Here is a 57,170-nt window from a genome sequence, read left to right as displayed (position 1 = left end):
GAGTTTGTTTTTTCGCAATAAATTGATAGCCATAACTGACTCCTGTGCCAGCTTCAATGGTTTTAACTTGTGTTACCCGTGCTTTAATTTGCATCGCGGGTTTTAAAGTAACAGCCGATTCTAAATGGGGAGCCGGATAAAGACCATAAAGACTTAATCCAATGCGTACCATATCATAATGTAAATTAGCATCTGCTAAGGTCGCGGCGGAATTAGCAATATGTAATACCGGAAATTTCAAATGAGTATCAGATTGCCAATGGTCTCGAATTTCATTAACAACATTTTCAAAACGATAATGTTGTTGTCGCATTATGGTTGGGTCAGGGCTATCTGCTGTGGCAAAATGGGAATAAATTCCGGCTAATTCTAAATTCGGTAATCGTTGGACTAATTGAAAAAATTCTAACCCTTGTTGCCAAGGAGTTCCTAACCGCGACATTCCCGTATCAATCTTAATTTGAACCCCTAAAGATTGATTTAATGAACTCAAGGTTTCTGAGAATAATAAAGCCTGTTGGGGGGTGCATAATGTGGGTTGTAGTTGCCAATGGGCGATGGCCTGTACTTCTCCAGCAGTATGTATCGCCCCCAACACTAAAATCGGTTTCTTAATTCCGGCTTCTCGTAATTCTATCCCCTCTGGAAGGGTCGCCACGGCTAACCATTCCGCGCCTGCCTGACAAACCGTTTTCGCCACTGAAACTGCCCCATGTCCATAGGCATCCGCTTTCACAACGGCCATTAAATGGGTTTGGGGAGATAATAACCGTTTAATTTGGCGAACATTTTCCCCCAGTGCCTCTAAATCTACTTCAACCCACGCCCGTTGACGAATTCCAACCTCTATCTCGGAATTGTGCAACGATGAATCGAGGGATTGATTCGTTGTGTTTGCAATCGAAATCGATTTTCCGCTCACCATATTTTAATTCACTCCTCAACCCAGAATTAGAATTGACAATTCCTAATCAATAGAATTGTCCTATCAGTTATTTACAGCTTTCTACTCTATTGTCAACCTTCCGCAATCTGTTGTTATAGCAGGGAACAGGCAACCGGGAATAGGGAACAGCAAGAAAAAGACAGATACAAGTCTAGGTTTGAACATCAATCTTGCTCATTCACCGGGCTGGAGACTTCTCAGTCATCAAACAAGTAACAGTTTATGAATTGACTTCGCCGTATTTTGCCGTTTAACCCCTGAAGACGTTAAGCTGTGTTAATATCGGTCAAATCTTATTGCAGAATCCAGACAATGGGTAATGTGTTAGTTTTGAATGCCTCCTATGAGCCACTCAATATCACGACTTGGCGACGGGCGGTTATTTTGTTGCTCAAAGAAAAAGCCGAACAGGTTGAGCATAATGGAAAATTTATTTTTCCCGATTTTCCATTTCCAACCGTGATCAGACTTCGCCATTATGTTCGGGTTCCTTATAAAGATATTCCACTAACCCGAAGAAATATATTGCACCGGGATAGTCATTCCTGTCAATACTGTGGATATACCGGAGATGATTTAACCCTAGATCATGTGATTCCGCGTTCTCGTGGTGGAGGAGATTCTTGGGAAAATCTGGTGTCTGCTTGTGTTCAGTGTAATGTCAGGAAGGGCAGTCGCACACCAAAAGAGGCTGGGATGACCTTGCGGATACCCCCGCGAAAACCCTACAGCAGCCTTTATTTTGAAGTGACGAAGCACGTCAAAAGTGGCATGAACAAAGAGTGGCAAAAATATATAATTGGTCTTTAAGCCCCTGTCTATATCAAGTACAGGGGTTTTTTGTTAGTCGGGTTGCGGGTGTTGCTTGGTTCTTGATTTTTTAAGAATTACGAATTAAGAATTAAGAATTAAAAATTGTAATTCGTAATTTGTAATTTGTAATTCGTAATTAAATGTTCATTCTCAATTGAAAAAAATTTTATGACGGATTTATATTTAATTCGGCACGGAATTGCAGCAGAACACGGAACCTATCAAAATGATGACGAACGCCCATTAACCCAAGAAGGCGATCGCAAAACTCGAAAAGTTGCCAGTCGCCTTAAAGAGTTAGAATTAGAATTTGATATAATCTTGACCAGTCCTCTGATTCGCGCTCGCCAAACCGCAGAAATTCTCAAAGCCACAGGATTATCACAGCAGTTAGAAGAATGTGCTGCTTTAGCTCCCGGTGGTAATCTTCACGATTGGGTAAGTTGGTACAACAATTGGAAAACAACATCCGCTAAGGCATTCGCTTTAGTCGGACATCAACCGGATTTAGGTCATTGGGCAGAATTATTGCTCTGGGGGAATTTTCAAGAATCCTTAATAGTCAAAAAAGCAGGAGTCATCGGGATTACACTCCCCTCAACAGGTTCTCCCATCGGTCAGAGTCAACTTTTCTGGCTGACTTCCCCTAAATTTTTGCTGAGTTAAGCCGTTCACCCCTTCTCCAAAGCCACTAGAAAGTTAATAAAATCCTGTCAAAACGAGAACACTATCAAGCACTCTGATAATGTACCTTGAGAAAGATCCACATACATACATAAACTTTTATGACTGCTGTTAGTGAATTCAAACCTGGTCTTGAAGGCGTTCCAGCCACCTTATCCAGCATTAGCTACGTTGATGGACAAAAAGGCATTCTGGAGTACCGAGGAATTAGTATTCAACAACTGGCGAACTATAGTACCTTTCTGGAAACATCTTATTTGTTGATTTGGGGAAAACTTCCCACTAAAGACGAATTAACTGAGTTTGAGCATGAAATTCGCTATCATCGACGGATTAAATATCGGATTCGGGACATGATGAAATGTTTCCCGGAAACGGGTCATCCTATGGATGCCTTACAAACCTCAGCCGCGGCGTTAGGATTATTCTATTCTCGTCGGGCTTTGGATAATCCTCAATATATTCGAGAAGCGGTGGTGCGGTTACTTGCAAAAATTCCCACGATGGTGGCTGCATTTCAATTAATGCGGAAAGGAAATGATCCGGTACAACCCCGTGATGATTTGGATTATTCCGCTAATTTTCTCTATATGTTGAGTGAACGGGAACCTGATCCCTTAGCAGCATGGGTTTTTGATGTGTGTCTGACTCTTCATGCAGAACATACCATTAACGCTTCTACCTTTTCCGCCATGGTGACCGCTTCTACGTTAACCGATCCCTATGCGGTGATTGCTTCAGCCGTTGGTACTTTGGCAGGGCCATTACATGGAGGGGCCAATGAAGAGGTTTTAGTGATGTTAGAAGAAATTGGTGCTGTAGAAAATGTCGCTCCCTATATAGACAGTCTGATTGCTCAAAAATCTAAGATTATGGGATTCGGACATCGGGTTTATAAAGTTAAAGACCCCCGCGCTACGATTTTACAACAACTAGCCGAAAAACTGTTTGAGAAGTTCGGTCATGACCAATATTATGAAATTGCGCTGGAACTAGAACGAGTCGTTGCTGATCGTTTAGGCGGAAAAGGAATTTATCCTAACGTTGATTTCTATTCGGGTCTGGTTTATCGCAAGTTAGGCATTCCGGCCGATTTATTCACCCCAATTTTTGCGATCGCTCGTGTTTCGGGTTGGTTAGCCCACTGGAAAGAACAACTCACCAAAAACCGCATCTTCCGCCCCACTCAAATTTATACGGGTTCTCACAATGAAACCTACGTTCCTATCGATGAACGTAACTGTGCCATTAACCTAGAAGAATCAATGTTGTAACAGTTGACGGTTGACGGCTTTGCACTGAGCTTGGTCGAAGTGTTGACAACTCGCCGTTAACCGCAAACTTTCGTTTTTTTAATTTCACCCATCAGTAAGTTTCGAGAGTCAGCGCAAGTTTTGAGGACGGTCAAACGCTATACTAATTTACGGTAAAGTCTTAAAAAATCTTTACGAGAATGTGGGCTTTGTGAAGTCGTAGAGACAGCCTAGGGCAAGTCTCGCCTCAACCCAGAGCGGTTTAAAGTCACTGAACTTTGTCTCTAACTGTTGCTATCGCAACAAAATTTAGGGAATTCAAAGTTAAAACTTCATCTAAGCTGGGGGATCAACAAAGTCTTCAAAACAGGACGGACAATCTCCTATTTTCACTTAATGGAATTTTGCCGTTTTTAAATTAATCAAGCATCCATTGTTGCGTATCACAGATTCCATGAACCCAGGAATTGACTTACAAGAAAGTTTTGTAGAAGCCCTAATAGGTCTGGGCTTACCGTCAGAGATTGCTAAATTGTTTTGGCTTCCTCTGCCGATGGGACTAATGCTTGTAGCTGCAACCGTTGGTGTTTTAGCAACGGTCTGGTTAGAACGGAAAATTTCTGCCGCAGCCCAACAACGCATTGGCCCGGAATATATAGGCCCGATGGGAACCTTAGCCCCTTTAGCAGATGGCTTGAAATTGCTCTTTAAAGAAGATACGGTTCCGACAAATTCTGACCCTTGGTTATTTACCTTGGGGCCGATTATTGTAGCAATTCCCGTGTTTTTGTCCTATTTAATTGTCCCTTTTGGACAAAACATGGTGATTACAGATTTAGGAACTGCTATTTTTCTGTGGATTGCCCTTTCGAGTATTCAACCCATTGGGTTGTTAATGTCGGGTTATGCCTCCAATAATAAATACTCTTTATTAGGAGGGTTACGAGCCGCAGCCCAATCCATTAGTTATGAAATTCCTCTGGCTTTAGCAGTTCTGGCTGTGGTGATGATGTCCAATAGTATGAGTACCCTGGATATCGTCAATCAACAGTCGGGCTATGGAATTTTAGGTTGGAATATTTGGCGTCAACCCGTTGGATTCTTGATCTTCTGGATTGCAGCTTTAGCTGAATGTGAGCGTTTACCTTTCGATTTACCTGAAGCTGAAGAAGAACTGGTGGCGGGTTACCAGACTGAATATTCAGGGATGAAGTTTGCTCTGTATTATTTAGCCTCATACATCAATTTGGTACTCTCATCCCTGATGGTGGCGGTTTTATACCTGGGGGGTTGGGATTTTCCGATTCCAGTGGATTGGGTGGCTCATACGTTAGGGTTGAGTGAAACCACACCCTGGTTACAAGTGATATTGGCGATGCTGGGCATCACCATGACGGTTTTAAAAGCTTATCTTTTGGTCTTTACGGCAATTTTACTGCGCTGGACAGTGCCTCGCGTTCGGATTGACCAACTGTTAAATCTAGGCTGGAAATTCTTATTACCGGTTGGTTTAGTCAATTTGCTGTTAACCGCAGCCCTGAAATTGGCGTTCCCCGTTGCTTTTGGTGGATAAAGCCATTGATCTCCATAAACCACGATTACTTGCCTTCATCTGTTCGAGGAAGACATCATGCTGAAGTTTCTTAACCAAGTCACTGAGTACGCCAAAGAAACCTTTCAAGCTGCCAAATATATTGGTCAGGGGCTTTCTGTTACATTTGATCATATGCGTCGTCGTCCGATTACGGTTCAGTACCCCTACGAAAAATTAATTCCTTCTGAACGGTTTCGGGGACGGATTCACTTTGAATTTGACAAATGTATTGCTTGCGAAGTTTGTGTTCGTGTCTGTCCGATCAATTTACCTGTGGTGGATTGGAACTATAACAAGGAAAGCAAGAAAAAGCAGCTTAAACACTACAGTATTGATTTTGGCGTCTGTATTTTCTGTGGGAACTGTGTAGAATACTGTCCCACAAACTGCCTCTCCATGACGGAGGAGTATGAATTAGGAGTTTATGACCGTCATGAGTTGAATTATGATAGCGTCGCTTTGGGACGTTTACCTTATAAAGTCACGAATGATCCCATGGTCACGCCGTTACGCGAGTTCGCTTATTTACCGGCTGGGGAATTTGACCCCCATGATCTGCCGGAAACGGCTCGTCGTGCTGGCTTGCGTCCAGAGTCCATTATTGAACAACTGGAAAAAAAAGAATAAGGGTTGACCGTTGACGGGAAACCGTTGACGGTTAATTACTGCTGAATTGCTCTAAATACTTTAATTAAGGGATGATGAAATTGTGAATCTAGCAGAAGGGGTTCAATTTGTTGCATTTGGCTTATTAGCCGTGATGATCATTGGAACAGCTTTAGGTGTGGTACTGCTGACCAATATCGTCTATTCTGCGTTTTTATTGGGTGGTGTATTTATTAGCATTGCCGGATTATATCTTCTCCTGAATGCTGATTTTGTCGCCGCTGCACAAGTTTTAATTTATGTCGGTTCGGTGAATGTTCTCATCCTATTTGGGATTATGTTAGTCAACAAGAGGGAAACTTTTAAAGAACTTCCTCTAAGTTGGCTTCGCAAAGGCTCAACAGCCGTTGTTTGTGTGGGATTATTTGCCCTTTTAGGCGCAATGGTCTTGTCTACATCTTGGTCAATTACCCCAGTGGTTGCACCCGTTGAAAGTTCAATTGCTTTAATTGGACAACACTTTTTTACCGATTTCCTATTACCCTTTGAATTGGCTTCGGTGTTTCTGTTAATGGCGATGGTCGGAGCAATTATTCTGGCCCGTCGAGATTATATTCCTGATGTTTCATCTACCCAAAAAACTGAGACTCCGGTTTTAACTTTACAAGAACGTCCCCGTGAGTTCGTATCTATAGGAAGCGATCGCCCTCAAGATCGTTAGGGATTTTAAGGGTAAAAAGGGGGAAAGGGACTGCTATTTTTAATGTGTTCAATTCAAGTCAATAGGAGAAAATCGTAATCTTATGCAATTACAACTGGAGTATTTTTTGTTGTTAGCGGCGGCTTTATTTTGCATTGGAATTTATGGATTAATTACCAGCCGAAATGCAGTGCGAGTGTTAATGTCCATTGAAATCTTACTAAATGCAGTCAACTTGAATTTAATGGCATTTTCTAACTTTTTAGATTCTGCTAATATTAAAGGTCAAGTCTTTACTGTATTTGTGATTACTGTAGCTGCGGCTGAAGCCGCCGTCGGTTTAGCAATTGTTCTCACCATTTATCGCAACCGAGACACGGTTGATATGGAAGAATTTAATTTGTTAAAATGGTAAGTCAGTTATCAGTTATCAGTTATCAGTTATCAGTTATCAGTTATCAGTTATCAGTTATCAGTGGTTATATATACTTGGAGCCTACGGCTTCACTCGGTGCTAGATGCGTCTGTACACAAGTTAATGATTTCCCATCTCTCCTCATCCCCTCATCTCCCCGTCCCCTTGTCTCCCCGTCCCCTTGTCCCCTTGTCCTCCCTTATGGCTGAACAACCATGACTGCATAATGGTTTAAATTCAGGAGTTCGGTCACAATATTTTGGAGTTCTAAAGGCTGAAAGGATTGAATTTGTAGGGGATAAGTTACGGATAAATCAGGTTGTGCGACGGTGAAATAATATCCATATAACCCGGCTAACTGTCCTGGAGTCTCCGTTGAAAAGGCATAGTCATTACAGAGAAAACGTTGACTTCGCCTCAATTCGGTTTCAGAAATTGGCTCAATCATTAATTCATGAATTTCTTCACAAATTAAGTCTTCTACTTTCTCTAAATTTTGAGGTTCTAATAAAGCACTAATTGTAAATAAGCTAGACTCTTGTTGTAAAGAAAAATCGCTGCAAATATCATGGACAAGCTGAAGTTTCTCTCGCAGTTTTTGGACTAATCGAGAAGTTCGTCCCGATGCGATAATGGAAGAAATTAAATCTAAGCCATAAGCTTGTCTTAAATGGTCAATTCCTGGCCCTGTCCACGCTAAGGTTAATCGTGCTTCTTCAATATAAGGTAAACGCAGTTCTCGGCGACGAATTTCTTTAATTTGGGGGCGAACCACCTCATAAAGATGGGGGAAACTAGCAGGGGGGAAAAAATTATCAAAGGCTTCATGAATTAAATCCAAAGCTTGCTGCTCCTCCACACCCCCAATAATCACAACCGCCATATTTTCCGGTTGGTAACGACATCGATGGAAGCAACGCATTTCATAGGGCGAGTGTTCCATTAATTTCGCTTCTGTACCCAAAACAGAACGACTGTAGGGATGACGTTCATACACCGTTTCCATCAAGGCTTGAAAACTCAGCCAATCAGGATCATCTTGCGCTTGACGAATTTCTTCTAAAACCACATCCCGTTCTCGATTAAACTCGCTTTCGGGAATCGTTGCGTGTAGTAATAAATCCCCCAAAGCCTGCAATGTTTCCTTCAAATATTGAGCGGCAGTTGTAATATAAAAATGAGCATAATCGTGACTGGTAGCAGCATTCGCCACACCCCCACAACTTTCAATCACTTGATCGAACACACCAGGGCCAATCCACTCTGTACCCTTAAAAATCATGTGTTCTAAAAAGTGCGCCATTCCTGACCACATATCCGGCTCATAAATGGCACCAGCCCTTACCCAGACATCAACAACGACAACTGGGGTTGCCGGAATTTGCTGGTGAATAACCGTTAAACCATTATTCAGCTTAAACGTGCTGGCGGGAAACGTTGACGTTGCGAAAACTTGAGACAAATTGTTAAGTATTAAACTCCACTTAATCTAGCCTACTCTAAATTAATCAGGAGTAACCGAGAAAATCTGAGTATCTTGATACAAATTGCCGACGGAAGAACCCTTGCTTGTGACTGGCAGCAGAAAATAGAACATCGGGAGTCGCTTAACTCGGTGAACCAACAATTCAGCGTCTAGGTGTGAGGGAAAAAAATATCATCCTAGAGCAAGGCTAGGGGCTGTGTAAGCCAGGCTGCTGCTCTAGGATGATATAAGTATTAAATAGATAGCAAAATCAATGCTATGTCCGTTTTAAACGACAGTGGTTCCCGGAACGGGAATTAAAGCGTTTTGGTTAATGGCGGGACTGGGTTGGAAAGTCGCCAAACCAACGGCAACTTGGGCTGCTTGATTCGTACCTAAGATGACATTAGGAACGGCAGTGGTTAAGAACTGATCCGTTGTCCGAACAATGTAGTCCTTGGGAGTGTCAAGATTCAAGAACCCGAAGGAACCCGCCGCATCACTCACTGAACTCGGTTCACTGGAATCTAACTTGGAGTTGTTATTGAGGTCAAGATAGATTTCCGCACCGGGCAGATTGGGTTCACCCGGTTGAACAATGCCATCACCGTTAAGATCATTGAAAACAAATCCTGTGATGCTGTCCGGTAAGACGGCACTTGCTGTAGGAGCAAAAGTATAGAGGAAGTTAGCCTGAGCAGAACCTGCTGGAATCACCGGAGCATCAATTGTAGCCCCAGGCAGAGGTGAAGTTCTAACGTAGCTAGTCGTTGGGGGAACGGAAGTTACGGGGAAAGACTTGGCGACAGAAAGGGGATCGGCTAAAAGCTGGTAAGCGAGATAGGGGTTTTGAGCTAAGGTTTCGTTAGATTGCTGTCCAACATTAGTATTTAAGCCTTTGATAATGTAAGCCCCATCAGCACCACTCACCGTAGACTTTTCACCTAAGTCAAAGACGTTATTTCCATTAGAATCAATAAAGACCGTAACGCCTCGAATTCCGGGTTCTGAAGCTTCGGGGAAGCCATTACCATTCAGGTCATTAATGACTTTACCGTAAACACTATTGGGAGCAACAACACCCAGATCGGCTCTGGTGGTCGAGCCACCAAAGACATCAACCACTAACGGAGTATTGGTTGTTGATAAGAGATCACCCAGAATCGAGTTTTCTCCTGTTACCTCAGAAGCTTGAGCAATTCTCAACAAGTAGGAACCCGGGGGTAAAACATTAAAGTTATAAAACCCGGCTTCATTCGTAAAAGTGCTAGGTTCGTTGGAGTTGAGGAAACCATCGTTGTTCAGGTCAATGTAGACCGGAATATTGGGTAACGTCGCATCCGTAAAGGGATCGTATATCTGAGTATTGGCAAACCCATTGGTATTGACAATCAGGTTGCCGTTACTGTCGTAGATGTTGGAATTATAGGGAACGATATTGCCGTTATCGTCGTAGACGTAGTTGTAGAGACCGAGCAGATTGTTATCTACAAAGACAGCCCCTGCAATGTTGCCACTCAGAGACGGAACAACGGGGGTAACGGCTCCAGTATTGGCAATGTTAAATGTAGCTGTGTCTGCGGCTCCTGTTAGGGTGACAGGTTTGGCTACCGTTGTCCGTGTAAAACCTGGAGGAACGACTTGTCCAACTTGATAGCTTCCTGCCGCTAGACTGGGAAACGAATAAAAACCGTTAATGTCAGTGATCGAAACTTTTTCTAGGGACTCGGGTAAACCATTGCCATTGCTATCTAAAAAGACAGTGACATTGGGAAGTGCAATATCTCCAGCATCAAAGATGCCGTTGAAATTAATATCATTAAATGTTGTACCGTTGAGAGTGCTCACGATTTGACTCCTCCACCAAAGTGAATTGCGAAGACCGATTCCGTTTAGCTGCGGGCGTAACCCGTTGCTTACCCTTGTAACTACACCCCTTAATTTAGAATAAGCGAGTGTATCAAGTCCAAGCCGGATATGAATTCTACATTATCGTAGGCAACTATATCAGACTTCCTAGAGATCTGGCAATTTGGATCGCCGGATTGAATTGCATCTTTCAATTAAATTTAGGTTTGAGCAACACCAGCACCCCATAAGCCATCGGGGTGCTAGAAGCTCATCAATATCTAAGGGCTGGCTTTGCCCTCAATAGGCATCTTGCAATTCATGGAAATCAGGAGAGATATAATCTTTTCTTAAAGGCCAACCGACCCAATCTTCCGGCATTAAAATCCGTTTGAGATTGGGATGACCTTCGTAGACGATACCATACATATCGTAGGATTCTCGCTCCTGAAAATCGGCTGCTTTCCAGATCCAGTAGACTGAAGGGACTCTGGGATCATCCCGTGGAACGAAGACCTTGACGCAGATTTCCTGGGGTTGTTCCACATTGTCATCAATTTTAACTAAGTGATAAACGCTGACTAAGGCATCCCCAGGGCCAGCATCATAGGCGCATTGACAACGCAGACAGTTGAACCCATAGGCATACAAAGCAGTGGCTAAGGGGATCAAATAATCTCGATCCACTTTAATCATTTCCACGCCCATTGTATTCGGGCCAAGGGATTCATGCTCAAAGCCATTTTGACTGAGCCATTGAGAAACTTTTCCGGCTTCAACGAGGGGGGCTTCGGAATTAGCCACGTTTTTCCTCCTTTGTCCGTTCGGCAATTAAAGCGGGAGGAATCGGCATTCCCATAGCTTCGGTTAACTGTTTGGGGGGAACTTGACGGGACTCGGTGACTAAATATTGGCCGGTTAAAATCGGTGCAACCGGTTTCATATTATGACGACGGGTGTAATAGCGATGGGTTTGTTGAAGATTAGCCCGTTCTTGCAAGGAATCATCCGAAATTTTCTTACGCAGTTTGATCACCGCATCAATAATGGCTTCGGGACGAGGAGGACACCCCGGAATATAAACATCCACAGGAATTAATTTATCAACCCCTCGCACGGCCGTTGTGGAGTCCATGCTGAACATTCCTCCGGTAACGGTACAAGCTCCCATGGCAATCACATACTTCGGTTCTGGCATTTGTTCGTACAAACGCACCAAAATCGGAGCATATTTCATGGTGATGGTTCCGGCGGTAATCAATAAATCCGCTTGTCGAGGACTAGACCGAGGAACCAAACCAAAACGGTCAAAGTCAAACCGAGAACCAATTAAAGCGGCAAATTCAATAAAACAACAAGCTGTCCCGTACAACAGAGGCCATAAGCTAGACAGCCTTGCCCAGTTGTAAAGGTCATCCACCGTTGTCAGAATCACGTTTTCCGAGAGTTCCTGAGTGACTTGGGGACGCTCAACCGGATTGATAATTTTTTCCATTTCGGGTGAAATGCTTTGAGTCATGGTTTTATCACCTTTTATGACCATTCCAAGGCACCTTTACGCCAAGCGTAAACCAGTGCAATGACGAGAATTGCAATAAATATCAGGGCTTCAATAAAAGCCAAGAGTCCCAAATTATGAAAGGCAACGGCCCAAGGGTAGAGAAACACGGTTTCAACGTCGAAGACGACAAACACCAAGGCGAACATATAGTATCGGATGTTGAATTGAATCCATGCCCCTCCGATGGGTTCGTTCCCCGATTCGTAGGTGGTGCGACGGACACCACTCCGGCTTTTGGGTCGTAGGACTTTGGACGCGCCCAAAGCCAGGATAGGAACTAGGCTGCAAATGATTAAGAAGCCTAAAAAATATTCGTAGCCACTAAGAACAAACACAATAAATCACAGATCGCGCTAGGTTTGTAACTGATTTTTTACATTTTGACATAATCCCCCGTTAATCTTCGATCTAACCGGGAATTCTTAAATTTACAACTCTGTAAGATTTTAAAGCTTGATCGTCATTCCTCTGCCGTTAAGGGTCGTACCCATTTCACGAAAGTCCTGTTTCTGGATTTTCGGGTAGTGGGGGATACTGTTCAAATCTACGTCTGCTGTTCATACTGATGTGGGAAGGTTTGTTGTGATTTGCTCAAATTTTGTAATATTATTTAATAGTTATTCTAATAATCCTCAACTCATCCCTGTTCAAATGAGTGAACCAGCCACTGAAGTGACAGCCCTTGATCGCCATGAGTGTAAGGCTTGTGGCTATGTCTATGAGCCAACCAAAGGCAGTTCTAATGTTCTTGCGGGGACAGCGTTTACAGATTTACCGACAAAGTGGCGTTGTCCCGTCTGTGGCGCACCGAAAAGCCAGTTTATCAATATTGGCTCTGAGGAAAACCCCTCTGGGTTTCAAGAGAACTTAGGCTTTGGTTTGGGGGTAAATACCTTGACCGCCCAGCAAAAGAATCTCCTAATTTTTGGGAGCTTGGCCCTGGGATTTTTGTTCTTTATGAGCTTGTATGGCCTAAATTGAGGGATTAAAATTTCATTGAATCTAATGCACATTGTTAAATTTTTGCAAAAAATCGTTATAGTCTTGACAGTTGCATTAATTTGTGCAAGCTGTCGATACCTGCCCCAACTCAGTTACAATCCCTGGGAAGTGGTTCCCACTGAAACCCAAGCGAATTTAGCTGACATTGCCTTTACCGGAACCAACCCGAAACATGGTTGGATTGTGGGCAGTGACGCGACGCTATTGGAAACCACCGATGGGGGCGACCATTGGCAAGTCAAGCAACTGGATTTAGGGGAAGAAAAAGTTCGCTTCAACGCCATCAGCTTTAAGGGGTCTGAGGGCTGGATTGTGGGACTACCCTCCATTTTGTTGCATACGACCAATGAAGGGAATAAGTGGGAGCGAATTAGCCTCAATGCTAAATTACCCGGTGCTCCATATAGTATTGTGGCTCTTAGTCCCAATACCGCAGAAATGACAACGGATGTGGGAGCGATTTACCAAACCGAAGATGGCGGGAAAACCTGGAAAGCTCTCGTTGAAGATGCCGTAGGTTTTGTCAGAAGTCTGTCTCGTTCTGCGGATGGTCGCTATATTAGCGTTTCGGCTAAGGGGAATTTTTACTCAACTTGGGAACCGGGATCTAAAGCGTGGGAACCTCATAACCGTTACAGTTCTAAACGGTTAGAAAAGATTGGTTTTGGTCAAGATGGCCGCTTGTGGATGATTGCTCGGGGCGGTGAATTGCGGTTTACTGACCCAGAAGATATCCAAGCCTGGGGTGATCCGGTTAACCCAGAATATTCTACCAGTTGGGGATTTTTAGATTTAGCTTATCGCACTCCTGAAGAAATTTGGGTCAGTGGCGGGAGTGGAAATCTTCTGTGTAGTTTTGACGGTGGCCAAACTTGGCAGAAAGATCGGGGAATAGAAAATGTCCCATCGAATCTGTACAAAATCAAGTTTTTCGACCCTGAACAAGGGTTTGTCCTGGGTCAAAGGGGGACATTACTCCGTTATCAAGGTTCGACCCCAGAAGCGGCTTAAATAAACCTGAGATAAATCAATGGAGTAGGCTTGTTCCACATTCCCTGCTCCCGTATCATATAGATTTGAGTGTTCAACCGTTGCTTGAGGAGATTTAACGATGTCAGGAACAACTGGAGAGCGTCCTTTTGGCGATATTATTACCAGTATCCGGTATTGGGTGATTCACAGTATTACAATTCCGGCTTTATTTATTGCAGGTTGGCTGTTTGTCAGCACCGGTTTAGCTTACGATGCCTTTGGAACCCCTCGCCCTGATGAGTATTTTACTCAACAACGCCAGGAACTTCCGATTGTAAGCGATCGCTTTAATAGCAAAGATCAAATTGGCGATTTCATTAGTAAATAGTTGACAAAGGAGTTTAATAAAATGGCAACTGGTACCAGTTCCAATGAACCGATAACTTATCCGATTTTTACAGTCCGTTGGTTAGCCGTTCATACTTTAGCAGTACCTACGGTTTTCTTCCTCGGTGCGATCGCGGCCATGCAATTTATTCAACGATAGGAGACTGACAATGGAACGGAGTAATAATCCCAATCGTCAACCTGTTGAGTTGAACAGAACTTCACTCTATTTAGGTTTGCTGTTGATTTTTGTTCTGGGTATTTTATTCTCCAGTTATTTCTTTAACTAACTGGATTTTTTCTCGATTTAACGATTTTGGATTCACTTCGTGACGCTTCGCGAACGTTGATTGAGGAAACATATTTTTTACCTAAATATTCATCCTAAATCTCATATCCAAAATCTAAAATCCCTTGTCAATTAAGCTTTTGAATTAACGAGGTAATAGCCGTGTTGCAATCAGGTAGACTTCCCTTGTGGTTAATTGCCACTGTTGCGGGAACAGGTGTTTTAGTTGTGGTTGGTTTATTTTTCTACGGTTCTTATGTGGGTTTAGGTTCTTCCTTCTAAGACCGATGTAGGTTGATGAGCGCGAGGTATCGTGTCTCTACCCGCTCGAAAGTTGAGTATAAATTTCCCTAAAACTTTCATACTCATAACAAAATCCCGCTCCCTTCCATTGAGTGGGATTTTTGTTATACAGCAGGGAACGGGGAACCGTTAGGAAAAGTCGATAGCGGTGACATAAATGCTTGTTTTAGAATTTAAAGTTAGAGCAAAAAAACAACAGTATAAAGCGATAGATTTTGACTGGAGCAATCCTGTTAGGGCAAGTCGATTCGTTGAACAAAGAATCTGCCGTCACATTGCTTTGCGATTGACAGTGAGAGTGTCAAAGCAGGTTAAGCTAGAATAAAAGTACATTTCAAGGAGTGTTTTATTGATTAATTCTGTGAGTGCTTCTGTTTTTGATTCTGAACGTTTGCTGTTTAGTCCCACACCTTCTAATTTAGATGCCATTCCGATTATTTTTGCTTTTCCCAATGAATATACCGTTGGTATTACCAGTTTAGGATATCAACTGGTTTGGGCGACTTTAGCTATGCGTTCTGATGTAGAAGTAAGTCGTTTATTTACTGATGTGCATGAACCCTTACCTCAACAACCTAAACTCGTCGGTTTTTCCTTTTCTTGGGAACTGGATTACGTTAATATTTTTGAGCGTTTAGAATTCCTCAATATTCCCCTGCGTTCGGTTCATCGGACAGAAAAACATCCCTTGATTTTTGGGGGTGGCCCCGTATTAACTGCTAATCCCGAACCTTTTGCCGATTTTTTTGATATTATTTTACTGGGTGATGGAGAAAATTTATTAGGCGATTTCATAGACGCTTATCAACAGGTTTCTCAGGAATCGCGCTCGACACAATTACGACATTTAGCCCTAATTCCAGGAATTTATATTCCCAGTTTATATGAAGTATCTTATGACAGTTTAGAAGGTAACATTAAAGCCATTAAACCGGTAGATTCTAATACTCCTCCCGAAATCCAAAAACAAACCTATCGCGGAAATATTTTATCCGCTTCAACGGTTGTTACGGAAAAAGCGGCTTGGGAAAATATCTATATGGTGGAAGTGGTTCGCAGTTGTCCTGAAATGTGCCGTTTCTGTTTAGCCAGTTATTTAACTTTACCCTTTAGAACAGCTAGTTTAGAAGCATCTTTAATTCCAGCGATTGAACGGGGACTGCAAGTAACGCGGCGTTTAGGTTTATTAGGTGCGTCCGTCACACAACATCCTGAATTTGATGAATTATTGAATTATTTAACTCAACCGAAATATGATGATGTGCGTTTAAGTATTGCTTCCGTTAGAACAAATACCGTTACCGAAAAATTAGCAAAAACCTTAGCAAAACGAGACACTCGTACCTTGACAATTGCAGTTGAAAGTGGTAGCGATCGCCTACGAAAAATCATCAATAAAAAGTTAGAAAATCAAGAAATTATTCAAGCCATTATTAATGCTAAAAATGGCGGTTTACAGGGGATGAAACTCTATGGCATGGTGGGGATTCCGGGGGAAGAATTAGAGGATGTAGAAGCCACAATAGACCTAATGAAGACGTTAAAAAAAGCAGTACCGGGCTTTAAATTAACGCTCGGTTGTAGTACCTTTGTGCCAAAATCCCACACTCCGTTTCAGTGGTTTGGGGTAAATCCCGATGCAGAAAAACGACTGAAGCTATTAGAAAAACAATTAAAATCCAATAACATTGATTTCCGACCTGAAAGTTATAAATGGTCAGTGATTCAAGCTTTACTTTCTAGGGGCGATCGCCGTATTTCCCATCTGTTAGAATTAGTAAGAAACTATGGAGACTCCCTCGGAAGTTATCGTCGCGCCTTCAAAGAATTACGCGGAAAATTACCCCCAATGGAATATTATGTTAACCAAAATTGGGATTTAGATCAAGTCTTACCTTGGCAACATCTTCAAGGCCCTTTACCCGTCAATACCCTCAAAAAACATTTGTTAACCTAGGGAAATAGCCTAGTCACCTGTCGTCATCCCATCTCAATAATAGACAAGAGGAATGAGAAGAGCATCTCCTAGAGGCGATCGCTAAAAAATATTAAATGGGTTCTATAATTGAATTATTAATGAGGCAAGCCAAATTAACATGGAAATTAACCCTAATCCCCTCGAATTTCTAAGTGCCCAAGTGCAAAAAACGGTTGCCGATACCCAAGATTTAGCGAACAAAATCTCTGCTCAAGTTCAAGAAAGTACCAATGTCGTAACAGCATGGGCAGAATCCGTGCCAAGTTCAATGGTGAGTGCGGGGGTAATTGCCACTCAAGAAGCCTTTAAAGTCGCCCATAATATCCGGTTTGAAAACCTACCAACAGGGTTACAATTAAAATTTGCGAGGGCTGGTGTACGCCAGGGAATGCGAAATGTTCAAGAAGCCGCAAAAGTCTTTGAATCCATACCCGCCCAAATTCGTGCCCAAGGGCCAGAAGCCATTCGTAATTTCTGTCAAGATAAAGATTGGAGTCACATCAAAGCCCACGTTAATGGCGGGGGAAGCGAAGCCAATAACGGGATTTTTGAATATTTTTGGGTGAATCGTGCTCGTGGTGGGGTAGATATGACTGCTGAAGAATTAGCAGTGGCTAAAAAAGTTTTAGCAGATGCTGCCTTTAAAACAGCAGTTACCGAAATTGTTCAGGTAACAATTAAAGGCGCGATTGTTGCAGCAGTTATTGAGTTAGTCTTTTCTATTTTGGAGAATTCATTATTGTATGTTGAAGGCAAAATTACCCAGTCAGACTTGATTCAAAATGTCGCTACTGCCACCGCTACTGCTGGAATTACGGGCGGTGTAATGACGGGAATTTTGTTAACAATCTGTATGATTTTTCCCCCTATTGCCACACTTTTAGGTGCTGCTGCAATCCCCTTAGCCGTTGCAGGAATTGGTTTTATGGGAATTCGCGCTTGGGAAATTTTTTGTCATAGCGATCGCTTATTTGGAATTACTGAACAAACCCAAAAATTACTAGGGATAACCGAAGCGACAATTTAAGTAGCTAGAAACGAGAGATTTTCTATTTTTAATCCTCCAAAATTTCAACAGTTCCTTGATAACCATCAACTCGCACTCGTTGACCATCTTTTAAAGAGGTGGTAGCCCCTTGAATATTCATCACCGCAGGGATACCATATTCTCGTGCGATAATAGCACCATGAGAAAGTTGTCCGCCGACTTCAGAAATAATCGCTTTTGCGGTTAATAAAATGGGCGACCATCCGGCATCGGTGTAGGGAACAACCAGAATTTTATCCTCTGTTTGATCTATAATATTAGTTAAACTACGACAAATTTTAATGGTTCCTTCCACACAGCCAATACTAGCAGGAATTCCTTGTAAAATTGCAGCATTTTGAATATTTTGTAACCGATGTTTCGGTAAGATAGTACCATAAACAACGGGGAGAATTGTGCGATCGCGATCTTCTTGAAAAATGTTCCGACGTTGATGAACTTTCGGAAGAAAATCGGGTTCAATATTCTGTTCTATCCAAGCTTTGATTTCATCCCATTCTAAATAAAAAATATCTCCCGAATTTTCTAATATTCCTTGAGCAATTGCTTGGAATTCTATAGCCAAGATTGTCCATCGCAAATGAGCTAAAAGTTTCCCATAAACTTCAGCGATTTTGCTTTTCGTTAACGTGCGTTCATAACATTGAGCTTGCCGCCATTTTTCCCATTGATTTAAGTTAGAAACGTTTAAATTTTCCATGCGGTAGTTTACATTTTTGATAATTTTGAATAGCATTTCTTTAAATATTTCTGGTTGTTCTAACCAATTCGGTACAGAAATATCGGTTCCCACTTCACTTAAATAGCCATAGGTTTGTAACCAGGTTTCAAATTGTTGATGAAATTGTTGATTTTCTGCGAGTTTTTGCTCGAAAGATTGATGAGTAATGGGTTCGGTTTCTGTAAAAGTTTCTCTAATTTGATCGGCTAGAGTTTGTAATGCTTGCATTGAAGCAACTTCTGGGGAAGTATGGGTAGGGATCCAAGCATCAGAAACTTTAAATAAGCTTCGACGAATGGCTAACCCAATGGGTGCAATAATATTATAGTAAGTCGCTAATTTTAATGTTTTTTGTAGGGTTTCTGATTGTTCTAAGAGTTGAGTTAAGGTTAGTAATTCAAGAGATTGATGAGATTCAATCTGTTGTAATGTAGGTAAAAATAGCTGTTCTAAATCTCGTTTAAAATCTTGATCTAAATGCCGTTCTCGTTGAATTAATCGCCATAAACCGGGTAATGAAGGGAAGAGTTTACCCAGGGGAGGTTTTCCCATTTTTTGCCCTCGGACTAAAAACTCTAACCCCTGTTTAGGTAATCCCATTAACGTAAAGATTTCTCCTAATAAACTGGCATTAAAATAGGCATGGGAAGCGAATAACGTAGCAGTTTGTTTAAAATCTAAATGGGAAACTTTTTTTCCTAAAACTAAGGTGAATAGTTCACCCCAAACCCCACAGGTTAAGGGGCGATTAATTGACCAGGTTAAGGGAGGAATGACCCCAGGAATGACTTCTGCTGCGATAGTTCTTGTCCAAATAGGGCGTAAATTAGTAATCGGACGAGTTTGCAAAATCCAAACTTTGACTCCATCCCAACACCATTCAATATCTTGGGGGATACCTTGATAAAAAGCTTCTATATCTTGGGCGAGTTGAACTAATTCTAAAATAACTGTTTTTGGTAAAAAACTAGGAAGCTCTAACTCCTCTATTAAGGTATTGATTTCTATTTCTAAATGTACCGGAGTAAATTGACCCCCAACTACTAATTCTGCCCCCCCTCGTAAGGCTTCAATAATAATTTGTGAACCCCCATCTAAGGGGTTGCGAGTAAACATCACGCCTGCAACTTCACTGGCTAAATAAGGTTGAATTAATACAGCAATTCCCGCATCAGGAAGGTGTTGATTTTGACGATAGGAAATCGCTTCAGGAGTCCAATAGGATTGACGACATTGAATAATAGCAGGTTGTAATTCCGTCGGAGAATAAATAGGGCCAATGGTTTGATATTGTCCTGCTGCTGATGAGTTGTTACTATCTTCTCCAATAGCAGAAGAACGGATAATTAAGGGATAATTGGTTAATTGAATTTGTTTTTTAAAAGGGATATTAATATCTTCTAAACGGTTAATAGCTGGCAAAACCCACCCTAAAGGAACTTTAAACCCAGCCCGTTTTAATTCACTTAATCGGGTTGCTTTTTCGCCACAGTGTTGAATATCAAGTTTATCTTTTAAGTTAAAATATTGTTGTTTCATATACAGTCCTACATCATCTTTTTGAGCTAAATTAATGATAACTAATTCAACCGCTAAACCGATCACTGCCACCAATTCCCAAGGAGAAAAGGTAGGAGATTGGGATTTTTGATGCCAAAACCACACCCAAAATATCGCACTTAAACACCCTAAACGGGATGCCCAAAGTCGAGAAGAAGACTTAGAAATGGGCAATAATAAATAACTAACTCTCCAGATCATTAATCCAGTGATTCCGCTACTGACGGCAATAATCGGAGAATAGACTAATATTCCCCAAGTTGCATTGGTAACGCCTCCACCTTTAGCAATAAAATATCGTCCTGCGACTAATAAAATTAAACTGACGATTTGCAAAACTGGAGTATTGGGGAATAAAATCTTGGCAGTAATTACTGGAATAATCCCCCGTGCTATTTCTAGGATAACAGCAATGATTCCCGCTTGTTTTCCTCCCTGGGAAAAGGCTGCGGAAACACTAATATTTCCTGTCCCTAATTGTGATAAATTTTTCCCAGATAAGAGTTGGACAACCCAACGGGTTAGGGGTAATGCCCCCAAACTAAAGCTACCCAATAATAGTAATAGTATTACGCCAAAATACATGATCAATATTTTCCTGTAATGCGGTTTTAGGGGAAGCTTGTTATCGTTATCTGGTGAATGATAATATTTTAATGACTTCTGGGGTTTCCGTTATTTTTAATCCTAATCCCGATTCTCCCTGCTATTGTGATGATATTGGCGTGGGTGTAATTCAAAGAAGTTTTAGCTTTTAATTAACAAAAAATGAGATAATCGTTAAGGTATCATTAAATTAAGGAACAAATCGGTCTTATGGCAAGTAATACCCTATGGATTCCGATTGCAGTGCTTGTTGTCGGATTTATTGCGGCAGTCAGCATTGGATCAATTGCTTGGTATAATTCCAAGCGTCCTCCCGGTTGGGAAGGTAAAGAAAGACCGGACTATATTCCTAAAGTCAATTCAGAAGATGAGAAAAATTAAGGATAAAATCGGTCTGTAGATCTGGAGTTTTAATTTCCTCGAATGAGAGGTGCTATTTTTACGCCAGATCCGGATCGGTTTTTACTCATCTTTTCAGGTTTCAAACGTTACTGTCAAGATGAAAGTCGGGAAGAACAGTTGCTTTTCCCGACTTCAAACTCAAACCGATTTTCTTTAACAACTCTCCTCCGACAATTGAATGTTTAACGACAAACCAACAACGGTTTAGTTTTTCTTTCCTTTCGGAAATTGGTTGATTTGAGCAGACCCATAAAAAATCAGAGAATTGTTTTGAATTCGCAGTCGATCAACCTTTAATTGGGTTCCATCTAAGGCGAACTTGTCGAGATCTAATAAATCATTGACATGGTTCACCAAAGCTTGACTCAGGTTAATAGCCTCCTGATTTCCGCTATATTGGACATCGACAAATCGGATTTTTTGACGGTCTTGCACCTCCACTTGAGTTGTAAAATCAACTTGAACAGGTTCCTGTGAATTTCCGAGTAGAATTTCTGATTGAATTCGCAGGGCTTTTTCAGGAGTAATAGTCATTAAAGTTTGAGTAAACTTTAAGGGTTCTCCCTGATATTGAAGGCGCTGAAGTTTTTCGACTACAAACGGGGTATTAAAAGAGTCCGTTAAGTCTTCCTCTGTTAACACGACCCGTAAACTCGCTTGAGTTGGTTGTCGTAACTTCACTTGACCTGTAAAAATGGCGCTGAAATCAATAGACACCGCTTGCACATAGAGTTCCATGACTGCAATGCGGAGGCCATTGTACATCAGCATCCCGTTTCCGATGAAATCAAAACCATCGACGCTTCCCTGCAATAGCTTGGCTACAGGTTCCGCCCGAACGTTGGCTTCAATTTTTTCAGAACGCTTGAACAAAGCCGCGATCGCAGTCCCGACAACCTTGCTGACGAGGCGATCGCCACTTTGAGTCTGAAAAGAAGTGCTTCCAAACAAAGCCTGTACCATTCCTATGCTCGCTAGCCGACCTACCTATTATAACTTTTTATGAAGTTTTGTAAAAATTAGTAATGCTTATCGAAGGCATAGTTGAAAGTTAAACCAGGGATGGTTGTTACAGGAAATGGTGAACCCGTTAGAATGGTTGAGTCAATCGTCACCCAATAGCGCGTATAAGTCGTGTTGGCTCTTAAGGTACACAACTTGATCCGCGATCGCTATGCTGTAATAGAGCATTTGTCCGAGTTGCCGATTACAAAATCAACCATTCAAAAATTTGATTAACGGTTAACTGTAACTTAATTTCTGTTAAAATAGGTAAGGGAGTATCTCCCCGTAAAAGTTGTACCCGTTGGTCAGCAAATACAATTAAAACTGTTTCTTCATCGGGGTCAATTAACCATCCTAATTCCGTTCCATTTTGGGAACAATGCAACAAATTTCCTAAAACTTTGGTTTGACTTTGTTCAGGGGATAAAATTTCAATTGACCAATCAGGATGAACCTCGAATCGATTAGCAATTCGACCGGAAGAGGTGCGAGAAATTCTTTCCCATCGGAATACAACAACATCAGGAACAATTGCATTTCCCCCAAAACTACAGCGTAATTCAGGAAACGCATAGGCAATTTTGTGAGGTTCAGCAACGGCGTTAATCACCTCACAGAGTTTACCTTGAATTAAACTATGTTCACCTTGGGGCATTGGCTTGGGTCTAATTTGACCATTAATAAATTCTTGAGCAGGTTTCGTTTCCGGTTGTTGCAGGAATTCCTCTAATGTTAACTTTGGGGTGGTCGTTTGAATCATCACTTTGAACCCAATTTCTGTTTTAATTTTGATACTTTATTACCCTTAAAGTAGGCACTCCTAGGCAATATCATTAAAATCAATCCCTGTGTTCTGTTAGGTGTTCAATTGATCGCTTCCTAACGCTGTTCCTTCCAAACAAGCACCTTCTAAAATAACACCTAAAAATACAGTTTGTTCAACAATGGCACAAAGTAAATTAGCTCGTTCTAAATTAGTTCCTCGAAGAATAGCACCAGATAAATTAGCTTCTTCTAAATCAGCTTGAGATAAATCAGCCCCCGATAAATTTGTATTTCTTAAATCAGCTTGACATAAAATTCCTTGAGATAAATTCACACCGCGTAAATCAGCCCCCCTGAAATCAATTCCACTTAAATCTATATTTCCACAGGTCGCTCCGGTTAAAAATGCCCCGATAAAACTCGCTTCTTGAACCTCGGCATTGATCAGAATTGCTCCTCTTAAATCAGCATTTCTTAAGTCTGCTCTTTGCAAATTTGCACCGGATAAATCAGCCCCTCTTAAGTTAGCTCGAAGTTGAGATCCTTGTAAATTAGCACCGGATAAATTAGCACCGGATAAATTAGCACCGGATAAATTTACCTCAGCTAAATGGGCTCCCGATAAATCCATACCGGATAAATTCATATTACTGAGGTCTTTAATAGTTCCTCGCTTAATAACATTGAGATCAACAGATGGGGATTGAGTCATAGTCATAAAAAGTGATGATTTAAACTTGTTAAACTTTAGATTCTTTTGGGGATTTCGATTTTGAACTTAAGGCTTCCTCTAACCAAACGTTGGGTAATTGGCTGGGTTGAGTTGGCAATTGTATTAATCCAATTTCAGCTAATTTTACAACATTTTTCAAGGCTTCAACTAATGCCGGATCAAACCGAGTTCCACTCAACTCCTGACATTTTTCTACCGCCTCTGTTAAGCTATGGGCGTGGCGTTTTCCTCTAGGATGAGTTAAGCTTTGGAAATAAGCAACTAACCCTAAAATTCGAGCTTTAATATTAATTTCTTCTCCTTTTTGCCCATCGGGTTTCCCACTGCCATCCCAATATTCTAACTGATGAGCAACTACATCCCGAATAATTGCTAATTCTGGCATCGACTCTAATAATCTTGCTCCAATTAAAGCCCGTTCTGACCAAAACTTGCGAGTCGCATCATCCATTTCTTCTGGGCTTTGAGTAAATACTTCATCCGGTGCTGAAGACAACCCAATTCTATATAATAATCCGGCTAATTGTAACCGCCTTAATTTCACCGTAGGCAGATCTAAAATTTGTCCAAGGGTTTCTGATAAGGCAGCGACTTGTAAGGAGGCACAGGGGTTATTTTGATCTCGTTCATCAACCCGTTGCGCCATTCTTAAAAATGCTTGTAATTTATTGCCAGTAATATTGCGACTGATTCGTTTTGCTTGTCCTTCTAATTCCCAGAATTCGCGGTTTTGGCGGTTAACAGTAATCAGTTCTTGTTGAGAAGATTGTAAATAACTGACAATCCGAGAAACGACTCCGGTTAAATCAGGAACTTGATGATAAGGTGTAGCTATAATTTCCTGATACTGTTGCAATAAACAATCTGCTAATTCAGCATTATAGGGTCGAAAACGCTCAATTAAAATTTTAGCCGATTCTCGAACTAATTTTTGATCAAATGTCCATAATCCATAAAATTTTCGTTCTGTATCAATCGTGGGTTTGGTATGAGCCGGATATTCATCAGGCATTAATTCATGGCATAATACCATTGTCGTATAACTCGGAGCTAGAATAATTAAATTCCACTCCATTACCAAACTATCAGAACGGTCTAAATTAATTAAAGAAACATTTTCTAACTGTCCGGTGCGATGGGTCAAAAACCCACTATCTGCAACGGCGCTAATCACAACATGACGACAAGATTGAACAACATCAAAATAGCGATCAGCTTCTTGAAGATACCATTTTCCCTCTTGAAATGTCACTAACACAAGAGGTTGTTGCTCTGGAGGTGCATCACTATTTTGCAAAATGTGATCTTCAAGTGCATGACAGAGTGCAACTAGCGTATTCTTGAAATAGACACCATAACTAGAAGGCAGTTGACCATCCGAAAGGGAGGCTTTAAGCTGATTGAGCGTGGATTCTGGATTCATTGGCAAACGCGAGTCCCGACTATTCCTTAAATCTTAACTGCTATGGGCAGAATTATAAAAGTAAATAGCTAAAAATTTTAATTTTCTGGTCGAGATCGCCCAGAATTTAGGATAGGATCAATCCATCAAGGATATTACAGCTTTTAAACCCCTCCGCATTTTCTGTTTAATTTTAGCTTGATCTGACTTAACAAGAAAAAAAACAGGAATAGGGTGGAACAATACTGTCGATTTGTACTGAAACAATAGGGAAAGTAGACATGATCACTGAGTTTATTCAACAGATTCCTAAAGCCGAATTACATATTCATATTGAAGGATCGTTAGAACCGGAATTTATGTTAAATTTAGCTGAACGAAATCAGATTAAATTACCCTTTACTTCGGTGGAGGAAATTCGACAAGCTTACCAGTTTAACCATCTCCAATCTTTTTTAGATTTATATTATTTGGGTTCTAGGGTATTATTGACAGAGCAAGATTTTTATGATTTAACTTGGGCTTATTTGGAAAAAGTAGCTTGTCAAAATATCCGACATACTGAAATATTTTTTGATCCTCAAACCCATACACAACGCGGAATTCCCTTTGAAGTTGTACTGTCAGGTATTGATCAAGCCTTACAAGCAGGACAGAAAAAATTAGGCATTTCTTCTCGGTTAATGTTATGTTTTTTGCGCCATTTAAGTCCAGAGTCTGCGATGGAAATCTTAAAACAAGCGATTCCATATCAAGATCAAATTATAGCAGTAGGATTAGATTCTTCTGAACAAAACCATCCCCCCTCTCAATTTAAAGACGTTTTTGAAGTCGCTAGAAATTTAGGCTTTTTAACCGTTGCTCATGCGGGAGAAGAGGGGCCTCCAGAATATATTTGGCAAGCGATTAATTTATTAAAAGTTTCTCGAATTGATCATGGAGTTCGCTGTATTGAAGATCAGAAGTTAGTCCAGTATTTAAAAGAAAAACAGATTCCTTTAACGGTTTGTCCCTTATCGAACGTGAGGTTAAAGGTTTTTCCAACTTTACAACACCATAATCTCAAAACCCTTCTGGATTTAGGATTATGTGTTACGGTAAATTCTGACGACCCAGCTTATTTCGGAGGGTATATTCTGGAGAATTTTCTCGAAACTCAATCCGCTTTAAACTTTAGTTTTCAAGAGATTTATCAATTGGCTAAGAATTCTTTTTTAGCGTCATTTTTAGGGGAACAGGAAAAGCAAAATCGAATTGATGAGTTAGACCAATTTATGCAACAGTTTACACAAAAATTAAGTTAAGCTGTTCAGTCTCTAAATTTGATCCAGCTTAATTTCCTAAACCCCATATCCTACACTTGAGCTCAATAGTTAGTTTTGAAATAGGCAGGTTATTGCTATTTTCACTTTTTTTGTAGTAGGATAATTTGTACTTTTTAAACAGAGCAATTTCTTTCGCCTTGATCTTTTACGGAGATTGGATTTATGACCCTGCAACCGAATTTTTCATCCCCATCTACTCCTGAACCTGTCGCAATGTCCACAGGTAGTACCACATCCTTAGTAGGAGTTAATATTATTACAATTACGAATAAAAATGTCAATAGAAAGGGGGAATATATTGGAACAACTAACCCTGATTATATTGAAGTTTCTCCATTTCTAGCCCCCTTTGATTTTATAATCTATGGCTTAGAAGGTGCAGATACCTTATCGGGAGGTGCAGGGGATGATAGTTTATTTGGAGGGAAAGGAAACGATTCTTTAATTGGTTTAAATAGTAATGATATTATCCAAGGAAATTTAGGTGCAGATTATATTAATGGGGGAAATGGAGATGATTCGGTTTTTGGCGGACAGGGAAATGATACTCTTTTGGGTTCAGCCGGAAATGATTCCTTGGCTGGTGATAAAGGGGTAAATCAATTAACAGGAGGATTTGGATCTGATCGCTTTGCAGTTCGTTCTATTGAGTCAGAAAATACAGGTTCAGCATCGGATTTTATTCCCGATAATGCGGATGTGATTACAGATTTTACCCCTGGGGAAGATGTGATTGTCGTCAGTGGTGTTCCTTCCTTTGCTCAACTCAGTTTAGTTTCAATTACCCCTGAAGCTGTCCGAGGTATATTCCCCAGTATTGAACGCACCCTGGGTGGGGGAACCTTAATCGAAGTTCAAGCGACAGGTCAAGTTATCGGATTTTTAGAAAATATTGAACCCCAGCAATTATTAACTTCTTCGTTCCTATTTTTTCCCACTTCTTTAGGTTAGTTAATCGGTAAAATCTGAACTATTGGTTTCTCCATCACTTAAGGGTAAAAAGATCTCAACGATAGTTCCTTGATTTTTTCCGGGACTGACTAATTGGATTTTACCTCCCATCATTTCTACTAAATTTCTGGAAATTACTAATCCTAGTCCTGTACTTCCTAACGCATGGAGTCGGGATTCATCTTCAACGACAAACGGTTGAAATAGTTTTTCTTGAATTTGAGGGGAAATTCCAATTCCAGTATCTTTAACAGTAATGACTGCCATTTCTTCACTCTCTTGAGTATCACTCTGAACAATAGAGCGAACTTCTGTGCTAATCGAAATACTCCCTCGATCTGTAAACTTAATAGCATTCCCAATAATATTGATTAAAACTTGTTTAAGTTTTGTCGGGTCTGCTTTAACTTTAATCCGGTGAGAATAGTCTTGTTTATAGAGGCGTAATCCCTTTTGACGAATATTAGAAAATTGTAGATAAATTGCTGCTGTTAAACTGGCGTGTAAATCAATGGTTTTAATATCAAAGGAAACTCGACCTTCTTCAATTCGGGCTAAGTCTAAAACTTGATTAATTAATGTTAAAAGATGTAGAGAAGAATCATGAGCTTGTTCTAAAAGCTCTCGTTCTTCATCTCGATCATCACATAAATCATCTAATAAGAGTTGTAAGGAACCAATAATCCCATTCATCGGCGTTCTTAACTCATGGGAGGTTTGCCTCAGAAACTCATCCTTTCGATGATTCATCTCCTGCAAAACTTTATTTTTAGCTTCAACAGAACGATATCTTTCCAGCGTTATTTTAAGCTTTTGTTCCAGATCGGCTTTCTCTAGCTGAAACTTTTCTTTTGTGGTTTGTAATAACGCCTCTAAAGAAACGTTTTCCTGTTTAAATTGTTGCAGATTTTGATAATAAATCAACGCCATTAGAGAACTAAACAAAGCCACTAACACCGAAGCAATCGGGATGAATGCTGTGAAGACTGAAAAACTCGAAGCAAAATAAGCAATAAGTCCCACTGCTATCACACCGACTATAGCAATTAGCACTCCTCGCTGTAGTTCCCTGGATTGTCTGAGCTTTTGCCCCATAATATATTACACCCGTCAGTCGCTCCAAAGGTTGAATCTCAGCGACGTTGAAACTTACTTTTCTATTCTAGGTGACAAATTCCCAAGCGTAACCTATCCTGATCTGTCTGAAATTACCATTGTTCTAGCTGGGTTAGGAATTTTTTGATCTTTATTCCCAATCATAGCGTCAATGTCTGATTTCGACTGTTATAGTCTGGACAGTTGATGGCGGCTTCAGATAAGGCGATTTTTGGTTGGACTGGACATTTGAGGTGATAGTTCCCTGTAAAGAACATACAATCTGCACAGGGGATTTGGTGCATTTGCTTGGCCCGTTGCATGGTATCCCGCATCGCAGCACCGATACTCCAAACTATCAAAATCACAAATCCCCAAGCCAAAACAAAGCAAATGGGCACTAAAAAGGGTTGAATAATCTGAATTAGGATTTGTAACAGTTCCAACACGATGCTCCTCCTTCCGTTCATTATTTTAAATCTGATTCTAACGCAAGGAAAACCGTTAATCATCCCTTGAACAACAAAATTAATTGATTTTCAAGCATCAGGGGAAGAGGAGGAATTAATATCTATTTAAAGTTTTATTTTTAGACAGCGATCGCTTATACCCTATCCTGATTTAATAAAATCTGCTATAATAAAATTGAGTAAACTGTTATAAAAGATTAAATTATGCAAGCATTTGAAGTCATGGGAACAGTGGATGAAAACGGGCAATTAATTTTAGATCATCAACTTGATATTAATACACCGAGTCGGGTGAAAGTAATTGTTTTAGTTTCTCCCCAGGATGAATCTAAATCTGATCCTGATGATACCCCTGTGCAAGAAATAAAAGCGAGTTTGAGACGAGCGTTACACGAAATGAAAACAGGACAAACAATCCCTTTAGAAAAAATGTGGGAGCGTATTGATGCAGAATAATTGGTTACAGTTTATATAATTAAAATTTGTGATATAATATTTTATTATTTTTAATAAAAAATAAATTATGGCTAAATCAGTTCAAAAAAGTAATTCTACAAAATCAAAAAATGAAAAGCTTGAAGGAATTACTAAAATATCTGTTGATGGCTATAAATCTATTGCCAATCCCTGCACTATAGAAATTCGGAATCTAACGATACTATCAGGAGCCAATAGTTCACTATCAAATGCTTGGAAGAGGGAGCCAGATTAGAAAATAAAAGACTACTGGGCTATCGTGAAGAATAGAAACCGGGTTTCTGAGCGATCCCATCTCAAATTCCCCTACAACCTTATGTTTTCTTTTATATCCTTAAATCCCAGAATATATTCTTCTGTCGATGGCAAATTATCTAGCTTATAAATTTTCATTTTTAACTCATCCAAGAACTCAACCTTTATCAAACCCACTCATCCGACAACAACCTGCCTTGAATGGGTTCATATTCATCCTCTAATAACCACAATTTAGCGGTTTCATAATCTTCAGCCGAAAAAATAACTGTATAATCCTTAGCGGGGTCATAGATTTGACACTTTCCCTGAGCATCAGCTAAGAGTAATAAGATATAAGGCGGTGTTAACATTGGGTCTATCCAAACCTCGGCGAACTGCCAATTATTCTGTACTGGGTTGAGTTCTTGGGATAATGTGATATTGGTTATATTCATCTATTTTTATTTCTCCATAATAAAGGGGTTGCCTTGTACCATCAGGACTAATTCGATAACCAATAAGCTCGCTAAAATACAAGCCATATCGATCATATTTCCTGACTTTACCCGTATATTCTCCTCTCTCTATAATAGCTTGAGCCACTCGATATAACGTTTCGCTATCTTTAAAAACATGGGCTGCAAGTCCTTTTCTTAAAAGTCTTTGCATTTGGGGGGTATTGGGCAAATGTTTAGCGAGATGTCGTGTATCAAATTGAATTGAGATCTCAATACCAGCCATTCATAAATTTAAGGTAAATATTAAACTTGATTATATTCTAATGGCATATTCTTGATTAACTTCAACTCCAAAAACCGTTATCCCAGAACACTCTCACCCCCCTAATAGCGATAAACTAACGATAATAGCTAGAACATTGTCTTAGGAGAACACCCGAACCTATGCTAGAAGCATATCGTCAACACGCAGAAGAACGCGCTCAATTAGGCATTCCCCCCCTACCCCTCAACGCCCAACAAACCGCCGAACTCTGCGAACTCTTGAAAAACCCGCCAGAAGAAGAGAAAGAATTCTTGATGACCTTGCTGAGAGACCGTATCCCTCCCGGTGTCGATGAAGCCGCTTATGTCAAAGCAGCCTTTTTAACCGCGATTGCCAAAGACGAAATCACCAGCCCCCTGATTTCCCATCAAGGCGCTGTTTCCCTGTTGGGTACAATGGTGGGAGGCTATAACGTCCAATCCCTGATAGACTTACTTAAAGTTCGGGATGAAAGTATTGCTTCGGCTGCTGCCAATGCCCTCAGTAAGACGTTGTTAGTCTTCGACGCCTTCAACGATGTTCTGCATTTATCGGAAGTTAATCCTTTTGCTAAACAAGTCATTGACGCTTGGGCAGAAGCCGACTGGTTTATTGGACGTCCGCAACTCCCCAAAACCATTACCGTGACTGTCTTTAAAGTTCCTGGGGAAACCAACACCGATGACCTGTCCCCCGCACCCCACGCCACAACTCGCCCCGATATTCCCTTACACGCCTTAGTAATGTTAGAAAGTCGGATGCCCGGAGGGTTAGAAACCATAGCCGAACTGAAGAAAAAAGGGCATCCCGTCGCCTATGTCGGAGATGTTGTTGGCACAGGTTCTTCTCGGAAATCTGCGATTAACTCCGTGTTGTGGCAGATTGGTAACGATATTCCCTACGTTCCCAATAAACGCGCTGGGGGCTATATTCTAGGGGGAAAAATTGCCCCGATTTTCTTTAATACGGCCGAAGATTCCGGCGCCCTCCCCATCGAATGTGATGTTAGTAAACTGAATACTGGGGATGTGATCACCATTCATCCCTACAACGGTGAAATTACCAACGAAGCGGGAGAAGTGATTTCCACCTTTACCCTGAAACCCGATACGATTTTAGATGAAGTGCGGGCTGGAGGTCGCATTCCTCTATTAATTGGTCGTAGCTTAACGGATAAAACCCGTGCCGCCTTGGGACTCGAACCCAGCACCTTGTTTGTGCGTCCTTCCCTGCCGGAAGACACCGGAAAAGGCTTTACCCTCACCCAAAAAATGGTCGGAAAAGCCTGCGGGTTGCCCGGAGTCCGTCCAGGGACATCCTGCGAACCGTTGATGACCACCGTAGGTTCTCAGGATACCACTGGCCCGATGACCAGGGATGAACTCAAAGAACTTGCCTGTTTAGGGTTTTCGGCTGATTTAGTTATGCAGAGTTTCTGTCACACCGCAGCATACCCGAAGCCCGTTGATATTAAAACCCACAAAGAATTACCCGACTTTTTCGCGACTCGTGGGGGGGTTGCCTTAAAGCCTGGAGATGGAATTATTCACTCTTGGTTAAATCGGATGTTGTTACCGGATACCGTCGGTACAGGCGGCGACTCCCACACCCGTTTTCCCCTCGGTATTTCCTTCCCGGCTGGGTCAGGGTTAGTGGCTTTTGCCTCCGCTTTAGGAGTCATGCCCTTAGATATGCCAGAATCGGTGTTAGTTAAGTTTACCGGAGAATTACAACCCGGAGTCACCTTACGGGATATTGTTAACGCCATTCCCTGGGTCGCCATGCAACAGGGTAAGCTCACCATTGGAAAAGAGAACAAAATCAACGTTTTCAACGGTCGCATCATGGAAATGGAAGGTTTGCCGGATTTAAAGGTGGAACAAGCCTTTGAATTAACCGATGCCACGGCTGAACGTTCCTGTTCTGGAAGTACGATTAAACTCAGTGAAGAAACCGTCGCGGAATACTTGCGTTCTAACGTCGTGTTAATGAAAAATATGATAGCACGGGGTTATCAAGATGCTCCTACCTTGTTACGGCGGATTGCTAAGATGGAAGCATGGTTGGCTAATCCGAGTTTAATGTCTGCGGATGCCAATGCGGAATATGTGGATACCCTGGAAGTGAATTTAAGCGAGATTAAAGAACCGATTGTTGCCGCGCCTAATGACCCGGATAACGTTAAATTAATGAGTAAATGTGTCGGGGATAAAGTAGATGAGGTGTTTATTGGTTCTTGTATGACCAATATTGGACATTATCGGGCGGCTGCTAAGATTTTAGAAGGTGCGGGTACAGTGAAAGGCCGTTTATGGATTTGTCCACCGACTCGCATGGATGAACAACAACTCCGAGAAGAAGGGGTTTATGGCATCTTTGCCGCCGCAGGTGCCCGGACAGAAATGCCGGGATGTTCTCTGTGTATGGGTAATCAAGCCCGTGTCGAGGATAATGCCACTGTGTTCTCGACTTCGACCCGTAATTTTAATAATCGCATGGGTAAAGGTGCAAGGGTCTATCTCGGTTCTGCGGAATTGGCGGCGGTTTGTGCCCTATTAGGTAAGATTCCGACCGTTGAGGAATATATGGATATTGTGGCGCAAAAAGTTGATCCGTTTAAGGGTGATTTATACCGTTATCTCAATTTTGATCAGATTGAGAATTTTGAGGATTTCGGTCGGGTGATTCCTGTGGATCAGATGCCTAAATTAGAGGAGGTTTTGGTTTAGTATTATGATTGGGGTGGGTCTTGATTGACTCACCTTGATGATCCCATTATTACTAGGTGAAAATAGGACACACCTCGATTAAATTTGTCTATCGAAGTACCCTCAGTAAAGCAGGAAAAAAACATCATGAGTCAGAAAATACTTGTCGTTTTAACCAGTGTTGAAAAGTATCCAAACCTGAAACGAGCAACGGGTCTGTGGCTTGGAGAAGCTGTTCACTTTGTGAAGAAAGTTGAAGAAGCTGGCTATGAAGTTGATTACGTTAGCCCCAAGGGAGGATATACACCGATTGATCCCCACAGTCTGGAAATGGCAGATCCCATTGATTGGGAATGGTATCAGAAGAAAGCATTTATGAATCGTCTTGGGGCTACTCTCAAACCCAGTGAAGTGAATCCAGATGATTATGTTGCGATCTATTACGCAGGTGGTCATGGTGTGATCTGGGATTTTCCTGATAATGAGGTACTACAATCCATCAGTCAAAAAATTTATGAAAACGGTGGTTTTGTCTCTTCGGTCTGTCATGGTGCTGTAGGCTTGCTAAATATCAAATTATCAAGTGGATCATTGCTGATTAAAGATAAAGAAGTCACTGGTTTTTCCAATGAGGAAGAGAAACTGGCGGGACTGGATCAATTGGTTCCTTTCCTAACAGAAACTGAATTAGTAGAACGAGGGGCTATTTACAAAAAAGCAGATGAGCCTTGGGCTGCTTTTGCTGTTGAAGATCAGAGACTCATTACTGGGCAAAATCCAGCATCGGGTGTGGCTGTCGCTGATTTACTGATTGCAGCCTTAAAATAGAAGTCTAACCATCTTAATTGTAGGCTAATCGTATAGTCTGATCGCTGATCTTTTAGGTCTGTATGAGGTGCGATCGCTCTTTGAGGAGTTGAGGTGCGATCGCTTGTAAAGTAGATTTCAATGCCTAAGTTTGACGAGGCTTTAGTGTAGTATTATGATGAGGGTTTTAGGTTCTTCAGTATCTAGTCTGCAAAAGATTTAGTTAAAATGCCAATTCAGTAAACATCTTGATTGAAAGTTTTTGAAATTTCTGAATCCATAAGCCGAACGTTTAATCAGTTTCAGTTTGTTATTAATTCCCTCCACTACTCCACTGGTTGTTCTATGATCAAAGTAGGCAATAATTTCATCTAGCCATCGAATAATTGTATGAATGACTGTTCGGGAAATACTTTTGAGCTTCATCTAACCACCTCCCCAATTCCCATAATCCTCCTAACCAATCATTTGTTTCCTCAAAAATTTGACGGATTTTTTCTTGTGTTCTTCCTTCAAGTAGGGCTATTAACTTCGACTTTTCTAAATCTACTAGAACTGCACAATAATTTCCTTTTCCTTTAATCAATGCTATTTCATCAATTCCTAATCTTTTTAAATCGGTGGGTTTCAACTCGGCTAATTTTGATGATGCGTCTTTTAACATCCTTTCTATTTCTTCTGTTGTGACTAACCCTTTTTTGGCGACACTGTTTATATCCTTTTCTAAAACTTCTTGTAGGATTCTATCAGCCAATCTTTTTGTATAAGTCCTTCTTTTCCCCACGAAATCTAAATCCTCACTAAACGGCTTTTTACATTTCTTACATTTGAACTGTCGTCTATTTATTTCTAAGAATACTGGCGATTCTCCCCAAGGTAAATCTTTAATTATATATCTATGGTTTTGATGTAATTTATGACTTTTTTCCCCACAACGAGGACAGATACTTTCCTGATGGATTGGCTCTATCTCTAAAATTATTCCAATCCCTTTATGCTGATGACGTGAGACTACTTTTACTCCTTCTAGCTCCAGAAGTTCTGTGAGCATTTTAATTTCCCTTGAGGAAGTCATTGTTACTGATTTACCCTGAATTTACCATTTTTCTGATTTTAGTTAACAACACAGATGGCTTAACTGTCAACCGGAAAAAGCTTTTCAGCTAGGGGTAGATATATTTTTTGTCTTTCTTGATTTTATTAACTATAATTTTAGCATACTAGATACTGAAGAACCACTTAAGAATTCTGTTGATTTGGAATATTTTTTCCAAAATCTTGAAGATTTAACTCATCTATGATAGTGTAAACCATAATACCAGCCTAAAGGACATTAGGGAATATAAGTATGGATTGCAAAGATATGGTTTTTAAAACTAGCCTGAGTGACAATGGTAACTATCCTGAATTATGTCTGCAAGCCAGTTTAGATAATGCCACATTCCGAGATTTTCGTCGAAATGAAATATACAATATTACCTTAGAACACGACTCATTTGAGCAAGGTCTAGAGTATCTTGAAGTCACCCAAAAATCTGGATCTAATGTCTTGAGTAAAATTCATGAATTTATCAAAAATGATCAAATTGGAAATCCTAGAGTTTTTGATTACGAAGCCATTGGTAAAATCGCACCAACAACCCTGCGATACATAAAAATCCTGTCTGATTTGGAATCGGAATTCGGAACTTTAAGTAGGTAGGCGAGAAAATCGACAAGTATGTAACGAAAAGTTAACTGGGTTGTTGCTGCGAGTGAAATTTCATCCGTTGTGTGCTGTAGTTTCCTCTTTCTCCCCTAGCTTGAATACCATTCATTACCGCATAGGCCAGGTCTAATTCATCCTCAAATGTTTGTCCTGATAGTTCATCTTTTTTGAGATGTTGCCACTCTAATTCAATCGGATTCATTTCCGAACAATATTTAGGCAAATAGAAAATATACAAACCCATACTTTCCCATTTTGGCCAGAGTTTTTTGACTTCATGGCATTGATGTATGGGGCTATTATCTTGGACAATGACTCTCATCCGTCCGGCTTTTTCAGCCTCTGCTGCTTCTTGTTCCATCATTTGGATATAACACTGGCGATTGACACCTCCAATCACCAAGCCGTAAACAAAACTGATTTGCTGTTGCAAAAACCCAATAATGCTTAATCTTCGACCCCGACGACGAGTTTGTTCTAAACGTTTTTGTTCCCCTCTAAAATAATAGGTATACCCCGGTTCACTCCACAGACAAAAACCCGATTCATCTAAATACTTTAAGTCAATTTCTCCGGTGGCGGCTGATAATTCCAACATTTCTAAATCCGCCTGTTTCTGCGCGCGGACTATCGGGTCTTGCTTTCCTTTGTGGCTGTTTCTGGCTCGCTTCCAATTCACCCCCTTTTTTTGAGCACCCGTCTTAATCTATCGGGACTCAATTTAACTGACCGTTCTTGTTCTAATTTTTGGGCTAATTGCTCAGAGTTGTATGTCCGGGGTTCTCTTCTGAGACATTCTTCTAAAAATACTAAGTCCTCTTCTTTCCACTTGGCTTTTCCCCCGCGACCGGGTTTTTCCCATAACCCTTCTAGTCCTAACTTTTCCCATTTGTGCAACACTTCTCTAACTGTCTGTGCTGTCCAATTAAAATAAGCTGCTATTTTTTCCACGTACCAACCTTGTGAGTTTAATCGAATCACTTCGGCTCGGTCTTTAACTTTCTGTGGCACATCTGCTGTTCTGAGCTTGAACAGGGTTTTGTCTTGCTCACGAGTTAGAAATACCCTTAAACGAGCACCCATATTTTCATGACCTCGGTAGATTTCTTCTCTCTCTTCATTTATCTTTACATACTTTCGTTTCTTCCTGCCTACCTACTTAGACAACTGCAATATATGTGAAATTGGAGTGGGTTATGGAGGTCTGTGCAGAATTATCAGTAGTTATTTTCATGTTAAAAGCTATACATTAGTTGATTTGAAACCTGTTCTCCTACTCGCGCAACGGTATTTAGACCATTTCCCATTAAACACGACGCTGATCTATAAGACTATGAATGAATTACGCAAAGACAGTTATGATCTTGTGATTAGCAATTATGCCTTTACGGAGATTAGACGAGAAGTACAACAAGTGTATTTAGAAAAAGTGCTTTTGTCTGCCAAAAGAGGCTATATTACATACAATGAAATTAACCCAGAAGATTTTAATTCTTACACAAAAGAAGAGTTGATTGAAATCCTGCCCCAAATCAGAGTCAAGCCCGAAGTTGGCATCTTACACCCTAAAGATTGTACTTTGGTTTGGTAAACTCACATTTTTCTGTAGGGTAGGGTTAGGGTTCTTGCGAACCCTTATTTTTATTGTGTTTTGTACCTGACCTATGGTTTCTGAATTTGGAATTGCAAGCTGTTCAAGTTCATCCTACTCAATTGACGAATTACTGTTCACCTTTTGTAAACCAGACGGCTGTGTAATCAATCAAGTGTAAGTTAAATTGTTCTTGTCTTGACTGTTCAAAATCATGTAAGGCTTTCTTGCAGCCGTCCCAATACCCATAATCATCTACCTGAATTTTACCATGAGGAACGACCTGATCGTAGAGGGTATTAAAAATATCCATTGTGGATTCATACCAGTCTCCATCTGCGTGCAAAAAAGCAATATTCCCAATTTTAGACTGATATTGGGGCAAGGTTTGAGCAAATAACCCCTTAACAGGAATCACAATATCTTGAATCTCTAATTTTTGACAAATTAATTGGATATTTTCTGCCATTGGTGCTTTTAAAGCGCCCACTCCAGCCCCAGTAAGGTTGGCGGGTATTCCTTCGTGAATATCAACGGTTGTGGGTTCGGGCATTCCTTCAAAGGTATCAAAGGCATAAAGTAAACGGGGGCGGCGACTGTAACGTTTAATCACCCAAGCTAACAACGCACCTGATCCCCCTTTGCAGCTTCCACATTCCACAAAGTTACCCGGAATATCTTCCAAACAAACTTTTTTCGCTAAAGAATATAAGGAAAATAAACGGGCTTCACCTAATAAGGTAAATTCTCTAATAGCATTAACAAGTTCTAAAAATTCATCGGCAACTTCTGGGGGAAATTGACTGACCGAATAGGAGTGTAAATGGTTAGGTAAATACCAGTTAATCTTGGGATCTGGTTGATGTTGAACGGGTTCAATATTTCCCCGCCAAGCCACTCCCATAATTTGCATGGTTTGATAGACCATTGTATTCCATCCCTGTTGTTTTAAGTAATCTAAGCCTTGAGAAACATCAGGAGAATTTAAGTCATGGAACAAAATTAAAGCATCGTTTTCAGCGTATTGTTCGCAGATCATAGCATCATGAAGTGGATTGGGATCATCATGAGAACCATCAATAAAAAATAGCGACCACTTACGCTGTTGTTGTTCGGCTAACTCCGCTACTGCGTCAGGACTATAACCACTGACTAAATTAACGCTTTCAAGCACACCCGCCGATTGCAAAGAATGAGTGACACTATCATAAATATCAGGTTTGGCTAAGAGCGGATCAATCACGTCTAATTCGACTCCGGCCAACGCCAGATGACAAGCTGACCAACCATACCAACAGCCAATTTCTAAGGCTCTTTTACCTCTAAATTTTAGGGCGGTATTATAAAGAATATGGGCTTCATCTCGATTGAGAAATCCCACAGATTTCTCTCTTTGATCTACATACCAGTTATGGGGAATATCCCGTCTGAGATAGGGCCAATCCGATGCACTGGTATCTTGAACAATCATATTGGGAAAACATTGATCAGGTTTGATGATTTCCAAACCAGGTGAAACATAATCGCCCTCTGCTAACAAGTCTCTATCAATAAATTCTACGGTTTCTTTATTCATCTTTTTCCTTTCATGTTCGGGTTTAAATGACTTAACCAACCTAGTCTTTAATAGTAAAAACTGGTAAATTCGTCAATGATTCTAATATAGTTTTTAATCAGGCGACTAAAATCAAAGTTGTCTTTGACATATTCTACAATTTCTTGACGATACTCTTGATTTTTTTCGATCATTTCCTGAATGGCTTCCGTGACAATTTCCTGATTTTCTGGGGTCACATTCGTTAGAATGTCATCAGGTAAAACTTTAATAAATTCTTTTTTGTGTAAATTAGCACTCGCTGATTCAGAAATAACCACACATAAGCCTGCTGCTAAAGCTTCAAGGATAACTAAAGGGGCAACTTCTCCATCACTAATAAGAACTAAACAATTATAATCAGTGAGATGGGTATACACCTGTTGTAAACTCCAAATTCCTAAATATTGAGTTGTGTTCCCTTCTTGAAAATCAGGATCATCCAAGGGGCCAACAAAATCTAAGGATAACTTTCCCTCTACAATTTCTGCCAATAATCTCTGCCGCTTTCTGGGTTGAATCCAACCTAAACAAATGGCTTTATTATTGCCTCTTTCCTTAAAATTAATTTTCTGTGTATCAATACCATTCGGTTGCATTCTCATAAACCCAGAGTATCCTTTGTTTAGGAAAAACTCTTTTGTTTCATGAGAAGCAGCAATTATACCTGGCGCATCTATATAAGGTTTAAAAGCTTGTCGAAAGTTTTCCTCCCATTTATTTTCTTTCAACAAATAACCATATTGGCAGGTAAAACAATATTTCTGTTTCAGTTTTTTATTGAATTCACCAACAAAATCGCAAGCGTGTAAATGTACAAAATCAAAATTACTATTGTTGATCTGATCAATTGCCTGATCAACATCTTTCTCATCTATAAAATCAACTTCATATCCCAGTTCATTTAAAAAAAATTTATACTCGTTCATTAAAGTATAAATAGAATTTGATAAGGGTGGAACCGGAATGTAACCCCAAGCAACAAGAGCAATTCTCATTACAAAATATCCTCTGGAAAAATCCGCAGTGTAAAAGATGTATGATTAATGAATAAATACCATCTTTAGGTGCAATTGATCAAGAAATTGTTACCCCCAACCCGTGTCAATACTACTGCACGGTCGAATCTAGGGGTAAATCCAGGGGTAAATCCTCGGCAAAATTCAAAGATAATTGCTTGGGAAGCTGATCGACCTGGAAATACTGATGAAATTTTTTCGTAACTTGTAGCCAATAGGAGCGGGCGTTGGGTTGTTTGCGTTTGTGAACAAATCCCAATTCCACCAATTCCTGAACCTGTTGATAGGCTCCTGATCCTCTTAATTCAACTAAATCTGTTTGCGTAATCCCTCCATTCAGGGCGATGGCTGCTAAAGTTCTTAACGCACCTACTCCTAACTCTGGGGCGACTAAGGTGTGCATTAACTCCATATAGGCTTCTCGGAGTTGCAGGGTATATCCAGAGTCGGTTTCTACCACTTCTAAAGCACTATCTCGATGGGCATAGTCAGACATGAGTTGAATGAGTGCTTCTTCAACTTCTTTGCGATCGCACCGGGCTAATTCTGCTAGTCCTCCAATGGAAAGGGGTTGACCTTTTAAGTACAAAATTGCTTCAATTTTCGCCAATAAACTCATGTTCAAAAACAGATGACAGATCACGGTTTGGAGTCCCTAACTGTTGACTGTACACAGTTATCTGTAAACCGTCAACTTTTAAGGGCTTGGCTTTGATGGGTTCCAATTTTTGTTGACTCCAGAAAAATTCAATCAAATCAATCTGATTCAAAACTTGGTAATTTTTAATTTTAACTTCAGGAAACTGTGGACAATTTTACCACCAACCTCGACAGGGATCAGGGTAGAACTTTAATTTCTGGTTAAGGTTGACGAAGATTGGTGGGTCATGAGAGAATTTTTGTATCTTTTTTAACGAAATTCTATTAGATCGCTTCCCTGTAGAAAAGGGCATTTTTGTCAACCGTCTTAATAAAGATTTTTCCTTCAAGACTAAGCTTCATTAAACTTAACAAAAATATAGAGTAATTGTAAGTTAGACAACAAAGTAAAAGGCATCAATCATAGACAATTGAATTTATATAGGATTTGGGAGAGTTCAAAATGACCAGGGAAAATACAGTTCCCTCAAATTGTCGCAATTGTCGGTATTATAAGCCAGAAGGGCGACGGGGGGGAATTTGTCAAATGTTTCATGCTCCCGTTCAAAGTCATTGGAAATCCTGTACCTTAGCAACTTTACCTTTTATTTACTTATGGGATCGAGTGGATACTGAATTTCAGGGGGTACAAGATGGCAAAGATCCTAGAGTTCGTTTAAGAGATAATATCGGATAATTCTTATCTCTCATCCTAATCAATGATTCTTGGGATAGGAGAGGAAACTATGATAAAAATTGTTTATGATTGTCTCTTAAAATCAATTCGTTTTTACTAAGTTGCTCAAGCTCATTTTTTCCAATTCATGTTAAAATAAATCTAAAGAAAAACCTTCTTTAAGATAATTGAATGCAGTTTCATTTAAAAACCCAATTAACTCAACATCTACAACAGATGATTCGGGAACGTGACCCTTACCTAGCTTCGGAGGGTCATTTTTATGTCCGAGAATATATTCGTCAGCAACTCCAACAATGGGGAACTGTAATTAGGGCTTGCTGAAAAAAGGCGAAAAGCCAGAACAGGCGGGAGGAGAAGACAAGAAAAAATGAATCAGGTGCAAGGGATGGGTGTAAAATAGCGCAAAAACCTGGCAGGAGTTGGGGAAAATGTACCGTAAAGACGAACAACAGAAAACACCACCCGAAGAGTTCAAACTGCCATTTGAGGGAAAACTCTCAGAAGAGAATCGCTGGGTAATCATGGCTCAATGGATACCGTGGGAAGAATTTGAAGTGGAATATGCAGAATTATTCTCATCTGTGATGGGAGCACCCGCCAAAACATTTAGAATGGCATTAGGAGCCTTAATCATTAAAGAAAAATTAGGGATAAGCGACCGAGAAACAGTAGAACAAATCAAAGAAAATCCCTACTTGCAGTATTTTATCGGGTTGTCAGAATACAGGAACGAAGCTCCATTTGATGCCTCAATGTTAGTGCACTTTCGGACGAGAATCAATGTAAATTTAGTGAATAAAGTTAATCGGTTAATGGTCAAAAGAATGCGAGAGGCGAGTTCCGAGCCAGCCTCAGAAAATCAATCAGAAGCTGAAGAGGGAAGTGAGAGGAAAAACCGAGGAAAATTAATAGCTGATGCGACTTGTGCACCTGCGGATATCACATATCCAACAGACTTAAAAATTTTAAATAAAGCCAGAGAACAGACAGAAAAAATCATTGATAGTTTGCATAAAAGTCGTCAGGATAAATCAGAAAAGAAACCAAGAACTTATCGAAAAACAGCCAGAAAAGACTACCTAGAAGTAGCCAAACAACGCCGACCTTCCCGACAAAAAAGACGAAAAGCAGTTAAAAAACAACTGCAATATATTAAACGAAACTTAGGACATATAGACCAACTCATCGACAATGGAGCAACGCTAGATTGCTTAAATAACAAGCAATATAAGAGTTTATTAGTAATATCAGAAGTTTACCGTCAACAGCAATGGATGTATGAGAATAACAAACAGAGCATTTCCGATAGAATCGTCAGTTTGAGCCAACCTCATATTCGTCCGATTGTGCGAGGTAAAGCCGGAACGTCAGTAGAATTTGGTGCTAAATTGTCTGCGAGTTGTCTGGATGAATATGTATTTCTTGACCGGATTAGTTGGGATAATTTTAACGAATCCTGTGATTTAAAAACACAAATAGAGGCTTTTAAAGAATACACGGGGCATTATCCTGAATCAGTCCATGTAGATAAAATTTACCGGACTAGAGACAACCGAGCTTGGTGTAAAGACAGAGGAATTAGAATCAGTGGCCTCCCATTAGGGAGACCGTCAGCAAATCTTAGTAAAGCTACTAAGAAACAGGCGTTAGAGGATGAAAAAATTCGGAATTCCATTGAGGGGAAATTTGGCCAAGGGAAAAGAAGATTTAGCCTGAATCGGATTATGAATAAACTAGCTCATACTTCCGAAACAGCAATTGCTATTACTTTTTTAGTCATGAATCTCTCTGTGATTCTTAGACGGATTTTTAGGTCAATTTTTTTGTTCAATTACTTTTTTCGAGTTATTGATTACCAGAATTTATCTGTTAACTCCTTATCTCAAAAAAAACTTATTTATCCTTCTGACTCCATTTGCTAGTTAATCATTCTTTTGCTTTTCTGTTACTTTTTCAGCAAGCCCTAATTACAGATGAGTTTCAACAAACTGGAAGAACCCATCAAAATTTAATTCTAAATTTACCCGCTTTATCAAAATCAAAAGATTCTATTATTCTAATTAGTGCCCATTATGATGCTGTTCCAGGGTGTCCGGGTGCTGATGATAATGCTACTGGCGTTGCGGTTTTATTAGAATTAGCCAGAAGCATTGCGGAACATCCCCTCAAATATCCGGTTCAGTGTGTGGCGTTTGATTTAGAAGAATATGGTTTTATTGGGAGTCAACATTATGCTCAACGTTTAAAACAGCAAAACAAACTCATTCGTTTAATGCTCTCGTTGGAAATGTTAGGGTATTGTAATTCTAACCCGAATTCTCAACTTTATCCCCCTGGATTAAAATATTTTTATCCGAATTCTGGCGATTATATTGCGTTAATTGGCAATTTAAAAACAATTCCTGATTTAATTAATATGAGTCGCGGAATTCGCCAAACCAAAACGCCTTGTGAATGGCTTCCGGTTCCCAACCGAGGAATGATGGTTCCTGATACCCGACGCAGTGATCATGTTCCCTTTTGGGATTTAGGATATTCAGCAATTATGGTGACAGATACAGCAAATTTAAGAAATCCCCATTATCACAAATCTACAGATACCCTAGAAACTTTAGATTTAGATTTTCTCACGGGAGTTTGTCAAGGTTTAATTGTTGGTTTACGGCGGGTTTAAATTTGAGAAATGACCTATAAAAGACGAAGTTTTATTATTAAAATTTCAGTAGTCTAGGTTTTTAAGGAATCTTCGTTTCTAATATCACTCCGAATATGTAAATCCCGTTGAGGATAAGGAATTTCAATATTGTTCTCAGCAAAAGTTTTCCAAATTTCACAAGAAATTTCACTCATAATTCGTTTACCTCCGATGGGAGTTGCTAACCAAACAGCAATCTCAAAATCCAAACTAGATTCTCCAAAATTAATCAAATTCACTGAAGGAGCCGGATCATTTAAAACTTCAGGATGTTCATCAACAATTTTTAATAAAATATCGATCACTTGTTGAGGATTACAATCATAACTCGCTCCCACAATTAAAGACTTTCGTACTCGCCGATCACTACCTGTCATCGTTTTGAGTTCCTGAGTAAATAACAGTTGATTGGGAATAATTTTTTCTGAATTATCTTTCATCACTTGTACCGTTGTGGCGCGGATACTGACTTTTTTGACTTCACTGGACTCTCCTCCAATTTCAATAATATCTCCGGGTCGTAACGAGCCTTCAAACAGTAATAGGATTCCACTAATTAAATCACTAAAAATCTCTTTTTGCATCAGTTGATTGACATCTAAAAATAAACTTAAAATTTCTCTCAAAACATATAAAATAAATATCGGTCTAAAAAAATAGAATTTGTACTCTTTAACCCGGTGAATGGGAACAAATAAACATAATCCGATTGAAAAGACCCGATAGAATAGATAAACCCATAAAAGCTGGATGGCGGTACTTAGGAGTCCTGATATCCATCCTTGAGTCGTTAATAAATTCCGAACTAAAGTTAATATAATTAAGTTAAATCCCCTGCCAACCAGATCGGGAATCAAGCATAATCCACACCAATAAAGAGGTAATGTTGTTTCTTCTTTTAGAGCTTTATTTAGAGTAATTGTCAGTTGTTTAAATTGCTGTTGAATTTTTTGTCTTACCCAATAGGATAAGCCATGACTCAATAAAATTGAGATCAAAATCATCCCCAATTGAATCTGCACTGGAGAACGAGCCAAAAAAATCAAGAGTTTAGTAATTTGATCAAAAATAAATGTTAAATCGGGTTGATTATACATATCAAATTTTATTTTAGGGTTGACTCAATTTCTGATTAACGGTTTCTGAAATTTTTTGAGCAGCATTTTCAGGAGTGATGCTTCCCGCTAATACTTGGGGATATAAACTACTGCCCTCTTTCGCCCAAACACGAGCCGATTGCACTTGGTCTAGGGGAATGGCGATGGCGGTTTTAGCTTGCTGGACTAATATCGCTTCTAATGGAAACAAACGACTATTAATATGAACTTGATAAGCCGGAATAAAAGAACCTCGGAGTATCATTAACCGCTTGCGAATCTGTTCCCGATTTGTAAAAAATTGAGCTAATTGTTGGGATAACTGTTGTTGTTCAGGACTAGACATCCGATTAAACAAAATGACACGGGAATAAAGAAGAGGCGCTGCGGGATTGTTCTCTTCCCCTGGTAATATGGTGATACCCAAGTTATCTTTTCCTAAAGCTTGTTCATAGTCTACAAACTGAGAAGAATCACAAAACACATAGGCTAATCGTTGATTGGTAAAGGCTTGTTGTAAGACATCAATACTATCGGTAAAAATCATATTGGGTTCAGATTGGGCGTTTTTTAGCCACTCCATCCATTTTGCCCAACTGTTTTTATCAAAAATAAAATCACCTTCGGCATTAAAGGATTTTCCCCCAAAAACTTGCACCCCCCAAAAGGTGGTGATAAAGGTAGACCAAATTCCCACTGAATAACCGGCTTTTGCTTGTTGTAGAAGTTCTGTTAAGGTTTTAGGAGGAGACTTAACTTTCTTTTTGTTATAGCAAAGAACTTGAGTCATCACAGAAGTGGGGATACCATAAATTTTTCCTTGATAGCGAACATGACTCATGGCTGTAGGCAGGTAACTCGAAAAGTCAAAATCGTCAATCACCGGAATCAAATTATCGTGAATCAAACTTGGAATTACCCCAGAGGTGGTAAATAGAAAATCAGGCCCTAAACCTTGATTGACTTGTTTACGAAACTGCTGCTCTAATTGATCAGCCGGAATATATTCACTAACAATCCTGACATTAGGATACAGTTGTCTATAATCATTAAAAGACTGTTGGATCATGTCCTTGATTTTGCCTTCAAAGGAATGCCAAACTAAAATCTGTCCCTGAACGGGTTGTTCCTGAGACGCAATAATCTTCTCCGAACCCTTAAGACTACAACTGGTCAGGAAAAGAAAAATTAAGATAATTAACTTAAAAAAACGATAACGCACTGGGTTTACCTGTTCTCTTGGTTAGATTGCTCAACCTCAAACGAATTATGGGTTGAACATAAAAAATAATGGCCAATCCTTCAGCGATTGATTATATCCTGAAATGCCTGATCTGTTAATTTATTCCCGATTCCATGCTATACCAAAAACAAACGATCGCCTTTTTGAATAAAAGCGATCGCTATTTTGATTAGATTAAAATGCAAATGTTATTTAAACATTCCTGAAACCGAAGCCACTTCGGGTTTAGCAATGCGAGGAGCTAAGAATCCTTTGGCATATAAATCAGGATTTGCTTTTGCCACTTGAATATAAGAATCCCGTACCTGACTATTGAGGGCAACGGTTTTGACATCATAAACCTTCGTGACCAGTTTAGGATATAACCCAATTCCCACAATCAGTACCAGGAAACTAGCAGCAATAAAGACCTCACGGGGTCTTGCATCACTAAAGGTGGCTTCCGTTGGTAACACACAACTGGTTCCAAAACAAACCGCTTCTTCCTCACCCGAATTTTGTAAACCGGTATCACCCAGCATACAAACAGGCGCTTCACCCGTTGCATAGAACAGTTGACGCAGCATTGACAATAAATAAATCGGGGTGAGAATTAATCCCACACCAGCCAAAGCCACAATCACAACCCGGAAGGTCGAGCTATAGATATCGCTAGTTGTGATACCGATAAACACTAAGACTTCACTCGCAAAGCCACTCATACCGGGTAATGCCAGAGATGCCATTGCTCCGGCTGTAAACAGAGCAAACACTTTCGGCATCGCTTTACCGATATAGCCCATTTCATCCAAAGCCAAGGTATGAGTCCGGTCGTAGGTAACACCCGCTAGGAAGAACAGCACCGCCGAGATTAAACCGTGAGAGATCATTTGTAATAATGCTCCACTCACGCCAATATCGGTAAAGGAAGCAATTCCTAACAGCACAAATCCCATGTGAGACACCGAGGAGTAGGCGAGGCGACGCTTCATATTGGATTGGCCAAAGGAGTTTAAGCCACCATACACAATATTGACAACGCCTAAAATCGCTAGAACGGGTGCAAAGTAGATATGGGCATCGGGTAGCATTTCCATGTTGACCCGAATCAAACCATATCCGCCCATTTTTAACAGCACTCCAGCCAGAATCATTGAAACCGGAGCAGAAGCTTCCCCGTGAGCATCCGGGAGCCAAGTGTGCAGGGGGAAAACAGCCAGTTTTAAGCCAAAGGCAATTAATAACCCGGCATACATCAACAGTTCTAGGGTGAGGGGATAATCCTTCAGACCCAGTTCCACCATATCGAAGGTTAAGGGGCCACCGCCATAGAACGCCATTGCTAAGGCAGCTACTAAGATAAATAAGGAAGCAGCGGCCGTATACAATAAAAATTTAGTAGCGGCGTAGCGACGTTTTGGCCCGCCCCAGATAGAAACCAACAAATACACCGGAATTAATTCCAGTTCCCAGACAATAAATAGGAGTAGTAAGTCTTGGGCAACGAATACCCCAATTTGGGCCGAATACAGCACCAACATCAGGAAGTAGAACAGACGCGGTTTTTGATCAACCTGCCATGCTGCAAAAATAGATAGAGTTGTAACTAATCCTGCTAGAAGTACGAGGGGAAGGGAAAGACCGTCTACTGAAACGGCCCAGTTCAAACCCAATTGAGGCGCCCAGGCAAATTTTTCCACGAGTTGGAAATTTGCACTGCTCGCATCGTAATACTTCCAGAAGACATAGCACATTAATAATAAGTCCGCGATGCCTACACCGAGGGCATACCAGCGCAACTGTTTACCGTTTTGATCAGGCAAGACAGGAATGAGCAGGGAAGCTACGAGTGGGAGCAGGACAATCGTGGTAAGCCAGGGAAATTGATCCGCCATCATGACAGTAAGAACAAATACTTATCTGTGAATGATTTCATTGTACTAAACTTTGTAACGATTTGTATATAAATTTTTACCGGAGATAACAATTGATTAAAGTCTATTAATCCTGGCTTTGCATAGATTTTAATCAATCGCTAAGATAAAATCCGATTCCATTTGATGATTTCCCTATTCAAAGGCGAAAAATTCTCAAATAGAATCGGATTGATTCGAGGTTAAGGTTGAATTAAGCTTTTCCCAAAACTCTGATTATTCGCCAAAATGCTCCCGCAATTTTTCTTCTTGTTCTGAGGATAAATTAGATTGAATCAATTCACCTTTATCCATATCTTTGAAGGCATCTTCTACTTTGTCTATCGTGACTTTACCCGTGAGTAAAAACAAAGCAGAGGTTCCTTCAGTTACTTGTTCACGTACACTTTTAATAAAGTCGTCATTAATGCCATAATCGCTAAATTGACCGGAAAGTGCTCCGACTAAGGTTCCAATGGCGACTCCAATAACAGGCATAAAAAATATTAAGCCAAATAACATTCCCCAAAATGCACCGCCTAACATTCCGGCTCCCACTAAATCAAAGGCTTGAATAGTTTTAGGTTTTTTTCGACCTGTTGGCCAAGTAACAACAGCAGCATCTTGAATTTCAACTAAATACTCTTTTTGAAGTTGAACTAACTTGGCGAGTGCAGCTTCAGCACCTTCGGCGGTATGAAATTTCCAAACAGTTAGTGTGGCCATAATTTTAAATTCCTATCTTGATGTTCAAGAATAATTCGCTAATTTGTCATGATATAATAATACCTGAATTTGCGTCGATCTATTCAACAATTACCGAGCGTATGTTAAATATTCTTAACAAATTGAGCGCTGTAGCGATAGGAACAGTATTTCTATTTCCTAGCATTGCAGTCCAAATCGCCTCAGCTTCTCCTAATTTGGGTGATGGCATTATCTGTGTTGCCAAAGGAATGACGAATCAAGGTCATAAAATATACTTTTATACCTCTGTCATTGATGACAATACAATATAGTGGTCAAACGTTTACTGGAGTTTGTCACTAGAATTTAGGTTGACTGCGGATTGGTATTAGCTTGGGAATGATAATTATCCTTTTGATTTTAATCATGAGGATAATTATCAAAGATTGACCGTTAGTTTATGATGCTTGAAGTTACAAAAACCATAAAAGAGGAACTAAAATAGCCGTTAAAATTGCTGCAAAAATTAGGGCATATTCTACTTTTTTACTAATAAGTTTTATAACTAAAATTAGGGAAATTGCCAATAAAACAGCCCCAATCTCTACTAAATCTTGACCTTTTTTATCAATCAACATGGCATTCGGTGGAACTGTTGGAGAAGCAGAGGGAACTTGAATAAAGCAGTGATAAGAAATAGAATTAGAAAAATAAGGATAAGTTTTAATTAACATAGATAGATAGCTCCAAAATTTAGTAAAAATCAATTCGATCAAAACTGATTCTGCTCAATTAATGACCTCGGTAAAGATAGGGATTAGTCTAAACGATCTTGAACAAAAACTTCAATGATTAAGATTTGTGTCCGAAAATCGGCTAGAGCTTGTTGTAGGGGAAGTCTAAGTTACAACTCCACACCCCTTTCATCCCTACCCCTATGACAAAAGACCTTGCCATTCAAACTCGTGGACTGACCAAACGATTTGAACGCCACTTTGCGGTTAATGATTTAGATTTACAAATCGCAATGGGTGAAGTCTACGGACTCATTGGGCCTAATGGAGCCGGAAAAACAACTTTATTGCGGATGTTAGCCACCGTCGAAGAACCCACAATGGGGGAAATTTATATTAACGGAGAGGCGTTATCACGGGATCATACTAACCCCAAAATTAAACAACGTTTGGGTTATTTACCCGATGATTTTCCTCTGTATGATGATCTCACCGTTTGGGATTATTTGGATTATTTTGCTCGGTTGTATTATTTACGAGAACCTCGACGGACTCAACGATTATATGAAGTTCTGGAAATTGTGCAGTTAACCCATAAACGCAATAGTTTAATTTCCACCTTGTCACGGGGAATGAAACAACGTTTGAGCTTAGGTCGCACGATTATTCATGAACCTTTATTACTTTTTCTGGATGAACCCGTATCGGGTTTAGATCCCATTGCTCGAATGCAGTTTCGGGAGATTATTAAAGCTTTACATGAAGCCGGAATGACCATTGTGATTTCCTCCCATGTTTTAAGCGATTTAGAGGATTTTTGTACCTGTATTGGGATTATGGAATTGGGGTATTTAGTCGAAAGTGCATCCATTGGAGAGTTATATAAACGGTTAAGTATCCCGTATATTTTTATATCCACATTGGGTAAACTGGATACACTCATCGTTGAACTGAAAAATCATCCTGCGGTTCAAAGTTGGGAAATTTTACCAGGGAATCTACAAGTTAAAGTTCACTTTTCGGGAACAGAAAAAGACGCTGCTATTTTATTGCGATCGCTAATTAAAGCCCAAATTCCCTTAAGCGAATTTCATCGAGTTCAAGAAAATTTAGAATCGATTTTCTTAAAACTCGGACATAAACAAGCGTCTTAGAATAACTCCCTCCGTTCAACTTTATTCAGGAATAACGATCATGAACCTTCCCGTTTTCAATCAATTGAGAGAGTGGAACCCCCAACTGGTTCGAGAATTAAAAGGTCGGTTTCGACTTCGCAATATTCTGATGGTCATCGGAATTTCTATCCTCAGTCAAGTGATGCTATTTTTTTCCACCTTCGATAATTTTCCAGGACTCAAGAAAATCCCAATTTCTAGCCCCTACTGTCCCTCTCAAAACCAAGCGTTTCAAGCCTATGAGAAACAATATTGGCAAATACAAGATAAACTGGTTAACATAACCGATGCTACAAAACGTTCAGTTTTAGAACAACAACTGAAAACCCTTGAAAAACTCAAAAATTCTGATTGTCCTCATAATTTAATTGATTTTAATCGTTGGTTTACGGACTACTGGACAAATATTTTTATTTGGATCAGTGTGTTAGCAGTTTTTAGCTTAATTGTTCTGGGAACCTATATGCTGATTAATGATTTAGCCACCGAAGAACGGCGAGGAACCCTGAATTTTATTCGATTAAGTCCCCAATCTGCCCAAACTATTTTAATTGGCAAATTATTAGGTGTACCGAGTTTAGTTTATCTCGGAATTTTGCTAACGATTCCCTATCAATTATGGGCTGGAATTTCGGCTAATATCTCACCCTTAGAAACCTTAAGTTTTTATGGTTTGACGGTAGCCAGTTGTGCATTTTTATATAGTCTTGCATTGTTAGTGGGTGTTACCACCAGTTCTTGGTTACATGGATTACAATCTTGGGTCGGGAGTAGCTTCATTTTCCTGTTTGTATTGACTGCGAATAATAAAGCTATCACCCATGATGGTTGGGATTGGCTAAATCTATTTTCTCCGACCTGTTTGCTTCGCTATTTAATTAATCGCACAGGAGAAAGTTACTTAAATTATCCCTTCTCTCACGCCAAGATCCAGCAATTAGAATGGTTTGGATTACGGATAGGAGAAAATGGTGTTTCTCTATGGGGATTAGCGTTACTCAATTATGCGGTTTTGACCTATTGGATTTGGCAAGCGTTAAAACGGAACTACAATCATCCCAATCTTCCGGCTTTAAGTAAGAAACAAAGTTATTTATTAACGATTAGTTTCACCTTATTAGCTTTAGGGTTTACAACTGCTAATTTTGAATCGGTTTATAATGATTCTTCTGCAATTTTTATCGCTAATATTTTTCTAATTGTAGGTTTGATTTTTGCTCTTTCACCTCAACGACAAACGCTACAAGATTGGGTTCGATATCGTCGAGAACGGAAACAGGATTGGTGGATAGACCTGGGAAAGGATTTAGTTTGGGGCGAGAAAAGTCCGGCAATTGTTGCCATTTTGATTAATCTTTTAATTGTTTCTACCCTTTGGATTGTAACGATTTCCCTCATCGTTAAACCCTCTCAAAAAATCGAAATTTTGTTAGCAGTTGGTTTACATTTGAGTTTTATGCTGCTCTGTGCCAGTATTGCTCAATTAATGCTGATGATGAAAACACCAAAACGAACCCTATGGTCAGCCGGAATTGTATCAGCACTTCTGATTATTCCTCCATTTATTACTGCTCTGTTGTTTAATTCTAAACCCGCTAGTGAAGCTGCCTATGTGTGGTCTGTCTTGTCCTTTGTCTCAGTTTCTTTTGCTACCACATCCTCAATTGCCATGAGTTTTGTAGGTCAAGGATTAATGATTATTCTGTGTAATGTACAACTCACACGATTGTTAAAAAAAGCAGGGGAATCTGAATTAAAAGCCTTAGCGTCTGGAATAAAAGCACCCTGAACAATAAAAACCTGATCAAAAAATAAGGATTAAGGTTCTGTTCCCAGATTGGAGATAACAGTCTGGGATTCTACTTTTTCTAAATTGGGTAAGGTCATCGCTTGAAGTTGATCTGCATAAAGTTGAGGTGAGTTTTGAACCTCCCAAACTTTCAGCAGAATCAAATATTCATAAAACGCTTGCAAAACACACCAAGTAAATCCTGAACGACCATCTAAAATTCCCCCTAAAATCAAGTACATATACAGAAACCGAATTAGGGGTCTAAAAGGTAAACGTAAGGATAAATCTTTTAACGCACGTCGCCGTTCAACTTCCGATGAACCTAAGAATAAATCCTTCCAATTTACCGTTCCCTCCTGTAACTGGCGCAGTGTTTCTACGGCTTCATCCGTTGAATAACGATTGTGTTTTTCAATCCAACGGGATAACCCTTTACTACAGGTATAATGGGGATAGGTTTCTTGAATAAATCCCGTAGGGCCGTTACAAACTTCTCGTTCGGTGTGACCATAATCGGTAAACCAAACTTTATCCTTACGAAAAAGACGCATTTGATACCGAGGATATTGGGTACTGCGTCGAATCCAACTCCCTAAAAAGATCACCCGTTCCGCGACATAATACCCAATAAAATCATCGCTTTGGATGGCTTGTAAACATTCTTGAAACAACTCAGTCGTCATCCGTTCATCGGCTTCTAAAATGTAAACCCACTCATGTTTAGTGGGAATTTCTTGTAACATCCAAGTCCGTTGTTTTCCGTGACTTTCAAAGCGATGTTGCACCACGCGAACGGGATACTGTTGAGCGATTTCAACGGTACGATCTTGACTGAAAGAATCGACCACAATAATGTCATCCGATAAGGATGCCGATTCAATACAATCCGCGATATCAATTTCTTCGTTGGCAGTGAGAATATAAATAGAAAACATGAAAGATCAGTTATCAGTTATCAGTTGTCTGTTATCAGTTATCAGTTATCAGTTATCAGTTAGGATTGAGTTGATTGTTGGTTTGAATCAATAAAATCAAGATTTTTTTTCACTGATAACTGATTACTGTTGACTGATAACTGTTAAGCTGCTGGCGTTTTACGACGATTTCCACCCCGGAGAATACCCAGACCTTTTAATCCTGTCCAGCCAATTGTAATATAGCCAATGGCTAATAATAAGCTACTAATTCCGGTTCGTAAACTTGATTTTAACGATTGGGTTTTGGCTTGTTGTTCAAGTTCTTGTTTGCGATCGCGAATTTGAGTTAACAACTGTGTCGGTAAATTATCTGCTTGTTGATTGAGGAACTCTTCAATAGCTTTCGGATTCGATTTAGACTGTTCTAAAATGTCTTTAACTGGCTTCGGTAGATTGGGATTAGAAAGCGCTTGATTGAGAGCATCAGGATTTTGTGTCAAGCCAGAAAATTGATCTTTAAGCTGAGTTTTTCGCTGTTGAATTTGTTGTTGAAATTGCTCGCTACTAATTTGTTGTTCCAGTTGAGTTTGAGCTTGAGTAGCTTGTTGATTAATTTGTGTAAGAGCTTCGGCTCTAGCCAAACGAGTATTATTGAGATGCAACGGAAACAGTAACAGATACAACAATCCCAATAAACTTGCTAGTAATGCCACCCAAAATCTTAAACTGGTAAAAGGTTTACTGGGTTTGACAGTTCCTTCTATTGCACTATCTATCCAAAAGGCAACAAAGATCAAGGCTATTCCCACCATAGGCACAATACCTCGATCTACTAAGTCGCTGGTGACATTAATTTGCCACCCTCGATTGAGAAAATTCGGCGGAATCAAAAGTACCAGATAATCCACAAGGGAAGAGAGAAGTAAAATTACCCCAACCAGTTTTAGGATTACAGAGGTTGTAGAGGAAAATTGACGGCTAGAAGTGGCTTTCATTGGATTATGCGTAAGCTAAGTAATGGTTGACCCAGATCGAGATCTGAGTTTCCTGATGTCTCGCCTAACCCAAACTTTTGAGAGTTAGTTAGGAGATGTTCAGGCAGGAGAGTTCCTATCTTTCTCTATCAAACTTATGGGTCGGTTGCAACAGGTTTCAAAAATTAAGGGTTTGGCTTTATCTGTCCTTACCCATTCAGTATTTCATTTTCTAATTCCTTTGCAAGGTTAAGATCAACAAACGTTACAATCTTAATCGGTTCGGAGCAATAACAGCGAACTGAGATTCAGTAATTTGTTGGATAGAGGGGATTGGGACAGCTAAAAACCTCTTGACAAAACAAAAAAAACGTGAATGATATTCCTCTGGTGAACTGATTTCAATAAATTCTCATCCTCCTTACTTAGACTTGAATGACTCCTTATCTCTACACCTTAACCCAATTACAACAAGACATCACCCTTCATCCTGATCAGTGGCGTCCGCTTGTTTTTACGAATGGCTGTTTTGATTTAATTCATGCAGGTCATGTTCGCTATTTACAAGCCGCTAAAGCTTTAGGGCGATCGCTCGTTGTCGGATTAAATAGCGATTTGTCCGTTCAAAGGATTAAACCCCAAAAACCCGGACAGCCTCCCCGTCCGATTGTCCCTGAAGCACAACGGGCGGAAGTGCTTGCTAGTTTGAAACCTGTTGATGGTGTGGTGATTTTTTCCCAAACCACAGCCGATGATTTAATCGCGACCCTGAAACCCGATATTTACGTTAAAGGAGGAGACTACACCTTAGAAACCCTGCCGGAAGCCCCTATTGTAGAATGCTATGGCGGTGAAGTGGCTTTCATTAATATTGAAGTTCCCTCGTCCACCACTGCCCTGATTCAACGAATTCTCAACGGTTATAGCGCTACGCGCTAGGGAACAGGGAACAGGGAACAGGGAACAGGGAACAGGGAACAGGGAACAGGGAACAGTAAGCAGTGAATAAGTTTGCTGGATTGAGTAGAGACACGCCATGCTACCTTCCTCTACATAGCGCGTCTGTCCAACTGTAATGCGTATTGCTATAACTATTCCCGGCTCCTTGTACAATAATTGAAGTTGAGAATTTTGTACTCAATCAAAACCTGAAACGCCACGCCCCTTATGACTGACTTGACCACTTCCCCACAACTTGACCTCATGAGTGCGGATGAATTACGCTCTCAGCTTTTTGCAGGGTCGGAAAAAGCCCAATTCCAACTACTACAAACATTAACCCAAGGTGGGGAGACGGTTTGGGATGTTTTAATGGAATTTTTATTAAAACAGCAGTCTCATCCCCCTAGTGTAGTTGAGGGTAAAGTTTATCAAATTTTATATACGGCTCATCCCAATTCAGAAAAAGTCAGTACCTTTTTGCAAACCCATTTTCCTACGGGAATTGTCCCGTTAAAATCCGAAGCCGGAATAGATTATATTCCCTTGCAAAAATTACTCGCCGAACAAAATTTTTTAGAGGCTGATAAATTAAGTTTACAAAACCTTTGTGAATTAGCTGGTGCTTCTGCCTTACAAAGAAAATGGCTTTATTTTTCTGAGATTGAACGCTTTCCAACAACGGATTTACACACCCTTGATGCTCTTTGGCGGATTCATTCTGAAGGCAAATTTGGCTATTCTATCCAAAGAGAACTTTGGCTTGGTGTTAATAAAAATTGGGATAAACTCTGGCCGAAAATTGGGTGGCGCACGGGTCGAAATTGGACGCGCTACCCCCAAGGATTTACTTGGGATTTAACAGCACCAAAAGGTCATCTTCCTCTATCTAATCAATTGCGAGGAGTGCGAGTCATTGAAGCGTTACTCTCTCACCCAGCTTGGTTAAAGTCTTAAGGCCTGTTGCATTCAGAATATAACGAATCCCGACCCGCAAATGTGACAATTCTTAACACCATTTATCATCAAATCAGTTTAATCTTAAAAATTAGGCGGTTTTTTCACGGTGCTGTCATTAGCAAGACCCCTACTGTTGAATTTAGCTTTGGGATTAAATTTTTTAGTATGAGCGTTAACTTAGCAACCCAACTGCGAGAAGGCACGAAAAAGTCTCACACAATGGCGGAAAACGTCGGTTTTATCAAGTGCTTTTTAAAGGGTACGGTAGAAAAGACGTCTTACCGGAAATTAGCGGGAAATCTCTATTTCGTCTACTCTGCAATGGAAGAGGAGATGGAACGCCACCGCAACCATCCTGTTTTGTCCAAATTGTATTTTCCTGAACTCAACCGCAAACAAAGTTTAGAGCAGGATTTATACTTTTATTATGGAGAAAATTGGAAGGAAGAAGTACAACCTTCCGAAGCAGCACAAGCCTATGTTGCTCGAATTCGGGAAGTATCTAACTCTCAACCCGAATTGTTAATTGCTCATCTCTATACTCGCTATTTGGGTGACTTGTCAGGGGGGCAAATTCTCAAAGGAATTGCTCAAAATGCCATGAACCTCCCAGAGGGGAAAGGAACCCAATTTTACGAGTTCAACGATATTCCTGATGAAAAAGCTTTTAAAGTGAATTATCGTCAACAAATGGATAGCGTTGATATTGACCAAGACATGGCAACTCGCATTGTTGATGAAGCCAATGATGCCTTCGGAATGAACATGAAAATGTTCAATGAATTAGAAGGTAATTTAATTAAAGCAATTGGTCAAATGTTATTTAATACGTTAACTCGCCGTCGTACCCAAGGGTCAACGAAAGAGTTAGCAACCGCCGCCGAATAATCAGTTAAAACACGGAAGATTCAACTTAATCCTGAA

60 protein-coding genes and 1 pseudogene (1 of these 61 cut by a window edge) are annotated in these 57,170 nt (G+C 40.2%); 34 read left to right on the top strand and 27 right to left on the bottom strand.

Annotated features, from left to right (window positions below):
• On the bottom strand, positions 1 to 925 hold the 5' portion of the coding sequence (alr, locus tag NMK36_RS23460) for an alanine racemase (protein WP_072718231.1). Its footprint begins 296 nt before the window's first position; only the first 925 of its 1,221 coding nucleotides appear in the window; the start codon lies at positions 923 to 925; the stop codon falls past the left edge of the window.
• A 333-nt stretch (positions 926 to 1,258) separates the two neighbouring features.
• Here alr and NMK36_RS23455 point away from each other — a divergent pair, with 333 nt between their 5' ends.
• The 7 genes from NMK36_RS23455 to nuoK all read left to right on the top strand — a co-directional run bounded on the left by NMK36_RS23455 (position 1,259) and on the right by nuoK (position 7,011).
• Positions 1,259 to 1,756, top strand: a complete 498-nt coding sequence (locus NMK36_RS23455) for an HNH endonuclease (RefSeq protein WP_072718232.1) — start codon at positions 1,259 to 1,261, stop codon at positions 1,754 to 1,756.
• A 171-nt stretch (positions 1,757 to 1,927) separates the two neighbouring features.
• On the top strand, positions 1,928 to 2,425 hold the full coding sequence (sixA, locus tag NMK36_RS23450; RefSeq protein WP_254174738.1) for a phosphohistidine phosphatase SixA: 498 nt from the start codon (positions 1,928 to 1,930) through the stop codon (positions 2,423 to 2,425).
• A gap of 119 nt (positions 2,426 to 2,544) precedes the next feature.
• On the top strand, positions 2,545 to 3,717 hold the full coding sequence (locus NMK36_RS23445; RefSeq protein WP_254174737.1) for a citrate synthase: 1,173 nt from the start codon (positions 2,545 to 2,547) through the stop codon (positions 3,715 to 3,717).
• Between the two features lie 433 nt (positions 3,718 to 4,150).
• Positions 4,151 to 5,269 carry an NADH-quinone oxidoreductase subunit NuoH gene (nuoH, locus tag NMK36_RS23440; RefSeq protein WP_072718235.1) on the top strand — a complete coding sequence of 373 codons (1,119 nt, stop codon included), beginning with the start codon at positions 4,151 to 4,153 and terminating at the stop codon, positions 5,267 to 5,269.
• Between the two features lie 60 nt (positions 5,270 to 5,329).
• Positions 5,330 to 5,917 (top strand): NAD(P)H-quinone oxidoreductase subunit I, encoded by a 588-nt coding sequence (ndhI, locus tag NMK36_RS23435; protein WP_186440325.1) that lies wholly within the window; start codon positions 5,330 to 5,332, stop codon positions 5,915 to 5,917.
• Between the two features lie 82 nt (positions 5,918 to 5,999).
• Positions 6,000 to 6,617 carry an NADH-quinone oxidoreductase subunit J gene (locus NMK36_RS23430; RefSeq protein WP_072718237.1) on the top strand — a complete coding sequence of 206 codons (618 nt, stop codon included), beginning with the start codon at positions 6,000 to 6,002 and terminating at the stop codon, positions 6,615 to 6,617.
• 82 nt (positions 6,618 to 6,699) lie between these two features.
• Positions 6,700 to 7,011, top strand: coding sequence for an NADH-quinone oxidoreductase subunit NuoK (gene nuoK, locus NMK36_RS23425; protein ID WP_072718238.1), 312 nt, complete (start codon positions 6,700 to 6,702; stop codon positions 7,009 to 7,011).
• Between the two features lie 199 nt (positions 7,012 to 7,210).
• Here the strand turns inward: nuoK and NMK36_RS23420 are convergent, their stop codons facing one another.
• The 5 genes from NMK36_RS23420 to ndhC form a co-directional block, all read right to left on the bottom strand.
• Positions 7,211 to 8,473 carry a M16 family metallopeptidase gene (locus NMK36_RS23420; protein ID WP_072718239.1) on the bottom strand — a complete coding sequence of 421 codons (1,263 nt, stop codon included), beginning with the start codon at positions 8,471 to 8,473 and terminating at the stop codon, positions 7,211 to 7,213.
• A 291-nt stretch (positions 8,474 to 8,764) separates the two neighbouring features.
• Positions 8,765 to 10,324, bottom strand: coding sequence for an SdrD B-like domain-containing protein (locus NMK36_RS23415; protein WP_072718240.1), 1,560 nt, complete (start codon positions 10,322 to 10,324; stop codon positions 8,765 to 8,767).
• A gap of 300 nt (positions 10,325 to 10,624) precedes the next feature.
• Complete coding sequence (locus NMK36_RS23410; protein ID WP_254174736.1) at positions 10,625 to 11,128, bottom strand: NAD(P)H-quinone oxidoreductase subunit J; 504 nt, start codon at positions 11,126 to 11,128, stop codon at positions 10,625 to 10,627.
• The gene (gene ndhK, locus NMK36_RS23405) at positions 11,121 to 11,843 is read right to left on the bottom strand and encodes a photosynthetic/respiratory NAD(P)H-quinone oxidoreductase subunit K (RefSeq protein ID WP_139294997.1); all 723 of its coding nucleotides are present in this window, start codon (positions 11,841 to 11,843) and stop codon (positions 11,121 to 11,123) included. Before ndhK ends, NMK36_RS23410 begins: the two co-directional genes overlap by 8 nt.
• Before the next feature lie 14 nt (positions 11,844 to 11,857).
• Complete coding sequence (gene ndhC / locus NMK36_RS23400) at positions 11,858 to 12,220, bottom strand: photosynthetic/respiratory NAD(P)H-quinone oxidoreductase subunit C (protein WP_072718243.1); 363 nt, start codon at positions 12,218 to 12,220, stop codon at positions 11,858 to 11,860.
• A gap of 316 nt (positions 12,221 to 12,536) precedes the next feature.
• Between ndhC and NMK36_RS23395 the strand changes: the two genes are divergently transcribed.
• The 8 genes from NMK36_RS23395 to NMK36_RS23360 all read left to right on the top strand — a co-directional run bounded on the left by NMK36_RS23395 (position 12,537) and on the right by NMK36_RS23360 (position 17,843).
• Positions 12,537 to 12,866 (top strand): rubredoxin, encoded by a 330-nt coding sequence (locus tag NMK36_RS23395; RefSeq protein ID WP_072718712.1) that lies wholly within the window; start codon positions 12,537 to 12,539, stop codon positions 12,864 to 12,866.
• 24 nt (positions 12,867 to 12,890) lie between these two features.
• The gene (locus NMK36_RS23390) at positions 12,891 to 13,898 is read left to right on the top strand and encodes a photosynthesis system II assembly factor Ycf48 (protein ID WP_072718244.1); all 1,008 of its coding nucleotides are present in this window, start codon (positions 12,891 to 12,893) and stop codon (positions 13,896 to 13,898) included.
• A gap of 100 nt (positions 13,899 to 13,998) precedes the next feature.
• Entirely contained in the window at positions 13,999 to 14,247 is a 249-nt protein-coding gene (psbE, locus tag NMK36_RS23385; RefSeq protein ID WP_072718245.1) for a cytochrome b559 subunit alpha, read from the top strand.
• A gap of 21 nt (positions 14,248 to 14,268) precedes the next feature.
• Complete coding sequence (psbF, locus tag NMK36_RS23380; protein ID WP_072718246.1) at positions 14,269 to 14,406, top strand: cytochrome b559 subunit beta; 138 nt, start codon at positions 14,269 to 14,271, stop codon at positions 14,404 to 14,406.
• 10 nt (positions 14,407 to 14,416) lie between these two features.
• Positions 14,417 to 14,536: a photosystem II reaction center protein L gene (locus tag NMK36_RS23375; protein ID WP_072718247.1), complete on the top strand. Its 120-nt coding sequence runs from the start codon at positions 14,417 to 14,419 to the stop codon at positions 14,534 to 14,536.
• A 161-nt stretch (positions 14,537 to 14,697) separates the two neighbouring features.
• Entirely contained in the window at positions 14,698 to 14,817 is a 120-nt protein-coding gene (locus tag NMK36_RS23370; RefSeq protein WP_072718248.1) for a photosystem II reaction center protein J, read from the top strand.
• Between the two features lie 382 nt (positions 14,818 to 15,199).
• Positions 15,200 to 16,795, top strand: a complete 1,596-nt coding sequence (locus tag NMK36_RS23365) for a B12-binding domain-containing radical SAM protein (RefSeq protein ID WP_254174735.1) — start codon at positions 15,200 to 15,202, stop codon at positions 16,793 to 16,795.
• Between the two features lie 139 nt (positions 16,796 to 16,934).
• Positions 16,935 to 17,843 (top strand): hypothetical protein, encoded by a 909-nt coding sequence (locus NMK36_RS23360; protein WP_254174734.1) that lies wholly within the window; start codon positions 16,935 to 16,937, stop codon positions 17,841 to 17,843.
• A 28-nt stretch (positions 17,844 to 17,871) separates the two neighbouring features.
• Here the strand turns inward: NMK36_RS23360 and NMK36_RS23355 are convergent, their stop codons facing one another.
• On the bottom strand, positions 17,872 to 20,730 hold the full coding sequence (locus tag NMK36_RS23355) for a glycerol-3-phosphate acyltransferase (RefSeq protein WP_254174733.1): 2,859 nt from the start codon (positions 20,728 to 20,730) through the stop codon (positions 17,872 to 17,874).
• Between the two features lie 231 nt (positions 20,731 to 20,961).
• Here NMK36_RS23355 and psb35 point away from each other — a divergent pair, with 231 nt between their 5' ends.
• On the top strand, positions 20,962 to 21,132 hold the full coding sequence (gene psb35 / locus NMK36_RS23350; protein WP_186440307.1) for a photosystem II assembly protein Psb35: 171 nt from the start codon (positions 20,962 to 20,964) through the stop codon (positions 21,130 to 21,132).
• A 225-nt stretch (positions 21,133 to 21,357) separates the two neighbouring features.
• Here psb35 and NMK36_RS23345 read toward each other — a convergent pair whose 3' ends face one another.
• The 4 genes from NMK36_RS23345 to NMK36_RS23330 all read right to left on the bottom strand — a co-directional run bounded on the left by NMK36_RS23345 (position 21,358) and on the right by NMK36_RS23330 (position 25,079).
• Complete coding sequence (locus NMK36_RS23345) at positions 21,358 to 22,116, bottom strand: LmeA family phospholipid-binding protein (RefSeq protein WP_072718250.1); 759 nt, start codon at positions 22,114 to 22,116, stop codon at positions 21,358 to 21,360.
• A 244-nt stretch (positions 22,117 to 22,360) separates the two neighbouring features.
• Complete coding sequence (locus tag NMK36_RS23340; protein ID WP_072718251.1) at positions 22,361 to 22,918, bottom strand: Uma2 family endonuclease; 558 nt, start codon at positions 22,916 to 22,918, stop codon at positions 22,361 to 22,363.
• A 96-nt stretch (positions 22,919 to 23,014) separates the two neighbouring features.
• The gene (locus NMK36_RS23335) at positions 23,015 to 23,635 is read right to left on the bottom strand and encodes a pentapeptide repeat-containing protein (protein ID WP_437126711.1); all 621 of its coding nucleotides are present in this window, start codon (positions 23,633 to 23,635) and stop codon (positions 23,015 to 23,017) included.
• Positions 23,636 to 23,663: 28 nt separating this feature from the next.
• Positions 23,664 to 25,079, bottom strand: coding sequence for an HD domain-containing phosphohydrolase (locus tag NMK36_RS23330; protein WP_072718253.1), 1,416 nt, complete (start codon positions 25,077 to 25,079; stop codon positions 23,664 to 23,666).
• Between the two features lie 260 nt (positions 25,080 to 25,339).
• On the opposite strand from NMK36_RS23330, the gene NMK36_RS23325 reads away from it, so the two are divergent.
• A complete protein-coding gene (locus NMK36_RS23325; protein WP_254174732.1) occupies positions 25,340 to 26,362 on the top strand; it encodes an adenosine deaminase in 1,023 nt (340 codons plus the stop codon).
• A gap of 183 nt (positions 26,363 to 26,545) precedes the next feature.
• The gene (locus NMK36_RS23320) at positions 26,546 to 27,334 is read left to right on the top strand and encodes a calcium-binding protein (RefSeq protein WP_072718255.1); all 789 of its coding nucleotides are present in this window, start codon (positions 26,546 to 26,548) and stop codon (positions 27,332 to 27,334) included.
• Here NMK36_RS23320 and NMK36_RS23315 read toward each other — a convergent pair whose 3' ends face one another.
• Entirely contained in the window at positions 27,335 to 28,429 is a 1,095-nt protein-coding gene (locus NMK36_RS23315) for a sensor histidine kinase (RefSeq protein WP_254174731.1), read from the bottom strand. It abuts the gene before it with no gap.
• A gap of 161 nt (positions 28,430 to 28,590) precedes the next feature.
• Positions 28,591 to 28,878 carry a hypothetical protein gene (locus NMK36_RS23310; RefSeq protein ID WP_254174730.1) on the bottom strand — a complete coding sequence of 96 codons (288 nt, stop codon included), beginning with the start codon at positions 28,876 to 28,878 and terminating at the stop codon, positions 28,591 to 28,593.
• A gap of 225 nt (positions 28,879 to 29,103) precedes the next feature.
• Between NMK36_RS23310 and NMK36_RS23305 the strand changes: the two genes are divergently transcribed.
• Together NMK36_RS23305 and NMK36_RS23300 are read left to right on the top strand one after the other, a co-directional pair.
• Entirely contained in the window at positions 29,104 to 29,355 is a 252-nt protein-coding gene (locus NMK36_RS23305; RefSeq protein ID WP_072718258.1) for a type II toxin-antitoxin system RelN family antitoxin, read from the top strand.
• A gap of 67 nt (positions 29,356 to 29,422) precedes the next feature.
• Complete coding sequence (locus NMK36_RS23300) at positions 29,423 to 29,611, top strand: hypothetical protein (RefSeq protein WP_072718259.1); 189 nt, start codon at positions 29,423 to 29,425, stop codon at positions 29,609 to 29,611.
• A 187-nt stretch (positions 29,612 to 29,798) separates the two neighbouring features.
• Here the strand turns inward: NMK36_RS23300 and NMK36_RS23295 are convergent, their stop codons facing one another.
• Both NMK36_RS23295 and NMK36_RS23290 read right to left on the bottom strand, forming a co-directional pair.
• Positions 29,799 to 29,984, bottom strand: coding sequence for a hypothetical protein (locus tag NMK36_RS23295; protein WP_367997198.1), 186 nt, complete (start codon positions 29,982 to 29,984; stop codon positions 29,799 to 29,801).
• A 31-nt stretch (positions 29,985 to 30,015) separates the two neighbouring features.
• On the bottom strand, positions 30,016 to 30,354 hold the full coding sequence (locus NMK36_RS23290; protein ID WP_072718261.1) for a DUF6972 family protein: 339 nt from the start codon (positions 30,352 to 30,354) through the stop codon (positions 30,016 to 30,018).
• A 161-nt stretch (positions 30,355 to 30,515) separates the two neighbouring features.
• Here NMK36_RS23290 and acnB point away from each other — a divergent pair, with 161 nt between their 5' ends.
• Together acnB and NMK36_RS23280 are read left to right on the top strand one after the other, a co-directional pair.
• Entirely contained in the window at positions 30,516 to 33,104 is a 2,589-nt protein-coding gene (gene acnB, locus NMK36_RS23285) for a bifunctional aconitate hydratase 2/2-methylisocitrate dehydratase (RefSeq protein ID WP_254174729.1), read from the top strand.
• A gap of 126 nt (positions 33,105 to 33,230) precedes the next feature.
• On the top strand, positions 33,231 to 33,911 hold the full coding sequence (locus NMK36_RS23280) for a type 1 glutamine amidotransferase domain-containing protein (protein WP_254174728.1): 681 nt from the start codon (positions 33,231 to 33,233) through the stop codon (positions 33,909 to 33,911).
• A 198-nt stretch (positions 33,912 to 34,109) separates the two neighbouring features.
• Here the strand turns inward: NMK36_RS23280 and NMK36_RS23275 are convergent.
• Positions 34,110 to 34,965: pseudogene (locus NMK36_RS23275) on the bottom strand (transposase).
• Positions 34,966 to 35,238: 273 nt separating this feature from the next.
• Here NMK36_RS23275 and NMK36_RS23270 point away from each other — a divergent pair.
• The gene (locus tag NMK36_RS23270; protein WP_254174727.1) at positions 35,239 to 35,592 is read left to right on the top strand and encodes a hypothetical protein; all 354 of its coding nucleotides are present in this window, start codon (positions 35,239 to 35,241) and stop codon (positions 35,590 to 35,592) included.
• A 31-nt stretch (positions 35,593 to 35,623) separates the two neighbouring features.
• Here NMK36_RS23270 and NMK36_RS23265 read toward each other — a convergent pair.
• Positions 35,624 to 36,681, bottom strand: a protein-coding gene (locus NMK36_RS23265; protein ID WP_254172945.1) for an IS630 family transposase whose coding sequence is annotated in 2 segments (ribosomal slippage) — positions 35,624 to 36,286 and positions 36,289 to 36,681 — 1,056 coding nt in all. Because the reading frame shifts where the segments join, the coding sequence is not laid out codon by codon here.
• A gap of 19 nt (positions 36,682 to 36,700) precedes the next feature.
• Between NMK36_RS23265 and NMK36_RS23260 the strand changes: the two genes are divergently transcribed.
• Positions 36,701 to 37,189: a putative sugar O-methyltransferase gene (locus NMK36_RS23260; RefSeq protein ID WP_367997220.1), complete on the top strand. Its 489-nt coding sequence runs from the start codon at positions 36,701 to 36,703 to the stop codon at positions 37,187 to 37,189.
• Positions 37,190 to 37,319: 130 nt separating this feature from the next.
• Here the strand turns inward: NMK36_RS23260 and NMK36_RS23255 are convergent, their stop codons facing one another.
• From NMK36_RS23255 to scpB, 3 genes are all read right to left on the bottom strand, one after another.
• Positions 37,320 to 38,765 (bottom strand): class I SAM-dependent methyltransferase, encoded by a 1,446-nt coding sequence (locus NMK36_RS23255; RefSeq protein WP_254174725.1) that lies wholly within the window; start codon positions 38,763 to 38,765, stop codon positions 37,320 to 37,322.
• Positions 38,766 to 38,812: 47 nt separating this feature from the next.
• On the bottom strand, positions 38,813 to 39,781 hold the full coding sequence (locus NMK36_RS23250) for a glycosyltransferase family 4 protein (RefSeq protein ID WP_254174724.1): 969 nt from the start codon (positions 39,779 to 39,781) through the stop codon (positions 38,813 to 38,815).
• 112 nt (positions 39,782 to 39,893) lie between these two features.
• On the bottom strand, positions 39,894 to 40,421 hold the full coding sequence (gene scpB, locus NMK36_RS23245; RefSeq protein WP_254174723.1) for an SMC-Scp complex subunit ScpB: 528 nt from the start codon (positions 40,419 to 40,421) through the stop codon (positions 39,894 to 39,896).
• A 483-nt stretch (positions 40,422 to 40,904) separates the two neighbouring features.
• On the opposite strand from scpB, the gene NMK36_RS23240 reads away from it, so the two are divergent.
• The 4 genes from NMK36_RS23240 (at position 40,905) to NMK36_RS23225 (ending at position 43,815) form a co-directional block, all read left to right on the top strand.
• Complete coding sequence (locus NMK36_RS23240) at positions 40,905 to 41,138, top strand: hypothetical protein (RefSeq protein WP_072718267.1); 234 nt, start codon at positions 40,905 to 40,907, stop codon at positions 41,136 to 41,138.
• A 171-nt stretch (positions 41,139 to 41,309) separates the two neighbouring features.
• A complete protein-coding gene (locus NMK36_RS23235; protein WP_254174722.1) occupies positions 41,310 to 41,462 on the top strand; it encodes a hypothetical protein in 153 nt (50 codons plus the stop codon).
• A gap of 107 nt (positions 41,463 to 41,569) precedes the next feature.
• Positions 41,570 to 43,063: an IS5 family transposase gene (locus tag NMK36_RS23230; RefSeq protein ID WP_254173932.1), complete on the top strand. Its 1,494-nt coding sequence runs from the start codon at positions 41,570 to 41,572 to the stop codon at positions 43,061 to 43,063.
• Positions 43,057 to 43,815 carry a M28 family peptidase gene (locus NMK36_RS23225; RefSeq protein ID WP_254174721.1) on the top strand — a complete coding sequence of 253 codons (759 nt, stop codon included), beginning with the start codon at positions 43,057 to 43,059 and terminating at the stop codon, positions 43,813 to 43,815. Before NMK36_RS23230 ends, NMK36_RS23225 begins: the two co-directional genes overlap by 7 nt.
• Positions 43,816 to 43,868: 53 nt before the next feature.
• Here the strand turns inward: NMK36_RS23225 and NMK36_RS23220 are convergent, their stop codons facing one another.
• The 4 genes from NMK36_RS23220 to NMK36_RS23205 form a co-directional block, all read right to left on the bottom strand.
• Positions 43,869 to 44,933, bottom strand: a complete 1,065-nt coding sequence (locus tag NMK36_RS23220; protein ID WP_254174720.1) for a mechanosensitive ion channel family protein — start codon at positions 44,931 to 44,933, stop codon at positions 43,869 to 43,871.
• Between the two features lie 13 nt (positions 44,934 to 44,946).
• Complete coding sequence (locus NMK36_RS23215) at positions 44,947 to 46,155, bottom strand: sugar ABC transporter substrate-binding protein (protein ID WP_254174719.1); 1,209 nt, start codon at positions 46,153 to 46,155, stop codon at positions 44,947 to 44,949.
• A gap of 209 nt (positions 46,156 to 46,364) precedes the next feature.
• On the bottom strand, positions 46,365 to 48,053 hold the full coding sequence (locus NMK36_RS23210; RefSeq protein ID WP_072718271.1) for an NAD(P)H-quinone oxidoreductase subunit 4: 1,689 nt from the start codon (positions 48,051 to 48,053) through the stop codon (positions 46,365 to 46,367).
• 252 nt (positions 48,054 to 48,305) lie between these two features.
• Complete coding sequence (locus NMK36_RS23205) at positions 48,306 to 48,794, bottom strand: DUF1269 domain-containing protein (protein ID WP_072718272.1); 489 nt, start codon at positions 48,792 to 48,794, stop codon at positions 48,306 to 48,308.
• A gap of 122 nt (positions 48,795 to 48,916) precedes the next feature.
• Here NMK36_RS23205 and NMK36_RS23200 point away from each other — a divergent pair, with 122 nt between their 5' ends.
• Positions 48,917 to 49,087, top strand: coding sequence for a hypothetical protein (locus NMK36_RS23200; protein ID WP_186440309.1), 171 nt, complete (start codon positions 48,917 to 48,919; stop codon positions 49,085 to 49,087).
• Between the two features lie 141 nt (positions 49,088 to 49,228).
• On the opposite strand, the gene NMK36_RS23195 is transcribed toward NMK36_RS23200, so the two are convergent.
• Positions 49,229 to 49,489 carry a hypothetical protein gene (locus tag NMK36_RS23195; protein WP_072718274.1) on the bottom strand — a complete coding sequence of 87 codons (261 nt, stop codon included), beginning with the start codon at positions 49,487 to 49,489 and terminating at the stop codon, positions 49,229 to 49,231.
• A 203-nt stretch (positions 49,490 to 49,692) separates the two neighbouring features.
• Here NMK36_RS23195 and NMK36_RS23190 point away from each other — a divergent pair, with 203 nt between their 5' ends.
• Positions 49,693 to 50,643: an ABC transporter ATP-binding protein gene (locus NMK36_RS23190; protein WP_072718275.1), complete on the top strand. Its 951-nt coding sequence runs from the start codon at positions 49,693 to 49,695 to the stop codon at positions 50,641 to 50,643.
• Between the two features lie 40 nt (positions 50,644 to 50,683).
• Positions 50,684 to 52,453 (top strand): ABC transporter permease, encoded by a 1,770-nt coding sequence (locus NMK36_RS23185; RefSeq protein ID WP_254174718.1) that lies wholly within the window; start codon positions 50,684 to 50,686, stop codon positions 52,451 to 52,453.
• 29 nt (positions 52,454 to 52,482) lie between these two features.
• On the opposite strand, the gene NMK36_RS23180 is transcribed toward NMK36_RS23185, so the two are convergent.
• Positions 52,483 to 53,391 carry a glycosyltransferase family 2 protein gene (locus NMK36_RS23180; RefSeq protein ID WP_072718277.1) on the bottom strand — a complete coding sequence of 303 codons (909 nt, stop codon included), beginning with the start codon at positions 53,389 to 53,391 and terminating at the stop codon, positions 52,483 to 52,485.
• 143 nt (positions 53,392 to 53,534) lie between these two features.
• On the bottom strand, positions 53,535 to 54,368 hold the full coding sequence (gene hpsJ-B, locus NMK36_RS23175; protein ID WP_072718278.1) for a hormogonium polysaccharide biosynthesis protein HpsJ: 834 nt from the start codon (positions 54,366 to 54,368) through the stop codon (positions 53,535 to 53,537).
• Between the two features lie 414 nt (positions 54,369 to 54,782).
• Between hpsJ-B and rfaE2 the strand changes: the two genes are divergently transcribed.
• The 3 genes from rfaE2 to NMK36_RS23160 all read left to right on the top strand — a co-directional run bounded on the left by rfaE2 (position 54,783) and on the right by NMK36_RS23160 (position 57,134).
• Positions 54,783 to 55,286 carry a D-glycero-beta-D-manno-heptose 1-phosphate adenylyltransferase gene (rfaE2, locus tag NMK36_RS23170; protein ID WP_072718279.1) on the top strand — a complete coding sequence of 168 codons (504 nt, stop codon included), beginning with the start codon at positions 54,783 to 54,785 and terminating at the stop codon, positions 55,284 to 55,286.
• 228 nt (positions 55,287 to 55,514) lie between these two features.
• Complete coding sequence (locus tag NMK36_RS23165) at positions 55,515 to 56,243, top strand: GUN4 domain-containing protein (protein WP_072718280.1); 729 nt, start codon at positions 55,515 to 55,517, stop codon at positions 56,241 to 56,243.
• A 168-nt stretch (positions 56,244 to 56,411) separates the two neighbouring features.
• A complete protein-coding gene (locus NMK36_RS23160) occupies positions 56,412 to 57,134 on the top strand; it encodes a heme oxygenase (biliverdin-producing) (RefSeq protein ID WP_254174717.1) in 723 nt (240 codons plus the stop codon).
• The last annotated feature ends 36 nt before the right edge of the window (positions 57,135 to 57,170 follow it).

Origin of the sequence: Planktothrix pseudagardhii (genome assembly GCF_904830925.1) — a bacterium.
Classification (GTDB): Bacteria; Cyanobacteriota; Cyanobacteriia; order Cyanobacteriales; family Microcoleaceae; genus Planktothrix; species Planktothrix tepida.
The sequence above is the reverse complement of the archived record's forward strand: the minus strand, read 5'-3'. Positions and strand labels throughout refer to the sequence as shown.

Bases quoted from the DNA above. Each gene is read 5' to 3' on its own strand.
- NMK36_RS23455 (WP_072718232.1), top strand. From the start codon at position 1,259: ATGGGTAATGTGTTAGTTTTGAATGCCTCCTATGAGCCACTCAATATC.
- scpB (WP_254174723.1), bottom strand. From the start codon at position 40,421: ATGAGTTTATTGGCGAAAATTGAAGCAATTTTGTACTTAAAAGGTCAA.
- NMK36_RS23220 (WP_254174720.1), bottom strand. From the start codon at position 44,933: ATGTATAATCAACCCGATTTAACATTTATTTTTGATCAAATTACTAAA.
- NMK36_RS23230 (WP_254173932.1), top strand. From the start codon at position 41,570: ATGTACCGTAAAGACGAACAACAGAAAACACCACCCGAAGAGTTCAAA.
- NMK36_RS23295 (WP_367997198.1), bottom strand. From the start codon at position 29,984: ATGTTAACACCGCCTTATATCTTATTACTCTTAGCTGATGCTCAGGGA.
- NMK36_RS23390 (WP_072718244.1), top strand. From the start codon at position 12,891: ATGCACATTGTTAAATTTTTGCAAAAAATCGTTATAGTCTTGACAGTT.
- NMK36_RS23330 (WP_072718253.1), bottom strand. From the start codon at position 25,079: ATGAATCCAGAATCCACGCTCAATCAGCTTAAAGCCTCCCTTTCGGAT.
- rfaE2 (WP_072718279.1), top strand. From the start codon at position 54,783: ATGACTCCTTATCTCTACACCTTAACCCAATTACAACAAGACATCACC.
- NMK36_RS23180 (WP_072718277.1), bottom strand. From the start codon at position 53,391: ATGTTTTCTATTTATATTCTCACTGCCAACGAAGAAATTGATATCGCG.
- NMK36_RS23360 (WP_254174734.1), top strand. From the start codon at position 16,935: ATGGAAATTAACCCTAATCCCCTCGAATTTCTAAGTGCCCAAGTGCAA.
- NMK36_RS23235 (WP_254174722.1), top strand. From the start codon at position 41,310: ATGCAGTTTCATTTAAAAACCCAATTAACTCAACATCTACAACAGATG.
- NMK36_RS23210 (WP_072718271.1), bottom strand. From the start codon at position 48,053: ATGATGGCGGATCAATTTCCCTGGCTTACCACGATTGTCCTGCTCCCA.
- NMK36_RS23355 (WP_254174733.1), bottom strand. From the start codon at position 20,730: ATGTATTTTGGCGTAATACTATTACTATTATTGGGTAGCTTTAGTTTG.
- ndhK (WP_139294997.1), bottom strand. From the start codon at position 11,843: ATGACTCAAAGCATTTCACCCGAAATGGAAAAAATTATCAATCCGGTT.
- NMK36_RS23190 (WP_072718275.1), top strand. From the start codon at position 49,693: ATGACAAAAGACCTTGCCATTCAAACTCGTGGACTGACCAAACGATTT.
- NMK36_RS23315 (WP_254174731.1), bottom strand. From the start codon at position 28,429: ATGGGGCAAAAGCTCAGACAATCCAGGGAACTACAGCGAGGAGTGCTA.
- NMK36_RS23290 (WP_072718261.1), bottom strand. From the start codon at position 30,354: ATGGCTGGTATTGAGATCTCAATTCAATTTGATACACGACATCTCGCT.
- hpsJ-B (WP_072718278.1), bottom strand. From the start codon at position 54,368: ATGAAAGCCACTTCTAGCCGTCAATTTTCCTCTACAACCTCTGTAATC.
- NMK36_RS23445 (WP_254174737.1), top strand. From the start codon at position 2,545: ATGACTGCTGTTAGTGAATTCAAACCTGGTCTTGAAGGCGTTCCAGCC.
- nuoH (WP_072718235.1), top strand. From the start codon at position 4,151: ATGAACCCAGGAATTGACTTACAAGAAAGTTTTGTAGAAGCCCTAATA.
- NMK36_RS23240 (WP_072718267.1), top strand. From the start codon at position 40,905: ATGACCAGGGAAAATACAGTTCCCTCAAATTGTCGCAATTGTCGGTAT.
- NMK36_RS23305 (WP_072718258.1), top strand. From the start codon at position 29,104: ATGCAAGCATTTGAAGTCATGGGAACAGTGGATGAAAACGGGCAATTA.
- NMK36_RS23165 (WP_072718280.1), top strand. From the start codon at position 55,515: ATGACTGACTTGACCACTTCCCCACAACTTGACCTCATGAGTGCGGAT.
- NMK36_RS23395 (WP_072718712.1), top strand. From the start codon at position 12,537: ATGAGTGAACCAGCCACTGAAGTGACAGCCCTTGATCGCCATGAGTGT.
- nuoK (WP_072718238.1), top strand. From the start codon at position 6,700: ATGCAATTACAACTGGAGTATTTTTTGTTGTTAGCGGCGGCTTTATTT.
- NMK36_RS23340 (WP_072718251.1), bottom strand. From the start codon at position 22,918: ATGATTCAAACGACCACCCCAAAGTTAACATTAGAGGAATTCCTGCAA.
- NMK36_RS23195 (WP_072718274.1), bottom strand. From the start codon at position 49,489: ATGTTAATTAAAACTTATCCTTATTTTTCTAATTCTATTTCTTATCAC.
- NMK36_RS23375 (WP_072718247.1), top strand. From the start codon at position 14,417: ATGGAACGGAGTAATAATCCCAATCGTCAACCTGTTGAGTTGAACAGA.
- NMK36_RS23205 (WP_072718272.1), bottom strand. From the start codon at position 48,794: ATGGCCACACTAACTGTTTGGAAATTTCATACCGCCGAAGGTGCTGAA.
- acnB (WP_254174729.1), top strand. From the start codon at position 30,516: ATGCTAGAAGCATATCGTCAACACGCAGAAGAACGCGCTCAATTAGGC.
- NMK36_RS23250 (WP_254174724.1), bottom strand. From the start codon at position 39,781: ATGAGAATTGCTCTTGTTGCTTGGGGTTACATTCCGGTTCCACCCTTA.
- psb35 (WP_186440307.1), top strand. From the start codon at position 20,962: ATGGCAAGTAATACCCTATGGATTCCGATTGCAGTGCTTGTTGTCGGA.
- NMK36_RS23255 (WP_254174725.1), bottom strand. From the start codon at position 38,765: ATGAATAAAGAAACCGTAGAATTTATTGATAGAGACTTGTTAGCAGAG.
- NMK36_RS23160 (WP_254174717.1), top strand. From the start codon at position 56,412: ATGAGCGTTAACTTAGCAACCCAACTGCGAGAAGGCACGAAAAAGTCT.
- psbE (WP_072718245.1), top strand. From the start codon at position 13,999: ATGTCAGGAACAACTGGAGAGCGTCCTTTTGGCGATATTATTACCAGT.
- NMK36_RS23185 (WP_254174718.1), top strand. From the start codon at position 50,684: ATGAACCTTCCCGTTTTCAATCAATTGAGAGAGTGGAACCCCCAACTG.
- NMK36_RS23345 (WP_072718250.1), bottom strand. From the start codon at position 22,116: ATGGTACAGGCTTTGTTTGGAAGCACTTCTTTTCAGACTCAAAGTGGC.
- sixA (WP_254174738.1), top strand. From the start codon at position 1,928: ATGACGGATTTATATTTAATTCGGCACGGAATTGCAGCAGAACACGGA.
- NMK36_RS23320 (WP_072718255.1), top strand. From the start codon at position 26,546: ATGACCCTGCAACCGAATTTTTCATCCCCATCTACTCCTGAACCTGTC.
- NMK36_RS23325 (WP_254174732.1), top strand. From the start codon at position 25,340: ATGATCACTGAGTTTATTCAACAGATTCCTAAAGCCGAATTACATATT.
- NMK36_RS23335 (WP_437126711.1), bottom strand. From the start codon at position 23,635: ATGACTCAATCCCCATCTGTTGATCTCAATGTTATTAAGCGAGGAACT.
- psbF (WP_072718246.1), top strand. From the start codon at position 14,269: ATGGCAACTGGTACCAGTTCCAATGAACCGATAACTTATCCGATTTTT.
- NMK36_RS23280 (WP_254174728.1), top strand. From the start codon at position 33,231: ATGAGTCAGAAAATACTTGTCGTTTTAACCAGTGTTGAAAAGTATCCA.
- NMK36_RS23270 (WP_254174727.1), top strand. From the start codon at position 35,239: ATGGATTGCAAAGATATGGTTTTTAAAACTAGCCTGAGTGACAATGGT.
- NMK36_RS23300 (WP_072718259.1), top strand. From the start codon at position 29,423: ATGGCTAAATCAGTTCAAAAAAGTAATTCTACAAAATCAAAAAATGAA.